The organism is Ruegeria sp. HKCCSP346 (assembly GCF_017872595.1).
GTDB lineage: Bacteria > Pseudomonadota > Alphaproteobacteria > Rhodobacterales > Rhodobacteraceae > Ruegeria.
Window position 1 is genome coordinate 401434 of record NZ_JAEDOT010000002.1, and the last position, 57671, is coordinate 459104.

Sequence of the window (57671 nt, forward strand, 5' to 3'; positions counted from 1 at the left end):
ATCCCGGCTTTGCTTGGATCATCCGGCGTTCCGGTCGTGCTCATAAAACCGGCTTCCGACTGGATCAGAAGATCGTAGGCCTTGCGGTTTTCGTCCGGCCCACCTTTGCCGTATCCAGAGATATTGCAGACGATGACACCGGGGTTGACCTTGGACAGCTCTTCATATCCAAGACCAAGCCGCGCCGCTGCACCTGGGGCGAGATTTTGAACAACAACATCCGCTTTCGCGACCAGCTTTTGCAGAATCTCGGCCCCGTCAGGGTGTTTGACATCCAGCGTCAGGCTTTCTTTGGACCGGTTTGTCCAGACGAAATGCGAAGCCATCCCGTTTACGCGCGTGTCGTAGCTGCGCGCGAAATCTCCAACGCCAGGTCGCTCAACCTTGATCACGCGCGCGCCCAAGTCGGCAAGCTGGCGTGTCGCAAAAGGTGCGGCAATCGCATGTTCAAGACTGACGACTGTAATTCCTTCAAGTGGGAGCATTAGAATGACCTCGGCAGGCCGAGGACATGCTCGGCGATGTAAGACAGAATGAGATTGGTGGAGATTGGAGCGACCTGATAAAGCCGGGTTTCGCGGAATTTTCGCTCCACGTCGTATTCGTCGGCAAAACCGAACCCGCCATGAAATTGAAGGCAAGCATTGGCCGCCTCCCAGCTGGCCTTCGCTGCCAGATATTTGGCCATGTTGGCTTCAGCCCCACAGGGCTGGCCCGTGTCAAAGAGCTGGCAGGCTTGGAACCGCATGAGGTTGGCGGCTTCTAGTTCAATTTTAGCTTCTGCAATAGGGAACTGAACGCCCTGGTTCTGACCAATCGGCCTGCCAAAGACTTCGCGCTCTTTGACATAGGCGCTCACCTTGTCGATGAACCAATGGCCATCGCCGATACACTCAGCCGCGATCAATGTGCGTTCTGCATTGAGCCCGTCCAATATGTAACGAAACCCCATGCCTTCTTCGCCTATCAGGTTCTCCGCGGGGATCTCCAGATCGTCAAAGAAAAGCTCATTGGTCTCGTGATTGACCATGTTGGGAATGGGGTTCACTTCCATGCCGTTGCCGATCGCATCTTTGAGATCGACCATGAAGATCGACATGCCGAGCGATTTCTTATTGACCTGATCTATCGGGGTGGTGCGGGCCAGCAGGATCATCAGGTCAGAGTGTTGAACACGACTGATCCAGACCTTTTGGCCGTTAACAACGTAGCGGTCCCCCTTCTTAACCGCGGTCGTCTTGATTTTGGTGGTATCAGTCCCGGTCGTAGGTTCTGTCACCCCCATGGATTGCAGTCGCAATTCACCACTGGCGATCCGGGGCAGATATCGCTGCTTTTGCGCGTCCGAGCCGTGGCGCAGCAACGTGCCCATATTGTACATCTGGCCGTGACAAGCGCCTGAATTGCCCCCAGCCCTGTTGATCTCTTCCATGATGACGCTGGCTTCGGTGAGTCCCAGGCCCGAGCCGCCATATTCTTCCGGGATCATGGCGGCAAGCCAACCAGCCTCTGTCAGGGCGTTGACAAAAGCCACTGGATAGCCGCGCTGTTCGTCGATTGTCCGGTGATACTCTGGAGGAAATGTGGCGCAAAGTGCCCGAACGGCTTCACGGATGTCTGTGTGGTCGTACTCCATGCCAAACCTCAAGCAATTGTCGCTTTGGCGTTCATGGCTAGCGCGCCATCCTGGCGACGGGCCCAGAGACGGAAGTTCGTCCCACCCTCTTCAGCCGTGCCGTGGACCGAGAAGGTTTCATTATCGATGATTGTCGAAACTGCTCGGAACTCGAAGCTCTTTACAGTCGCTTCCGGCATTTCGCGGCGTAGCAGATCAAGCAGTAGAGTTGCCAGCAGCGGTCCGTGAACGACAAGCCCAGCGTAGCCTTCTGAGTTCACACAGAATGGCTGATCGTAGTGAATCCGGTGGCCATTGAAAGTCAGCGCGGAGTAACGGAACAAGAGAACCGGATCCGGATTGATGTCGCGGGAGAAATCGGAAGCGCTCGGGGCTTGCGGCGGTGTCAGGGCCTGGGCACCCGCCTTCGGTTCCTCGCGATAGACAATGTCATGCTCTTCATCGATACCAAGCGTGCCGCCGTCAAAAACCTGGTGGCCAACAGTTACGAAGACCAATTGACCGGACCGCCCTGTTTTTGCCTTCACCGATTTGATTGTCGAAATCTTCTTTAGTTCTTGTCCAATTTGCATTGGAGCATGGAAATTTAGTCTACTGCCTGCCCACATCCGACGTGGCAAAGGCACCGGGGGAAGGAAACCACCAAGGGCAGCATGACCATCATACCCAGCATCACACAGTTTGAAGACCGGCAGGAAATGCAACCAGTGCCAAAGCGGTGGCAGTGCGGTCTCGTTGCTGTAGACCGGGTCGTCACGATCGAGTGTCGCGGCCAACGCGTTCGCCGGGAATGGCGCGATACGCTCAATCCTTTGTTCCGTTTTCCCCACCCATTCCTGGAGTTGTTCCTGTTCCATGGCACCCTCGACAGTCAGTTTCAAAGACAGGGTTACACAGTTCTTGCCTTCAGAAAATTCGCATATAAATAAGCCCGCGTTCGTGTTAGGTGAACGCCATGAACCTTGAACTCATCGATCTGAAGCTCTTTGTATGCATTGCCGAATGTGGAAATCTTACACATGGAGCCGAAAAAGCATTTCTGTCGCCACCGGCAGCCAGTGCCCGTATAAAATCGCTCGAACAGGAAACCGGGCAGCAATTGTTCTTACGAAGCAACAAAGGCGTCACGCTGACCGATGCAGGCAAGGTGTTCTTACGTCAGGCGCGTTTGGTTCTCCGTCAAGTCGACTTTCTGATCGAGGAAATGATCAACCCGGATTCCGGCCACATTCGAATCTCGGCAAACACCACTGCATTGACTGAGTTCTTGCCAGAAACGCTGGCGCATTTTTTGTCAAAATGGCCGGGAGTTACGGTAGATTTACAGGAACGTCTGACACGTGACATTGTTCGCTCAGTTGCAGATGGCACATCCGATCTCGGGATAATTTCCGGTGACCCCAAGACAGATGACCTCGACATCATTCCATTCTCAGCTGATAGATTGATGCTCGCAACGTCAGCTCATCATCCATTGACCAAATCCGACGGCGTAATGTTCAAAGATACCTTGAATTTTGAGCATATTTCGCTGCACGAGGGCAGTACACTCCTTGACTTTTTAAGGCGGCAATTTCGGCGTAGTGGATATGAAAAGCACCTTCGCTTACAAGTCCGGAGCTTTGAAGCGATGTGTCGGCTTATCGAAGCCGGAGTTGGGATAGGTATCGTTCCGGAATCCGCAGCCAATCGCCACAGAAAAACGATGAACATCGCCTTGTTGAATCTGCAAGATGACTGGTCAATCCGTACCCGATCTGTCCTCGTTAGAGATCGGACCAACTTACCGCCCGCAGCACGCGCGCTCGTTGATATGTTAGTTGAGTCGAGTCCAGGTGGTGAGAGATTGATGATGGAAAATTCTGCTTCAAGCGCGAGCCCTTAGTTTTTCTGAGGACATAGAAGAGCTAACTCTTGGTCCGGTGGATGCCCCTTATCGAGAAGATCAGGAAACTTGTGTGCCCCAAATTGGAACCTCTACATTCCAGTATGGTGGCTCGGGTCCATTATGGGGAGCATCAAGAACTGGTAGTGAATCCCCCAACAAGTTTCCGCAAACAATCCGGTCGCGGCTCTCTCCCGTAAAAGCCAGACTAGATATGTTCTTAAGCCTCTCGGCAGGCGAACTATCAAAGTGCGTTCGATCCATCGTGTGATCATCGAGTGCTGCTTCAACACTTTCTACCCAATTGTTGTCGCGTTCCCCGACAACCAGGGTAGGTGCTGCTTCGGGATCAATGTGATAAAGCTCGCTCGATACAATACAGGCTGCGTAAAGACCGCCAGCGCCGTCCAGTTCAATACCATCCACGAACGTGCCAGGCCCGAACTGGACGAAGAGTTCCGGCTCACCATGCACGCCGCGTTCATCAAGGCGCGCGCGCGTGATCTTCTGACCAAAGGTTTCCGCGATGTAGAGCCACCCGTTTTCATAGTCGGGACGCAGTTCATTGGTGTAGTGCAGCCCTTGCAAGACAATCGAAAAGGAATTGTCGGAATTGATCAGCCCGACATAGCCGTTCTTCACATTACGCCGATAGGCCCGTGAGCGCGGCCGCAGCTTCGATGAGACCGTCACCCAGGTTTTGCCAAGTTCATCGACATAGACAAAGTTCGCCGGTGGTAGCGCGTCTTCCTTGGCAGCGATGGCATGTGGTCTCATACCATCCGCATCCAGCTCCAAGATCCCCCCTGCATCAGAGATGTTGGCAATGAGGAACGAGCCGTCTTGCCGCAGCGCAATCCCGTTTGGCACGACCGGCATTCCGCCAAACTCAGTGTCGTCTTGCAACAGGAACTGGCGACCATCCGGAAGAATCCGCATGACGCCAGCGCCTTTATGCGAGCAAAAAATATCGCCAGAACGGGTCGCAAGCACACATTCCGGACGGCTTAAACCTTTTCCGATATAGGATATGCTTGGTTCGTTGGTCATGCCGCAAGGTTCTTCGAAATACTCGCTTCAACTTCACGCCGCAAACGATAGGCGTCCGTGTTCGTATCTGCTCGCACGTCACTCCATTTGACAGGCTGACCTTCAGAAACATCTCTGATCAACGTGACATTGTGGGCAAGGCCGAGTGGGACGTAGCCCTCAGCAACAGAAATCGATGCTGGGCGAAGACCACCGGCCACGGTGTATCCACCCTCGCCATCAAGGATTTCGCCCTTCTTCAGCTCTCGCTTCGAGACAGCCACAACATCGGCACGGAACTCATGCGCCGCCCCTGTAGGCTCCTTGCGAATACCCACTGATGCGACCGAGATCCCGAGCTCCAGCCCGATCAGGTGCCAGCGCTTGTAGTTGCACATGTAGCGTCCGCTGTCGTCGGTCACGACTTTGTACTCTTCAAAGCAGTTGCGCAGATACTCGGTGTCCCCTTCAAAGCAGACCCAGACGCCTTTCCGAATGTCATGCGGGATCTGCTCACCTTCCGGTGTCAGGCAAGAGATAACATCCACCATGCCCTTGTGATCCAGCACGCCGCCCTCTGAGCGCGGCCGCGCCAGATTTGGAACGTCATCGATCCCACCCGAAGGGAAGACCAGGCCGTTTTCAGGGGCATCCAACCCGCACACATTAGCGATGGCCGCACTCTCAATGGCAGGTTTCGAGCCGTCCAAAAAGGCATTGAACATTTTAGGGTTCAGCCGACCGCGTTCCGCTTGCTCCTTCGTTAGACCCCAATGCTCCCATACGGTGTCAGGCGTCGATTGCCGATAGTGCGGCATCCACTTGTGGCCGCGACCAGCCGCAACGACGCTGAAACCGCAGCCCCGTGCCCAATCGACCAGGTCACTGGCAAGCGCAGGTTGATCTCCATATGCCATGCTGTAGATCACGCCCGCTTCCCGAGCTTTGTTAGCCAGACCGGGCCCGACAAATGCGTCTGCTTCAACTGTTACATTGATGATGTGCTTGCCGTTTTCGAACGCCTTGAGGCAGTGCGTGACGGCTGCGATCGGGTTCCCTGTGCATTCGATGATGATTTCAATTTCCGGATGCGCTGTCAGCGCTTCCCAATCATCGCCGACGAAGGTTGCGCCTGATGTTGCCGCATCATCCAGGCTGGATGCTGAGTAAGCCGTAGCATCCCAGCCAACGAGCTTCATATTGGATTTGGCAGCATCAGGACGCAGATCAACGACACCAACGATATGAATCCCCTTCAATCGAAGTGCCTGCGCAAGAAACATCGTGCCAAACTTGCCTGCACCGATCATTCCAACACGAACCGGCTGACCACCCGCTGCGCGCTCCTGAAGTTTCGTAAAGAGATTCATTCGGCGTTCTCCTTGGACCAGCCTTCTTGAGTGAGGAAATCGAAATCGCAGCCTTCGTCGGCCTGCAGAACCGTCCGGCTGTAGAGCCCGCGATACCCGCGACTTTGCAGCTCCGGACGTTTGTGCTGTTCGAGACGGCGGGCGATCTCGGCGTCATCGACCAGTAGATCGATACGCTTGTCAGCGACCGAGAGACGAACACCATCTCCATTCTCGACAGCAGCCAATGGCCCTCCAACCGCGGACTCGGGTGACATATGGAGAACGATGGTTCCGAAAGCCGTGCCAGACATCCGCGCGTCTGAAATTCGCACGATATCTTTTATACCTTTCCGTGCCAGTTTCTTTGGGATCGGCAGATACCCGGCCTCTGGCATTCCCGCAGCCACTGGTCCCGCGTTCTTCAGAACCATGATGTCATCGGCCTCAATGTCGAGATCCGGGTCATCAACGCGCCTGGCGAGATCTTCGAGACTGTCGAAGACAACGGCGCGGCCTTCGACCTCAAAAAGCTCTGGTGTCGCCGCAGCGCGTTTGAAAATGGCTCCCTGCGGGGCGATGTTTCCATAAAGGCTGATCAACCCACCTTCATTTGAAACAGGATCGTCAAACGACCGGATTACCCGGCGATCAACCCAATCAGGTTCATCGTCCAGCCGATCCGCCAGGGTTTGTCCTGTCACATCCACCGTATCGAGGTGCAGGAGGTGGCGGATTTCGCGCAAGACAGCCCCGACACCGCCAGCGGCATAGAAATCTTCCATATACCCTTCGCCAACTGGCTTCAGGTCAACCAAAACCGGTGTTTCGTCCGAGATTTCATTGAGACGTTCGGGTGAAATCCGGATGCCGAGGCGACCCGCAACAGCTGTAAGGTGAACGATGGCATTGGTAGACCCGCTTACGGCCATCAGCACGCGGAAAGCGTTCTCTACCGACTTCTGGGTAATCACCTCACTTGGTTTTCGAGGGTTCTGGATCAGATCAACAGCCAGTTTGCCGCATTCCTCGGCTGCAACCAACCGGTCAGCGTGAACAGATGGTATGGCCGCTGTGCCAGGCAAAGACATCCCTAGCGTTTCGGCAATGCACGCCATGGTGCTCGCTGTTCCCATAACTGCACAGGTGCCGGCCGTTGTCGCCAATCGGCCCTCGATCTCCGCGATCTCTTCCCCTTCTACCTCACCGGCACGGAACTTGCCCCAAAAACGGCGGCAGTCGGTGCAGGCACCCAGGCGTTCACCCTTATGACGACCGGTCATCATCGGGCCGGTCACAAGTTGCACGGCCGGTATGTCGGCGGACGCCGCACCCATCAGCTGGGCTGGAACTGTCTTGTCGCAACCACCAATCAAAACCACCGCGTCCATTGGCTGCGCGCGAACCATCTCCTCAGTGTCCATGGACATGAGGTTCCGGTAGACCATGCTGGTCGGGTTCAGAAAGACCTCGCCAAGTGACACCGTTGGAAACGGTCGCGGCAAAGCTCCTGCAGCCAACACACCGCGCGAGACAGCTTCGACGAGCTCAGGCATCGCTCTGTGGCAGTTGTTGAAGCCCGAAGGGGTCATCGCGATCCCGACAATCGGTTTGTCAAGCATTTCACGTGATAGCCCCATAGAGCGGGCGAATGAACGGCGTAGATAAGATGCGAAGTCCTTATCTCCGTAATTTGTCAGCCCACCCTGAATACCTTTTCCTTCAGACATTCTGTTCCTCCTTCCGGCAATCGACACCAAGCAGTCGTTCATAGACGAGCACCATCGCGCCTTTGTCTTTGTCCCCATGGCCCTCAAGAAGTGCCTGCTGATAGGTGGTTGTCGCAGCGGCCAACACAGGTGCCGGGATCTGATAACGGGCTGAGATTTCAGCACCGCTGATCAGATCCTTGTAGGCCGCTTGTAGCGGGTAGCCGGTGTCAAACTTGCCTTCGAGGATCTGGGGAATGAAATATTCCGACGCATAGCTGCGGCCGGTCCCTGAATTCACAACCTCGGCGGTGTTTTCCGGATCAAGGCCCAGCTTCTTTGCCATCGGCAGGATTTCGGCCAGAGCCGCCATGTTGATATCGAAGAGAAGCTGATTGATCAGCTTGGTGAGCTGGCCTGAGCCAACAGCGCCAGTGTGCAGGATGCGGTTCGACATTTTTGCCAGAGCTGGCCGCAGCGCCTCGACAATCTCACCGTCTCCTCCGATCATCATCGTCAACGTGCCCTCCTGGGCTCGCTTCCACATGCCAGAGACGGGCGCATCGAGAAAACGCAACCCGAGGGCTGAAAGACGCTCGCTAATACTGAGGGTCAGTCCGTATTCTATGGTTGAGGTATCGATGACAACCGTGTCGGCTGAAAGATGCTGTGCAATCCCATGTTCAGGGTCGAACAGTGACTTTTCCACGATACCACCACTTGGCAAACAAGTGATCAGCACGTCCACTTCTGAGAAATCTGCAGCACTACCGGCCTTCTTGGCGCCGGCTTCAGCGGCGGCATTCATAGCGTCTTCGCTGAGATCAAAGACCATTACGTTGTTTGAGCTAGCAAGGTTCACCGCCATTGGCGCACCCATTTGACCCAAACCGACAAATCCAAATCGCATGTCGATCTCCTTCCCTTTGTTTTCGGAAGAAGTATCACTGCATGAGTTTCAATCTGGCATTCTCTATCGAGAACGCCCCGGTCGGCATTCGCGTGGTTGGCATAGGTTGAGGGGGCGAAGGTGCCTTCGGCCCAATGCTGTCTAGACGTAGTTGCTCCAATTGTCGTTGCTCTCGCCCACGAAACGTCCCATGAAGCTGGCAAGGCAATACATGCAGGCGAACTGACAACCAGTTTTACGGATTTCTGTTTGTCATTTGCTCAGATACTTCTCAGCGATCATACCGAACCCCAAATAGGTTGCAGGCACTTTGTCTGTGAGCCAGACACCGTTGTCGGCACGAAAGAACTCAAAACCGTCCTCAAACATGCGTTGCGCCTCGACTCGTAATACAACTGGTTTGCCGTGTCGCTGGCCGACGCGCTCGGCTGTATCAGGGTCCAATGAAAGATGAACCTGCTTGCGACGCCCAGGATTTAGCCCGTCGGCAAATATCGCATCCAAATTGGCGCTGGCGGTGCCATGGTATAGTTCATCCGGTGGGCATTGCGGTTTCAGCCCCAGATCCACATCAACTGAATGGCCCTGAGCGGCTCTGATACGCTGGCCATCATCAGACAGGGTGAAACGTTTCTTATCGTTGCTCTCGACAAGCTGAATGAGTTCGTCGCGGCTTAGCTTGCGATTGGCTTTCTTCAGCTTCCGCAGCAAATCATCAACACGAACCCACCCGTGCTTGTCCAGCTGAAGACCGATCTCTTCAGGTTTGTGCCGAAGCACCAGACTCAGGAATTTACTTTCTCTGCTCATCTCAAAACCTTCACAACTCCGGCCAGGCAATTTCATCATGCGAGAGCGGCAGGCGATTGGCCAGCTCTTCCATGCCGAAGAGCACATCACTCCGCCTGAATATGCGTCCACCACACTCTTCCGGCAATTGGATAAAAGGAACCCGCTCCTCTATGAGCTGGTCGCCGACTTTCCGGGTGCTGCCCCCCAGAAACTCAGCATAGTGCTTTGCAGGAACATAGCGCTCAACAAACTGATCGACGACGTCATAGGGCACGACCTGCACCGACTTCCGGGACACTGGATGACGCGCCCGAACCAGTTTCAAATGGCCTGTGTCCACCAGATGACGGAGGGCGGATGCGTTGACACCAAGAAAAGACGCGAGCGTGGAACGAAGATATCCATCCGGTCTGATCAGGCACAACGCCTCAGCGACTTCCGCCGGATCCAGGAGCACCGACAGATATCCATCTTGTTCGACATTCCTGACAACAGTCTTCAGCTCGCCGCTCTGGATCAGTCGCACCACATCAACCGCGCCAGCAACGGCTTTGCGACAAACGGATTGAATACCGACCAGCCCATCCGCTTTTGCAACCGTTGTGTGTGGGGCGATACTGGCGAGAAACGCATCGAGTTGCTTCTCATCATAGTAAGGTCTTCCGACAGGAGAACCCGCGATGGGGCTGATGATCCCACCCGCGACCAGAGCGCCAAACTGTGCCCTCGGCGCATTGATCTTTTTCTGAGCCGCGACCTGACAGATCGCTCCTGCAAAGCTTTTGACCAGTGGCGCCAATGCCTGTGCATCGAGCACAACACCTTTCGCAGAGTTATCTGCCTGAGGGTCCGGCCTTAGAAACCCGTTTGCACCAAGCAGTTCCACTGTCTGACGGCGGCCGAGCCCCAGTTCGCGCCGCAGGGTTTCAACGCTGTGGACACAACGGCTTGTACAGGCTTTACCAAGCACCAGCTCGCCTTCTCCAATGGGATAGGTCTCGATGAAGAATTTCCTGACGATATCCCGCAAGGGCTCGTATTGCTCTGCATGAGACTGCTCAAGCCAGTTGAACAGGCAGCCGTAGTTTCTGCGCGAAAGTGATATGGGAGAACCGGCCTCACGATGCAGTCGCCGCAGCAGATGAAACACCCCTTCTTCACCTTCGGACAGGAGTTCAAAACCCTGCGCACCTGCACGACGCTTTTCCGCGTCGGATAAATGCTTCAGCTTTGCATCGATACCAAACAGATCGACAACTCCGAAGATCTCAGCGCCAAGCGCAACTGCGCCGAACCCGATATTATCGAGCCATGTGCCCTGTTGTTCACCCGCCAACCTGCGGGTGAGATAGTCTTCCAGACCGGTTGAGACCTGCGATGCCCCCAGCTCTCTCAACTGATCGGCCCCCAGATTGAGATCGCGGATACGTCCGGCAAAATCATGAGGACCGCGGCTGTGCGAATAGCTGTCGTCGTCGTACAACATGACCTGGTGGTGAAGGCACGTCCCGATCGAGGGCACATGCCAGGCGCATCTCTGGGCCGCGCCACCGCCAGTGTCTGCGCTGATGTCATCCGCGACACACTCCGGACAGAACCGCAGACGCCTGCGCGTGATCCAGCGTTTCTCGATAAGTTGCCCGGCCAGCCGGTACTGCCCGGTCGACACTTTGCGAACAACACCACGCATCAGTTGAGCAAGTTCCACTTTGCCGAGCTGGGCGAGGATCGAAAGGGCCCGTTCATCGCCGTCAGCGATGGCCTGAAGCGTAAAGCCCTGATCGGTGCAGAACTCTGAGGCAAAGGAAAGACCATTCGCCCAAGCCAGGCGGGATGCGAAAGATGCCGGGGTCTCCCCCGGCATCAAAGGAACGAGGATCGGCAACACAGGCATTATGCAGCCCCCCTCTTGGTTGCTGGCGCTATCTCCAGCTCTGCACCGCTGAGAAGCTGACCCGTCTTAATGGAGCGAAAATTCTCAGCAATGAACGGGTTCAATGCATCAACACAGCGCTTCTGTTTCCGATAGGCACCCGCGAAGTGACTTTGTTCAAGGGTTTGGTTCCCGTCGCGCAATGCTAGTTTGATAGCCGATATGATCAGCCCAATTTTCGACCCGAACTCGTAGCGGGCCGCATGCAGCAGTCGTCGCGCGAACGCCGATGTCTCAAGCGTTTTGCCGCGCGACAGTTTTGCTGCATCGAGATAGGCACCCAGCACGCCCATCACCTCATGCCCATGGGCGGCATAGCTCATGGGCGCAAAATGCACGGGCTCAAACCGCCGACTGAGCTGTTCATCCCGGTTTATCAGCTCCAGGAGTTCACAGGTGCCACTGAGGATCAGGCTGACCGGCCATTCCGCGTACTCCAGACAGGATTTCCAGACCAGCATCACCTGATCAAACTCAGATTTCGACTTGGTCCTCAGGATATGCTGCGCTTCGTCAAAATGCAGAAAAAGCGTCTTATGGGAGCGCGCATAACGCATCACCTGCCGCCAGATCGAATGGCCTGTCCGCGATCCCTTGCTCTCATATCCATATGCCTCGATGGTATCGCGACCGACACCTTTGATCGTGGCTTCTGACGCCAAGCGAACTGTCAAAGCCTGATTAAATGGTTTCCCATAAGCCAGATGAGGATGTTTCAGCAGAAGGTGTTCGATGCCAAAACTCTTACCGGCCCCTGCATTGCCAATGACAACAATGCCGCGCTGCGCTGTTATCCTGCCAGCAGCTGTATGCGCTTCGCGTCGGTAGAGAATATCATCAACCTGATCCCGGAGTTCCAGATAAGTGTCATGGGCGATAAAGCGGTGTTCAAGGTCAGCCACGATGTGGCTGACCTCCTCACGGGACATGTGTGTCATTGCCCGTCCTCCATACGCCAGCGTGGTCGCATGATGGGCATTGTCTTCTCCGCGTCATCCTCCGCAGAAGTGATCTCCGGCAGTTGACGTGGCGCCACCTCAGCCTTAGCGATCACACCATCAAGGAGGCCTCGTTTTTTCCTGGAAACCGTGGGAGCGATGCCCGCGACGACTTCCAGTCCAAGCCAGAGATGCTCCCGATTGCGCTCAACATCGGCTTTTGTCGGGGCAAGCGCTGAGAGCCCGAGCCGTTGAGAGGCAGCGCGATCCTCCTCCGAGAAGTCTGCGAATGCCTGATCAATGATGTCCTGCGTCAGTTCTGCCTCCGCCTGAAAACGGCGGCGCAGATTGCTGCAGGCCTCGGTCCAGAGATCAAGCGACAGACCATCAAACCCTTTTGCCAGAGTGCGGGCAACAACCCAGACACCGTCGAGATTGACCTCAATCATACCGAGGTCCTGATGATCCACCCGGATCTCAACCTCGAGATCGGGATTGGCCAGGAAATGGTGCCGAACCATCTCACAGGTGTAAAAGATGCCAGCAAAGCGAACCCCACGCCCGGAAATGCTCCGGGTGTATTTCCGGCCGAAAGCCCCGAGACGCTCAATCCGGCTCGGAGGGCGGGGCTTACCAACGGTTGCGCACAATTCCCGCCAGCAATTCAGTGGTGTCTGTCCGCCGATGCCCCCATGGGGCTTGTTGTTATACACGTCGACAACGAAACGAACCAGAATACGGGTCAGCTCGTCATCGGCAAGCGCAGCATAGTCCTCAGGTATGAAGTCACCTTTTTCGACGATGTTTGAATAGGTGCGTGCGCTCAAACATTCCATCAACTCTATGCCGAAAGTCCTGAAGCAGCGCTCGATATGTCCGCGAAGCTTGGGAACACCTGCAGGCGGGAACATGACCGTTCCGCGAAGATCCGTCACAGCGCCCCGGAAATCAAAGTTCGCAAAGGCCGCCCCCTGATCCGAGGCAACAGTTTCAAAACCAGTGCCCGGCCAGTCTGGAAGCGCGCAGCCAAAAAGGCGGGCAAGGTCCGCTTTATCCCGGGTTGCCAGGTCCAGCGCTGCGATCGCATCTTCGGTGTTCGGGGTTGCGCAAACCTTCACCGAGAGGATCAGTCGCGTTCGCACATCGATCACGACATAGATCCAGCGTCGCCCTTTCGGCAGTGCTTTGATCTGCTCCTCTGTCAGATGACCGAAGACACCGGCCTCGGCAAAGAAAGTAATCAGGTCGACCTTCCATTCATCGATTTCCAAACGCTCCCCTGGCCGCAGAACATTCAGTCCTTCGCCGATGATTGCAAAATGCCGGTTGGCCGCTTCGAGGCCCTGGCGCTGGCACATCACATGGTAAGGCTCAAGACGACATATCTCTCTGTAGATTGTGCTTTCCGCGGGAACGGCCAAAGGCGGCAAGCCGCGATCGATCCGATACGCATTCGCCAGCCTGAAAGCCCGTTTTGTCTGGCGAATAACGCTCTTCTTCGACGGGCGCTTGAAGCTCGCATACCGATCCGCGCATTTGCGAAGCAGGGCGGCGCTCTCGGGACCAAATTTTACCTTCGTCCGTCCCGCAAGATAGCGTTTGTCTATGAGCGCTAGAACGCACCGACCACTAGCCTCATAAGCGCGGACCCAACGCAGCAAGGCCGAAGAGCCTGGCGGGTCAATCTCGTTGCTTGACCGCTTCTTTCCTCCATATTTGCGCTTCCCGGCATCCTTATCAGGCTGTGGAATCTGCACCGTGACTTCCTGCGCCACACTTCGGATCCAGATCTCCACATCTTTCCAGTAGCGGCCAATCTCTCCTCGTGCTTCAGCATCCAGAAAGAGATCGCACCAGGCCTGACGGAAGAAGACCGTTGAGCGCTGTTTTGCAGGCAGATGGGTGACAATCTGATCGGCAAACTGCACGCGCTGTCGGACGGCCTCTTCACTGTGATAGCCATCACGAATGGTGATGTGACCGGTCTTCAGACCTTCGTTGATCTCATCATAGGTGAGCTCGTCAAAGACAATTTCTCCTTCACTCCAGTGACTGATGATGACACCTAGCGGCCCTTGTTCCACGAGAAGACCAGGGACGTCACCTTGCTGAATCTGCGAATAGGGCTCGAGACGAATGATATCAGTCATTGCACGCCTCCCTCGACCAACAAGTCGAGATCAATAATCCCGTCCTGAATCGGGCGCAGAATACCGGCATAGATCGCTTTGAATATTTCCGGCCAGGCCCTGCCGCCAATAGCCGCTCTCGCGATCAGTTCGCGGATCGTGACCGGCAGATCGATCTCAGCCGCAAGCTCTGCGATTATTGTAGCCGCCTCCGGGTCATCCTCACGCCGGTAGGCAAGCAGCCGACGCGCATTCAAGGCCTCCCATTGGTCGTAGTTTTCCTCAGTGATCAGCACTAGATTATCCGCGAAGTCATCGGGCATCGCTGCCGCGACATAACCCAGCTGCACTTCAAGATTCTGCGCTCTAGCGCGTTCTGCCGGTTTGATCTCAGCAGCATACTTGCTCCCATCAGCGAAGGTATAAAGTTGATCCACTCTTTTGCTACGCTTACGACCATCGGCATCGATGTATTCAATGGCAGGCGGCTGCTCGACCATGTCAGCCACAGGATACAGCGCTGATGTCGTGGTGAAGGCATCAAACTCACCAAGGCTGTCGAAGACGACTTTCTGACTTTCGCCCCCGTGGGGTCGAAATGCGCCTGTCTCGACGAAAGTACGCCCTCGCGAGCGCTCAGACAGATTACACGTTGAGCGGCTGTCCAGCGGGGCTTTGAAGATTTCTTTTTCCATGTTATTTGATGGTGTACGGGATCATTCCCTGACCAATATGATCAGGGTGATCCGCACACATTCCTCTTGTCGAATGTTGGAAGGCGGCCGTGCACGACCAATCGGGTCAAAGGACCCGGCCGCCAGACTTGACTTTTGAGAGGATTCGAGAGACCTTCTGAGTGTCAGTTACCAAATGACGTGAAGGCCCCTGAGAGTCCGCTCTCGGGGCTTTTCTATTTTCTAGATCATCGGTTCATATCCCCCTTCTTTCAAGAGTCGGCCACCGACCACAGGTCTTCGACACGAAATCCTGTGCGCTCGGCTACGGCTGCTTCGATCTCCGCCGACCGCCTGCGCCCGGCAAGCACGTTCGACACCGCCGAGCGACTATACCCGATGCTCTCGGCGAGCTCGGTGATTGTGGTCTGAGCCATCCCGAGATGCAGTTTGACAATCTGCTGGCGCATTTTGTTGGCATCCATGGCTCGTGGCCTCCGTACGGGACTGGCATTTACGCTGGTGCTGAAACGAACGTTCCAATGACCCCGATTCTACGGGCATCTCCGTCGGACAATCAATAGCCAATCCGGCCCCAATTGCATCGTAACCGCCTGATTTACCGGTTAGTTTTGATTATTAACTTACGTTAGGAGCGCCCTACGTGAATGTTCATTTCTGCTATTAACTTAAGCGGTGAAACAGACGTTTCTGGGAGAGGGAAATGCCTTGCGGCGGTCACGACCTCGACGCGTTGTGAGCTCAGACAACCACAACACAGGGCTACCGCACTGCACTGTCTCTGAGACCACGAGTTGTGCCGGGAAAGAGAAGTAGTGGCAGCTGATTTACATTTGGAAGCCGGTGTAGATAGGTCGGCTCCAGGAAAGCGCGGCTTAATCTTGCAACCGGAAGAGGTCCGCGACATCAAGATTCAGAGCGTCGGCTATTTTGATGACGGTTTTGAGACCGGGATTTCTCTCCCCGCGCTCAATTCCGCCAATATATGTCCGGTCCAGATCCACTGCATGGGCAAAGCTCTCCTGCGAGTAGCCTTGCGCCTTGCGGGCTGATCTCAGGTTGTTCCCGAAATCATCTGCTGTGAACCGATTTTTCATCCCTTGAAACGGCAAGAAAGATGTTTAATCGTCTACGGACTTATCGTATCATTTTGCGAGGAAGGTTTCATTCTGAGGATGTTCACATGTTCGATGCGTACCCTGACGGTAAGATCGAAGCCAACTCAGAACAATTTGCAGAGATGCACAGGATTGCCAAATCCCGCCTAGCCGCAATCAACAGCATGCCCGGCGCTGGTCTCGGTTCAAAGTTCAGACGCCAACTCGCACTTTCCAAACTGAATGCGCAGCTTTCATTCTATGGCTGGGCGATCCGCAAAGATGGAACTCTGTTTGAGGTACCGGTACGCGGAGAGCCCGCGAAGTTACGTAAGGAAGACGGGCCAAATCTGCTCCCTGGAAGCGTCGAACATATCAACGAACAAGCCAGAATTATGTATACCGAAACCGGGAAGTTGTTCGATCCGACAACAGGCCGTCGTTTGCCAAATTCTGAGCGGCATCGCTTTGGTATCGTTTAGCGCCCTTCAACCCAGAGCAGATGAGCCGAGAAACCAAAATCATCTCGGCGAATAACTTTGACTTAACGTGCGGACACAAACGCACCGCGCTGAAAGCCGGCGTTTGCAAAGCTTTCAATGAATGTGGACCGTGAGACCACCCCGAGGCAAGGTCAGTGCATAAACGAGAACGCCAAGTCATGAACGGTCCACACCCGCCATTGACCTGAGAGGCGAGATGCTGCGGTCGTAAGCCGCAATCCCGACATTCGCTGCAATCGCGAGAGTTGAAGCAAGTCCAACGTACAGTCTGCCGAGAGGCAGTGTGCATTGGCCGATACAGTCGGCTTGACTTACGGCAGCTCGATCCGATGGGTGCGAAAAACATCAATAGGAGATTCAGTTTGATTTAGTGTTTCTCTTTCCATCCAAAAAATTGGACATCAAGTTGAGCAAAAAGCTTGCGTGAACAACTGGTTGAATGGCAGCTTGGATCAATCCGATTTTATATGGCGCTTATTATGAAGAAAATTAATGACACAATACAACTCAGCGCAACAGACCTTGTTGGTCACCTCAATTGCGGACACCTAACCGCTCTTGATGTTCAGGTCGCAACGGGAGCGTTGAAGAAGCCTGAAAACTACGACCCACTGCTCGAAATCCTACGTGAAAGAGGCCAAAGGCACGAAGACGCATATATTCAACATCTTCGGAATGCGGGGTATCAACTGACCAAAATCGAAGGCGTCGATGTCACCAAAGCTACTGTCGATGCGACCCTCGAAGCCATGCGCAACGGCTCAGAAGTCATTATTCAAGCAGCACTCCGGCATGGACGATGGAGTGGCCGAGCGGATGTTCTTCGGCGAGTGGATACGCCCAGTGATCTGGGAGATTTCTCCTATGAGATCATCGACACCAAGCTGGCCCGCGAAACAAAAGGTGGCACGGTCCTTCAGCTTTGTCTCTATGCTGATCTCCTGGCCAATGCACAGGGACGTCCACCTGAAAAGGTTTTTGTTGTCGCGCCGTGGTCTGACTATCAGCCGCAGGAGTTTCGCTTTGCGGACTATGCAGCCTATTTCAGGCGAGTGAAGGCGGCAGCAGAAAATGCTCTGGATTTGCCAGAAGACCAAGTCGAATATCCTGATCCCAAGAGTCACTGCGATGTCTGTCGATGGGAACAGCAGTGTGAGAAGAGGCGACGTGCCGATGATCATCTCTGCTTGGTGGCGGGCATTTCAAAAAATCAAATCTCCGAGCTCCAAGCCAATGGGTTTGGTACGGCAAAGACGTTGGCAGCCATGCCAAGCCCAATGCCTTTTCAACCTCAACGAGGTGCACCGGCATCGTTTGAAAGAGTGCGTGCGCAAGCTGCAATCCAAGTGTCAGCGCGAGAGACAGGTGAGCGAAAGTTTGAATTTTTGGATGTCGTTCCCGAATTCGGGTTTGCCGCACTGCCCGAACCCTCGGCTGGAGACGTCTTCTTTGACCTTGAAAGTGACCAGTTTGTCGGAGAGCAGGGCTTAGAATATCTGTTCGGCTACAGCTACATTGATGATGACGGTGCAGAGCAATACGAACAGGATTGGGCATTTGATCGCGAGAGCGAGAAAGCTTGCTTTGAGCGCTTTGTTGATTTTGTGACCGCGCGACGTGTGAAAAACCCAGACATGCACATCTATCACTTTGGCGGTTATGAAGCCGGGGCTTTGAAACGCCTGATGGGACGGTATGCAACGCGCGAAGATGAAGTGGATAATCTGCTGCGAGGCAAGGTTCTGGTCGATCTGTTGACCGTCACAAAACACGCTATTCGAGCAAGTGTTGAAAGCTATTCACTTAAGAAACTTGAGCCTTTCTGCGGATATGAGCGCAAGATTTCGTTGCGGGATGCCAACGTGGCGCTGACGAGAGTGACCGCAGGCTTAGAACTCGACGACATTCCATCCATTGATGAAGACACAAAGGCGGTTATCGCAGCTTACAATTCTGATGATTGCTTTGCGACGAAGAGCTTGCGTGATTGGCTGGAAGATTTAAGAGCTTCAAGAGTGGCAGACGGTGCTGAAATCCCGCGTCCTGAGCCCGGGCAGGATGGTCCAAGCGAGGAGCTTAGCGAACAGCAACAGCGCGTTCTGGCTCTTATTGAACAGCTTACAAATGACATCCCCATTGATCCTGAAGAGCGCTCGCCAGAACAGCAAGCGCGCTGGATATTGGCTTATATTCTTGATTGGCACCGCCGTGAAAACAAAGCTGTGTGGTGGGAAAAGTTCCGACTTCAAGCATTGAGCGGCATCGAACTTCTGGAAGAAAAGGCTGGCATTGGTCGCCTGCAATTGATCGATGTTGTTGACACATCCAAAACCGGAATCCCCACGCATCGCTATAGATTTGATGCGCAGGATACAGATATCAGAGGCGACGAAGGCCTGCATAATGTTGGCGGCGATAAAATTGGTACGGCTGTTGCGGTATCGTCAGAAAATCAAACGGTCGATATCAAGAAGTCAAAAGCGACTGCCGATGTTCATCCCGAAGCCGTTTTCGCACACAAATTCATCGATCCTAAGGAACAGGCGGCCTCGCTATTTCGCCTAGGTGAATACGTCGCTGAACACAGCATCGAAGGTGATGGCCCCTACAAAAGCGCGCGCGAATTGTTGCTTCGGGCACCGATGAAAATCGGAGACGAGCCCTTCCAAGCGGACGGCGAAGGAACACTCGATGCGGCATTGCGTGTTGCAAGGGAAATGAATGGCGGCGTGCTACCTATTCAAGGACCTCCGGGGACAGGTAAATCTTTCACTGGAGCGCGGATGATCTGCGAGCTTGTACGGCAAGGTAAGAAGGTGGGGATAACGGCAAACAGCCACAAAGTGATCCGCAACCTGATTGATAAAGTGATCGAAGCCGCGCCAAAAATGGGCGTCGATCTGACCTGTCTTCAAAAGCCGGAGCAGGGCAACAAAGAGGCCGACGGACCGAACCTCATCTTCGCGAAAAACAATGATGACGTTTTAGGTAAGCTTGCTAGAAGTGAAGCTCAGGTTGCTGGTGCGACCCACTTCTTCTGGGCAAGAGAAGACGCTTTTGAAGCCATTGATGTGCTTGTTGTTGATGAAGCCGGTCAGATGTCCCTTGCTAATGTCTTGGCCGTTTCCCAAGCAGCACAAACGGTGATCTTGCTGGGTGATCCACAACAGCTGGAACAGCCAACGCAAGGGACGCATCCAGATGGAACAGGCGTTTCAGCACTGGATCATTTGCTTGCCGGTCGACAAACTATTGAGCCGAGCCAAGGTCTTTTCCTTGGGACGACCTATCGCCTCCACCCTGATATCTGCGCGTTTAATTCCGAGCTTTTCTACGAAAGCAAACTGCATGCAGTTGAGGGATGCGAGCAGCAACTCGTTCAAACTAAGAGCATTGCTTCGGGTGCTGGATTGCGCTTCCAACCGGTAGCGCACAGCGGTAACACCAGTTCGTCCATTGAAGAGGCCGCTATAGTCAAATCCTTGGTGGAAGACATTCTGGACCAAGGCGCTGCATGGACGGATCGAGATGGAGTGACCAAGCCAATCACGCTTGAGGATATTCTGATCATTGCGCCGTACAACGCGCAAGTGATTGAAATTCAGAAGCGCCTGCCGACTGCACGGGTTGGAACCGTTGATAAATTCCAAGGTCAGGAAGCACCGATTGCGATCTATTCGATGGCAACATCAAGTCATGCGGATGCGCCTAGAGGCATGGAATTTCTCTACAGCGGGAACCGCTTCAATGTTGCGATTTCTCGGGCGCAGTGTCTGGCCATTTTGGTCGCGTCACCCCAAGTTTTCGAGGCGGATTGTCAGACACCACGTCAAATGCAGTTGATCAATGCATTCTGCCGGTATCTTGAGATAAGTCAGGAACTCGGAATTTGACGTTTTTACAAACTGCAACAACGCTTTGACCATTTTAAATTTACAGGACAAGCTTCGAGCCGAATGTATCTCTTAAGGCGCTATGCTTGAGAGCGTTACAACGGCACCCCCGAAGGAACCTATTTTTCCATCTTGCAGCTGGTAAACTGTGAGGGTCCATTATTGTTCAGTCTTTTCGACGCCGCTGTTTGACATCGTTGATTTCGTTCCTCGTCTGGATACGTCTATTGGCAACGGCCCAAACCCGCCATTTGCGACAGCTTGGTGATGCTGCGTCGCGGCCCGTCAAACCTGCCGTTCGTCGCATTCGCGAGTTGAATGTATGACGAAATCCCTTTCAAAAAGGCCAGAGCTTAGGTCTAATGACTATAGTGCTCTTTATAGTTGAATTGTACTTCCGAAAAATCTCTAAATTGTAGAGATCCAACTCAATTTTTGTGAAAGAAACTTGTGAATGCCGGTATTTGATGGATGGTGCAGTTCTGCGGACACTCCAATTGGAAACAACACGGTTAGAGTGCTGACCGGTCAGCCCGCACACCTTGGAGTGGGCATACAGACGACAGCAACGGTCGTGCCTGGACACTACGCGTCAGAGGAACATGTCGCACGGGCTTTGCGGCGACTTGGAAAACCAGCAGCGGCAGCGCTGATCGAAGAAAAACTTCCGACAACGAAAACAATCCGTTCTGGGGACCTGGGTGAGATCTACGCAACAGAATGGATCGACTCGCAGAGCGGCGGCTATCGGGCGCCAATTAAGCGCCTGCGTTGGAAGGACCATCGCAACATGGCGATGCGCGGAGAGGACGTGATTGGCATGCTGCAGGATCCGCAAAGCTTGCGCCTTCACTTCCTCAAGACGGAGGCGAAAAGTAGGGCGACTCTCACCAATCAGACCCTCACCGAGGCACGCTCAGGATTAGACAAGGATAGTGGCCTCCCATCGCCACATGCGTTGTCGTTCATTTCCGCACGCTTGATGGAACTAGACGATTTGCCGATGGCCGATGCCATCGATGATGCATTGTTAAAGCACGGTATCCCCGTGGCAAACGTCCGGCATCTACTATTTACGTTTTCCGGCAATGCACCTGATGCACTTCTTACTGCCGCTCTGCAGGCCTATCCCGGGGAGGTCAACCAGTGGGGTGTTGGCCTGCATGTTGAGGGTCACGGTGCCTTCATTGGCGCTGTCTATGATCAGGTGATTACCAATGCCAACAACGCCTGAAGAGATCATTTCTGACATTGCGCAAGCGACCGCCGCTGGCTTTCGAGGCAGCTTGATCGCCCGTGGACAGGCCCGAGCGATCATATGGCGCGATGGTGTTTTGCCACCAGACTCGCCCAACTTCGATGGCCGCCTGAGCTACGACCTGAACTCATATGGTTACGCGCTGTTGGGGCTTGGTTTGCGCCTGCGCGAACTTGACGGGGACACGACGCAGGCCCGTATCGCTTTTGAGCAAGCCGCAACTGCGCTCGAAGCAGTTATCGCCAAAGGGAATCCGACCGAAAACAATCGCAACTTTCACTTCGTGATGGCTGCGGCTAGTTACCATCTCTCGCACATGACAGCTCGGGCCTATTCGCTACTCAAGACCATTGAGAATAACGAAAACTTCTCGCCGCTCGAAAGCGCCCTCACGCTCCTCATGCGTCGGGACTTCACGGCGTTTCGGACCGTGGTGTTCGACTACCGAGCTTCGCAAGCGGGCAGCGATGCCAGTATTGCCGCATTTTTGCAGACACGACTGGACCAGAAAGAAGCACCCGTTTCCATCTTTGACGGCGGGGACGATTTTCTCTTCGAGGCCCTCGACACGGCATTGATCGACACGTTTTTTGCAGCGCTGTCGTTGTATGTTCTCGCCATCGAGCGAGGTGAAAGGGCGCTCGTGGATCAGACAATCGAACGGCTTCAAAACAGCCTGTCGATTTGCGCTGAGTTGAACCTCTTACCCCAATGGTGGTCGCATCGCATCGCCATTCACCTGCTGAACGATCTTTGGTCGAACACGTTTCATGAACGCGTGCCGCTTCAACCGATGGGCGGCGAAGCCGATGACTGGCCAGCTCTCCGCGAATTGTTCATAGCGTCACTCTACCAACGACCCAAAGCGGAGATTGATCTCTGGCCCTCTCAGATCGAAGCGGCGGCGCGCGCCGTGGATCAGTCCGACGATCTGGTGGTGTCTTTGCCGACAAGCGCCGGAAAAACCCGTATCGCAGAACTTTGCATTTTGCGGTGTCTTTCCGGTGGACAGCGGGTGGTGTTTGTCACTCCGCTTCGGGCGCTCTCGGCCCAAACCGAAACCACCCTCCAAAGAACGTTTGGCCCTCTTGGAAAGACGATCTCTGCGCTCTACGGCAGTGTTGGGGTCAGTGGGTTTGATGAAGATGCGATCCGCGAGCGCAACATTGTGGTCGCGACACCCGAGAAGCTTGATTTTGCTCTGCGCAACGACCCATCTCTTCTGGACGACGTTGGCCTCCTGATCTTCGATGAAGGACACATGATTGGCATCAATGAGCGGGAGGTCCGATATGAAGTGCAGATCCAACGCCTCCTGCGTCGACCGGACGCTGGGCAGCGGCGAATTGTCTGCCTGTCAGCCATCTTGCCAGACGGCGATCAACTTGATGATTTCTCGCAGTGGTTACGGCGTGATCAGCCAGGAGAAGTGATCAAGCATGACTGGCGTCCAACCAGGCTGAGGTTCGGAGAAGTCGTCTGGAACTCGCCAACAGCGCGCCTGAATCTCCGTGTTGGAGATGAACGTCCATGGGTTCAGCGCTTCATAGTCGGTGAAGCCCCTCCGACTTGGGTTCCTCCGAAAAGACGCCGTACAACTCTATTCCCAAAAGATCAACGTGAACTCTGTCTCGCGACAGCTTGGCGATTGGTCGATGATGGCCAGACCGTTCTGATCTTTTGCCCCATTCGGCGCAGTGTCGAACCTTTTGCCGATGTCATTGTCGACCTTTATCAACGCGGAGCATTGCGATCACTCCTGGAAGTGGAACCGGATCGATTGAGCACTGCAATTGCCTTGGGCGAGGAGTGGTTGGGAACCGAAAGTCCAATTTTAAAATGCCTACGCTTGGGGGTGGCGCTCCATCACGGCGCGCTCCCGACCGCTTACCGAAAGGAAGTTGAGCGCCTTTTGCAAAAGGGAGTTCTCAAGGTGACGATCTCTTCGCCAACGCTCGCTCAGGGTCTGAACCTCTCGGCGACAGCGGTTGTAATGCACTCGTTGCATCGCAATCGGGAACGCATCGATGTTTCTGAGTTCAAGAACGTAATTGGCCGGGCCGGGCGGGCCTATGTCGACGTGGAAGGCGTCGTCCTCTTTCCGATGTTCGATGGTATTGCCAAGAAGCGACGAGACTGGGAGGCGCTGATAAGCGATCTGGGTGCACGTAACATGGAGAGCGGACTTGCGCTGTTGGTTTGGACACTCTTGTCTCGAATGCATCAGCGCCTTGGTGGCGATCTGAATCAGCTGGTCGAATATGTCACGAACAACGCGGCCGCGTGGGCTTTCCCTGAGATTCCAAATGAAAAGGCAGAAGACCGCGAGCGAGCGCTTGCTGAGTGGGAGCGACATGTCGCAAATCTGGATACCGCGATCCTGAGCCTGATCGGGGAAGATGACGTACCAGACGCCGAGATTGAAGCTGCTCTCGACACGATACTCCAATCATCGCTTTGGCACCGCCGACTTTTGCGCTTGAACGAAGATGTGCAGCTTGTCTTGAAGGCAGGCCTGGTCTCTCGCAGCCAAGTCATCTGGAACCAATCCACTGCGCAGTCCCGCCGCGGGTATTTTCTTGCCGGTGTTGGCCTATCAACAGGGTTGGCGTTAGATGCTATCGCTGGGGACGCAAATCAGTTGCTTGTTCAAGCTAACGGGGCACTGCTCAACGGCGAGATTGAAGAAGCGATCGGTGCTATCAAAGCCCTAGCCGAAATGGTCTTTGCTATCGAACCGTTTGTGCCGGAAAAAATGCCAGACAATTGGCCTAACATTCTTCGCGCCTGGTTGGCGGGCAAGCCACTTGCTGCCACGGCTGCCGGTCAGGAATCAGATACTTTGCAATTTGTCGAGGGAGGGCTGGTTTATCGCTTGTCTTGGGCGATGGAAGCCATTCGGGTTCGCGCTTCCGCTAACGGAGATACCATCGGCGATCTCGGACTAACCCTCGATGATTTCGAGCTGGGATACGCCGTTGCCGCAGTTGAAACGGGTACGGTCAACCGATCTGCAGCTATTCTCATTCAGGCCGGTTTCAATTCACGTCTTGCCGCCATCAAGGCTGTGACGGATACAGGCACCCAATTTCAGACAGGATTTGAACTTCGCCACTGGCTAAAATCGGAATCTGTTGCTGCATGGAGCGCTCAACCTGATTGGCCCACGCCCGAAACCCGGGAAATGTGGCTCGCGTTCACCAAAAGCTTTGAACCTGCGGAAAGCTTAGTTTGGACCGATCGCCGATATTGGGCAAACGTTGATTGGTTTGATGTTCAGCCAGTGGCTGGCTCGACTGTTCAGATCCATCACAAGGATGGTCAACCATTTGTTCTTGCTCCAGATGGGGAATTGCTAGGTGTCGCGAAGGCTGCTCTCAACCCTGGGAGGGGCGGTTTGTTACGGGCTCAAGTCTCCCAAGAAGATGGACGGATCGACATCGCCTATCTCGGGCCAGCAGACCTATCCGGTGATTGACGGAAACTAACTCCTCCAGGTTCGAAGATTACAATGTCTACTTTCGCAACTTGGCAATTTGCCACCCGTATCCGCAGCGACCTTCCGCTTTCCGCCCCTTGCATCAAAGCCTGATAATGTCTTCAGCCCAGCGCCATCTCATTCGTCTGTTCTTGTCAGACTTGTGAACGGCCCCGGAAGAAATCCGAGGCCGTATTCTCATATCACCAGCCAAAATGACCTATTGAAACGTTTAGGTCATGTCACATGAAACGCCACATCAAAGCACCCACCCCCAGCGTCAACCACATTTCGAATGCCCGCAGCTGCGGCAAGTCATGCAGCCCTCAATCATCACCATGTCATACTGGCCGCAGGACGGGCAGGCCCTGCCGCGGGGGGCGTCCATGTTGACCACCTGCGCCTGCGGGTCGGATTTCAGCCCCATCCCTTCGCCTTCGAGGAACCCGATCGCGATCATGTGCTGCTCGATCACGCCGCCGATTGCCGCCAGGATCGAGGGGATGTATTTGCCCTGCACCCAAGCCCCGCCGCGCGGATCGAACACGGCCTTCAGTTCCTCGACCACGAAAGACACGTCACCACCGCGCCGGAACACGGCCGAGATCATCCTGGTCAGGGCCAGCGTCCAGGCGTAATGCTCCATGTTCTTCGAGTTGATGAAAACCTCGAACGGACGGCGGCGGCCACCGATGACGATGTCGTTGATGGTCAAATAGATCGCGTGCTCGCTGTCGGGCCATTTCAGCTTGTAGGTCGAACCCTCAAGCGATTGCGGCCGATCCAGCGGTTCGGACATGTAGATGACATCGCCGCCATCCACCTCGTGCGGGGCATCCGCGCTTTCACCCGGCACCTTGTCGTCGCTTTCCGAGACGGTCAGAACCGAGCCGGTCACGTCGTTCGGGCGATAGGTGGTGCAGCCCTTGCAGCCCTGATCCCAGGCCTGCATATACACGTCCTTGAAGGCGTCGAACGAGATGTCCTCGGGGCAGTTGATCGTCTTCGAGATCGAGCTGTCGATCCATTTCTGTGCCGCGGCCTGCATCTTGACGTGCTCGGCCGGGGTCAAGGTCTGGGCGTTCACGAAAAAGTCGGGCAGCTCGACATCGCCGAACTTGTCGCGCCACATCTGAACGGCATAGTCCACCACCTCTTCCTCGGTCCGCGAGCCATCCTTCTGCAAAACCTTGCGGGTGTAGGCATAGGCAAAAACAGGCTCGATCCCCGACGACACGTTCCCCGCGTACAGAGAGATCGTCCCAGTGGGCGCGATCGAGGTCAGCAGCGCGTTGCGGATACCGTGTGCACGGATGGCTTCGCGGACATCGTCATCCATCTGCTGCATCGTGCCGCTGGCCAGGTATTTCTCGGCATCGAACAGGGGGAACGCCCCTTTTTCCTTGGCCAAGTCGACCGACGCCAGATACGCGGCGCGGGCGATCGCGTGCAACCAGCGCTCGGTCTGACGCGCCGCCTCGTCGGACCCATAACGCAGGCCCAGCATCAACAGCGCATCCGCCAGTCCGGTCACGCCCAGCCCGATGCGGCGTTTGTCCTGCGCTTCAGCCTCTTGTTCGGCCAGTGGGAATTTTGACACATCAACGACATTGTCCATCATCCGGACAGCCGTGGCGACAAGTTCTTGCAGGGCCTTTTCATTCAAACGGGCTTTTGCCTCAAACGGTTCAACCACCAAACGCGCCAGATTGATCGAACCCAACAGGCAGGCGCCATAGGGCGGCAATGGCTGTTCGCCGCACGGGTTCGTGGCCGCGATGGTTTCAACATAGCTAAGGTTGTTGGCCTGGTTGATCCGGTCGATGAAGATCACGCCCGGTTCGGCATAGTCATAGGTGGCCTGCATGATCTTGTTCCACAGATCACGCGCCTGAACCGTGTGATAGACCTTGCCGTCAAAGATCAGATCCCATGAGGCATCGGCCTTGACCGCTTCCATGAACGGATCGGTCACCAGAACCGACATGTTGAACATGCGCAGGCGGGCCGGGTCGGATTTGGCGGTGATGAACTGTTCTATGTCCGGGTGGTCACAGCGCATGGTCGCCATCATAGCGCCCCGGCGCGAGCCCGCCGACATGATCGTGCGGCACATGGCATCCCAGACATCCATAAAGCTCAACGGCCCCGACGCATCCGCCGCGACGCCTTTCACGTCAGCACCACGCGGGCGGATGGTCGAGAAATCATAGCCGATCCCCCCGCCCTGCTGCATGGTCAGCGCGGCCTCTTTCAGCATGTCGAAAATGCCGCCCATGCTGTCGGGCACCGTACCCATGACAAAACAGTTGAACAGGGTCACCTGACGCGCGGTGCCGGCACCTGCTGTGATCCGCCCGGCAGGCAGGTATTTGAAATCTTCCAGCGCCTCATAGAATTTCTCTTCCCAGTGCCCCGGGTCGTTTTCCACCCGCGCCAGATCACGGGCGATGCGCCGCCAACTGTCTTCAACCGTCTGATCGATGGGGGTGCCATCCGCCTGTTTAAAGCGGTACTTCATATCCCAGATCTGCTCGGCGATGGGGGCGGCAAAGCGGCTCATTGGTGATTCCCTGTGCTGAAAGAGGTATCCAGACTACCTCAAATCACATGCGCACCACAACACCTTGATGACATCTGGAACCAAGCTACAATATAAAGATGATCCTAGGGACGACTCTGTGGGAAAGCTGTGGATAATTACGTAAACCTCATAAAACTGTCCGTTGGTTCGGAAAGCGTCGACACGCTGATGGCCTGGCAGGACAGCTATCGCCAGCGGTTCGCAGATGGCCTGCCACGCCACGTCACCCGCATGTGGCCCAAGCGCGAAGCCGAAATTCTGAACGGCGGATCGATCTATTGGGTCATCAAGGGCGTAATCCAGTGTCGCCAACGGATCCTGCGGCTGGATGAAGTGATCGGAGACGATGGTATCCGCCGCTGTGCCATTGTGCTGGACCCCAAGCTGCACCGCACACAGAACGCCCTGAAACGCCCGTTTCAGGGATGGCGTTATCTCAAGCCTGAAGATACCCCTGCCGATTTGCCGAAAAACCGCGAGCAGGACGATGCCCTACCCGATGATCTGAACCGCGCCCTGGCGGAAATCGGGGTTCTATAAAGGCCGGCACCAGACCATCCGCAATGTGATGCTTTGAGGATGCCAACAAAATCGCATAGAATGTTTACTTGATTTTATTAAGTTAACGAGGGCAATCTATGATGATTGGACAATTTCGAACAATCGTATTGGCGGCTGTATTTGTAGCAGGTGGAACAAGCGTTCTCGCCGCCCCAAAGGATGGAACCTATAGCCTGACCGTGCCGTCCAAAAATCCGTTCCCGGTGTCGGTTACAATTACCGGCGGCAACATTGCAGGCATCACATCCTCAACGCTGCAAAATATCAACGGCGCCGGCGTTTCGGGGAACAGCAAAAAGCAATCCATCAGTTTCAACTTCGACAGCGCGAACTGCGGAGGCGGCAACACCGGCACCATGACATTCGACCTGAGAAAGAATGTCGTGTTCAAAAAATGGAAAGGGACGTGCAGGTCAAAACGTTTTGACATCAGCAAATCTGTGACCGCTGCCCCTGATTAAGTTTTGCTCACCCGGTCCATTACTTCCGCAAGCACCCGCTTGTCATCAGGCAAATAACTGGCCACCCGACTACGCCACAGCGTGGCCTGCGATTGCAGGATCAGACCGTCCGAGAGGATCTTCAGGTGGTTCGCGCGCAGGGTCTCTCCGGTCGAGGTGATGTCGGCAATTGCTTCAGCGGTTTCATTCATCACCGTGCCTTCAGTCGCGCCCTGACTGTCGACCAGCGTGTAATCGGCCACGCCCGCTTCTGTCAGGAATTCCCGAACCAGACGGTGGTACTTGGTGGCAATCCGCAGCCGGTGGCCATGGGTTTTGCGAAACGCGGCTGCTGCCGCGTCCAGATCATCAAGCGTATCGACATCGACCCAACATGCCGGGATTGCGATGATCAGATCAGCCTTGCCGAATCCAAGCTGCGAAACCTCTTCAACCTGCTGTTCCCAGCGCGGCAGTTTCTCGTGCACCAGATCGATCCCGGTGACGCCCAGATGAATCCGCCCCGCCGCCAGTTCACGCGGGATTTCCCCCGCCGACAGCAGGATCAGAGAGACACCGTCGATCCCTTCGACCTTGCCCGCATATTCCCGGTCCGACCCGCTGCGTGACAAGGTGATGCCGCGTTTTTCGAACCACGAGAAGGTCTTTTCCATCAACCGGCCCTTCGAGGGCACACCCAGTTTCAGGCTCATACAGCACCCTCCTCGATCTCCAGCATCAGGTCGGGGCGCAACACGCCGCCGACAGCCGGGATTTCGTCTCCACGGCCCAATTGCCGTGTCAGCGCGTCATAGCGCCCGCCCGTGGCGATCGGAGGCAGATCAGGCCGACCTTCCGCGTAAAACCCAAAAACGAAACCATCGTAATATTCCATTGATGTCCGACCATAGGCGGCCTCGAAATCCAACCGCTCGACATCGACTCCACGTGCTTGCAGTGCAGCCACACGCGCCTCCAGCCGGTCCAGGGCGGGCGTGACCTGCGGCAGATCCACCGCCACGTCGCGCAGCTGTTCCAGCGCAAATGGCATGGTCTCGCGCACATTCAGCAACGTTTCCAGCCCGGCCAGCTCATTGTCGGAAATCGGCGGCGTATCACGGTCTTCGCGCAGGGCTTCAATGCGCGCTGCGATTTCGGCCTTGCGGCGCTTGCCGATCATAGGGGCATCAAAGGCCATCGGATCGGCAGCGTCCAGCAGCGCGGTTCGCCCTTCCGAGGGCGCCTTGCGACCTGCAAACCGATCCAGCAAGATACGGAATCGGCGCGGTCTCCACAGGTGCCGCATAAGAGCGGCCTTGCGGCGCTCGGTCGTACGCAGCCCTTCGACCGCGGCGGTGAGGATACCGATATCCCCGGTTGCCGCACGCAAGGGCAGCCCGCGCAGTTGCAGCGCCATCAGCGAAAACACTTCGGCATCGGCACCAGCGGGATCTTCGCGGTCAAACACCTCATACCCCACCTGAATATACTCGTTCGAGCGGTCCGGGTCGTGTTCCTGACGGCGGAACACCTCACCGGAATAGGTATAGCGTGCAGGCTCGGCCCCGTCTCGCATGTGCATCTGAACAACAGGCAGGGTGAAGTCCGGGCGCAGCATCTGCTCGCCCCGCAGCGCGTCCGAGGTGACGTAGGCACGGGCGCGGATATCCTCGCCATAAAGGTCCAGCAACATTTCAGCGGGTTGCAACAGAGGCGTATCCACCACCTGCGCGCCCGCAGCCTCGAACCGAACACGCATCATCGCGGCACGGGCCTGTATCTGGGAACGGTTGGGCATGGGTCAGTCCTGAATGTCCAGAATTTCACGCACTTTCGCGACCAGATCAGCGCGCGATACTTCGAACTGGCTGGGGCGTTCTTTCCATTCCTCCAGCGTGGCGCTTTCGGCGATTTTGGTTCCAAGGATCAGGTCCTTGATCTGCACGATGCCTTTTGCCTTTTCGTCCCCGCCTTCGATCACCGCAACCGGAGAGTTGCGCTTGTCCGCGTATTTCAACTGATTGCCGAAATTCTTGGGATTGCCCAGATAGACCTCGGCCCGGATGCCCGCGTTGCGCAGCTCGGCCACCATCGCCTGATAATCGGCCATCCTGTCGCGATCCATGACGGTGACGACCACAGGGCCTTTGGCCTGGGCGCTGATCCGACCCTTTTCGCGCAGGGCCGCCAGCAGGCGGTCAACACCGATGGAAACGCCGGTCGCGGGCACTTCCTGTCCGGTGAAACGCTTCACCAGATCGTCATAGCGCCCGCCGCCCGATACGGACCCGAACTGCCGCTTGCGGCCTTTCTCGTCAAAGATCTCAAAGGTCAGTTCGGCCTCATAGACCGGCCCGGTATAATAACCCAGACCGCGCACGACCGAGGGATCGATCTGGATGCGATCAGCGCCATAGCCGCCCGCGGCCAGCAACTCGCCGATCTGTTCCAATTCCGAAATGCCTTCGGCGCCGATTTTGCTGTCACCCACGGCCGCTCGCAGGTTGGCCAGCGTTCCAGCGGCATCATCGGCTTTGGAGGTCAGGAAGGCGATCACCGGCTCGGCCTGATCGTCGGACAGGCCCACACCGTCGATGAACGCGCCCGAGGCATCCAGCCGGCCCTTGGTCAGCAACTCGCGCACGCCCTGCCCGCCAACTTTGTCGAATTTGTCGATGGTGCGCAGAACGTCGTCGCGCGCTGCCGCGTCTTCACCCAAACCCATCGCTTCGAGCACGCCGTTCAAAACCTTGCGGTTGTTGACCCGGACCAGATAATCGCCGCGTGGAATGCCCACGGTTTCCAGCGTATCCGACAGCATGGCGCAGATTTCGGCGTCCGCAGCCATGCTGGCCGTCCCCACCGTATCCGCATCACACTGATAGAATTGGCGATACCGCCCTGGCCCCGGCTTTTCGTTGCGCCAGACCGGACCCATCGCATAGCGGCGATAGGGCGTGGGCAAATCGTTGCGGTGCTGGGCATAGACCCGGGCCAAAGGTGCTGTCAGATCATAGCGCAGCGCCATCCAATCGCCGTTGCCGCCCTCGTCAAACTCCTGCCACGCAAAGACGCCCTCGTTCGGGCGGTCCACGTCGGGCAGGAACTTGCCCAGCGCCTCGACGGTCTCGACCGCACTGCTTTCAAGTGCGTCGAACCCGTAACGATGATACACGCCCGCAATCGTCCGCAGCATCTCGGTGCGCTGCGTGACTTCCTCGCCGAAATAGTCACGGAACCCTTTCGGCGTGACGGCCTTGGGGCGGGGCTGTTTCTTGGGCTTGGCCATGTGGGGCGTCCTTGGGAGTGTCCTTGTTCCGCGCGCGGTCTATCCCATGGTCCGCATCGGGGCAAGGCGCGCTTTCTCTGGCCTTGGGCCGACTGTGTCGCTATGACCAGCGCAAGACAGGAGTTCCCCATGCAGCATCTGGAAGAAGAGATCGCCCATCTGACCCATACCGTGGACGAGCTGAACACGGTCGTCACCAGACAACAGTCGGAAATCGACCGGCTGACCCAACGGGTTGAAATGCTGTTGCAGCGCGAAGCAGAACGGGCGCAGGAAGGATCAGGCGGCGTTGTCTTTGGTGACGAACGCCCGCCGCATTATTGAGTGGCCGGGAGGCCGTTTCTTCCGTTTTGTACAGGCGCTTGGGGCGTGGTAGTCCGTTTTGTACGAAACGTCTCAGGGCCGAACCGTCACACTCGGACAGAAACCGCGTTGGGTAACGGCGCCGGGTATGGGTCAGTTGTCAGTAGTGCGGACAAACCCGCCGCCCGGCCCAATGGCGTCAATTGGCGCTTCCGGCGCTTAATTGCTATTTCCATGGACATCCATGAACGGCAGCTTTCTGCATTAAAACCTTCCGAACAGTCTGCTTGGGACAACCAAATAGACCCTGCGGTTCACGTGAAGACCGAACTTATGCTGCTCCAACCGTGCCAAAGCACAGATGCAGAAACAGCCGCGGTTATCATTGCGGGGATTCCGTCTTTCCAGGAGTCAAATATCAGGTGACAGAAGATGGCTCCGACGGATGTTGCCAAAAGTGCTGCTGCTCCGAGCGGACCCAGCCAGGACTGTTGGAACCAGATTGTGACGGCTCCGAACAATTCAATGAGACCCACCAAGAACATGGCCTGCCGATTGAGGCCATAGCTTTGGAACATTGCGAGCTGTGTTTCGAAGATCTTCCTTTGCCAACCCGCAAGTTTGATTGAGCTCGCGAGCAGGAAGAACGCTGACAGGAGCGCAATGACTATCGTTAAGGTCATTCTTCTGGTTCCGTGTAAGAGCGCTTGAAAGCCTGTGGGGACTGACCAGTCCACCTCCGGAACGCCCGTGAGAATGCAGTCGGGTCGGAAAACCCGAGTTGCTGAGCGGTGTCAGTGACCGAGCAGGATTTCACACCCAACAGTTCAATCGCTTTCTCTCGTTTCATGCGTGCAATGACCTTGGATGTTGTCTCGCCACGTTCCGACAGACGCGCATTCAGGGTATTTGGATGCAAACCGACCGTGCGCGCGGCCTCTACCGCTGTAAACGCCGGATCAGCCAGTCGAGACCGGACGATGTCTTCGAACCCGGCCAAAAAATCGAGCGGGGCCGCAAGTTCCATGACTGATGGGTGATACTCGGGGTTGTTCTCCATCATGTCCTCTGAGAGGCGATGGTTCAGCCAGATGGATGGGAAGCGTATCGAAAACCCTCGATCGTCGCAGGGAATGCCAGTGACCCCGTAAAACTGTTTGGGCAAAACGTTAGGGTTGGCCAGTTGCAGTACGATCTCACGCGGATCCCAACGGAAATCGATCACTCGGTGCAGCAAAGAAATCCAGATCCCGATCATGAAGCCATCGGCTTGGGCAGGTGACACTGACGAGCGAAAATGCCGCCGGGCCGCAAAGTAGGCATTTTCGTCTTCTACGACCAAGGACTGAGTGACTGCATTTGACTCCTTCGAAACAATCTGGGTGAAGCGTGTGAACAAACCACCCAGAGTAAAGGCTTCTGTAAGTTCCTGCCCTTTTGGTAGGAAGCGCCTGAGATCAACAGACTGGCCGACCCGAGTGCAAAAATCTGTTCCTTCAGCTTCAGATGCGGCATTGAAGGCTGCATATACAGTTTCATGTGAGAGAAATTGCTCAGGTGCGATCATCGTTGCCGCGTCAAAACTCAGATGTGCGAAGACATCATCAGCATCCTGCCCCCGCGCGCGTAACGCCGCGACGACCGGCGCCAGTACAGTTGCCCGCACCAATGGCAGATCAGAGCCTTTTGGTGTTTTGCGATTCCCGAACATATTTGCTCCCTCTACTGGGACTCGTGCCAGCGCCACGGCGTGCTTTCCAGAAAAAAGTTCAAAAACCTGACCATATTCTAAACGAAAAATTTCTAACCTTAGGATACGGTCAAGCATTTTCCAGTGAAGGTGTCATATTCATAAAATAAAATGAACTGGTCGACATCGATCACGCAATCAGGGATTTGACATGGCCAAACATTGCAAAAGAGTTTTCGCTGCCTTGACATTTGTAACGCTGACGCTGTCCACCTCGACTGCATTTGCTCAGCAGGAAGCGCCATCAGTCACCTTGTTCAAAAACGTGAAAGTTTTTGATGGGAACACCGATGGTCTTCTGGACCTGGATGTTCTTGTTGTAGGAAACAAGATCCACAAGGTCGCCGAAGACATTCCAGAGACCGGTACATGGGAAGTGCAAGCTGGTCCGAGTGGGCCATTGTATTCAGAAATTCATAGCGGCAGCAGTGGCTACACTTTCATCATCGAGGGCGAAGAAGGGACGCAGACAGTCGAACTGTCGCCCAATGTCATTGACGGCGGGGGACGCACCTTGATGCCGGGCATGATTGATAGCCATACGCATTTTAACCTTTCTATGGACGGCGGGCGTCCGGGCATGGAAATGGCCAGGTGGGACTATATGGCGGGACATGCCTCGTCTGCCGCATTGGAGTGGTTCTACGATGGCTTCACGACAGTGCGTGATATGGGGGGCATGGCCGACGGATTGCGACGTGTCATCGACAACGGCCTAATGGAAGGACCTCGCATCTACAGCGCTGCCGGGATGATCAGCCAAAGCGCTGGTCACGGTGATCTCTTGTTTGAAAGCCAGACAAGTCCCCAACAGAGTAGCACCTGGCGCAATGGCATATACCACATTGCAAACAGCCCTGATGAAGTTCGAGCAGCCGTTCGCAGGAACTTTAATGCGGGCGCCACCCATATGAAAATCATGATGGCCGGTGGTGTTGCCAGCAACAAAGGTCCCTTTGAGGCCTCTCAATACACCGACGCTGAAATTATCGCCGCAGTAGAAGAAGCTGCAACGCGTGGAACCTATGTTGCAGCGCACCTTTATCTTGATGAAGCCATTCGCCGTGCGCTCGATTTGGGTGTCATGTCGATTGAACATGGACAGTTCCTACAGGAAGACACGGCCATGTTGATGAAGGAAAAAGGTGCCTTCATTTCTCCTTACATTGCAGCCGTCATGAGCGAAGACATCCTGACCCATCCGGTCTATGGCAATCCTTCAACATTTGAGTACGCCAGAACACTTATGATGAAAGAGGGAACAAAAAACTTCGCTGAAGTCATCAAAAAGGTGAAGCCGAACATTGTGTTCTCAATCGACATCGTGAGTACCAATGGCATGGCCGCAAGACACCACCGGGACCATGAGAAATGGATATTCGCAGATACATTTGGCAACTATGAAACACTGAAAGCAATGACGTCCACTGGCGGCAAGCTTGCCGCCTTGACCGGTGGCAGTAACCCTTACCCCGCACCTCTTGGTGTCATCGAGGAAGGCGCATACGCCGACATTCTGCTTGTCGATGGAAATCCGCTTGAGGACATCACTGTTCTGGGCGGAAACCCTTCATGGTTCAACGCAGAACCGCGTCCGCGTGGCATCAAGACCATCAACCTCATCATGAAGGATGGCGTGATCTACAAGAACACTCTGCAATAATCCCTCGGGAGGCGGGGCTTCGGCCCTGCCTTCCATTGTTAAGAGAAAGAGTTGTGATGAAGATCAAAACAATGACTTCCCTGAGAGCAGTACTGGCCTTGTCGCTGACCTGCTCTGCCGCTCTTGCGCAGGACGACGCGCCGCCACGGACCCTGTTCACCAATGTTCATGTCTTTGACGGCATGAACGAGGCGCGGATCGAGAATGCCAGCGTTCTGGTCGAGGCCAACCTTATCAAGCAGGTCTCGGCAGAGACCATCGACGCGCCGGATGCTACGGTTATTGACGGTGGCGGGCGCACACTGATGCCAGGTATGTTGGATATGCACGTTCATATCTCGACCTTCGGACCCGTGCAAACGCAATCGCGCGACGGGCTGCATCCTTACGCTCATGGTGCGTTGGCCGCAGATCGTGCCGAAGGGATGCTGATGAACGGATTTACCACAGTACGGGATCTGGGTGGTCCGTCAAATTTCATGCGTCTAATCATCGACGAGGGCGTCATGGTGGGGCCTCGCATCTATCCCACGGAAAACTGGATCACCACAACATCCGGTCATGGCGATTTCCGTGAATTGAATGACTCCCACCCGAATATCGCTGGCGGACGGCAACATTTCTACGAAGATTATGTTACGATTATCGCTGACGGGCGGGCGGAAACCCTGCGCGCGGCGCGTGAAGCATTCCGTCGCGGAGCGGTACAGCTCAAACTGTTCACCGGAGGCGGTGTAACAAGTTTGTTTGATCCACTTCATTCAGGTCCTCTTGATGAAGAGGTCCAAGCAGTCGTTGAGGTGGCGGAGCGCTGGGATACCTATGTCGCGTCTCATGCACACACCGCTGCTGCGCTTCAACAGGCTATCGACAATGGCGTGATGTCGATTGAGCACGCACCCTATCTGACCGATGAGCAGGCCAAAACGATGATTGAAAATGGCATGTTTCTGTCCACTGCGTTTTCGCCTGTGTTTTCAATCTCAGTGGAAGAGGCTGAAAAGGCTTATCCACCAGAAAGCTTTGCAAAGTGGAGCGTTATTCGGGACGCATCGGCAAACTTGCTGGAAGTCATGAAAAACAACCCTGACCTGAAAGTGGTTCTTGCATCAGATCATATTCCCCAATGGAATACTGGTCGCGAATATGATGATCGCGCGCTAGATGAGTTCGAGTTTTTCTCAGAAGCTATTGGCAACTTCCGGACACTAAAGTCGTTTACCTCGACAGCCGGAGAACTGAATGCTCTGACCGGCCAGATGAATCCATACCCAGAAGGCCCGTTGGGCGTCATTCAAGAAGGCGCCTATGCAGACCTATTGCTGGTCGATGGCAATCCTCTGGAAAACATCGAGATCATGAAGGATCCGGACACAAATCTAAAAATCATCATGAAGGACGGCGTGATCTACAAGAACACGCTGAACTGAGCGATGGGCGGGATGGTTCACCTCGTCCATCCCGCCCGTTTGTAAAAACCATTAGAGGAACCAAAAAACGGACATAGGAGAAAGAGACCCGTGGCAAGAAAGCTTTTGCAAGCCACACTGATCACAACCTTGCTTTGCGCGGCCGTAGTGAACGCACAGAGCAGTGGTCCGGGGGTTTTCAGTGCGGAAGGAGAAGGAGTGGTTGTGCCAGCCAAAAGCTGGGATGTGTCGGCAGCCGCCGAAAACCAGATCGACACTGTCCACTTTATTGAAGGTCAATTCGTCAAAGAAGGTGATCTACTGGTGACTTTCGACCAGGTCTTCAAGCAATGGGATGCCAAAATCGGTGAGTTGGCTCACCAGCAGGCCGTGGCTGAACTGGAGTTGGCCCAGGCTGACCTGTCCAGAAAGAAGCGGTTGGGCACCAATTCTGTGTCTGAAGTTGAGATTGCGCAAGCTGAAGCGCGTGTCAAAATCGCCGAAGCGACCGTTGAGACAAAGAGGCTCAATGCGGAAAAGGCCAAGGCTATCTCAGATCTCCAGCTCATCCACGCACCGTTCGACGGCCAGATGAGTGCGCCGCGGTTTCGCGATAATGCAAACGTCGTCGCCGACTCGCCCGAAATCGGAACCCTGTATCAACTGGATCCGATCCACGTTCGCGTGGAGGGAACGTACGAGAAGCATCAGGAACGCATCCTCGCGGGCGAAAGCCACGACAGTGTAATGGGCAGCCTGACTCTGGTGCTGGAACTGCCGGGAGGGAGTGAATTTCCACATCACGGACGCCTTATCTCAACGCCGTTTGAATTCGATCCGGAGACAGGGATTGGCTACAGCATCGCCGAATTCCCCAATCCTGAATTCCTATTGCGCCCCGGCATGAAGGTATTGGTCACGTCTTATGAAAACTCGAAATGATCCAAAGAAAGGGATATCAAATGAAAACTTGGACATCTCCGTTTCTGGCTTCAGCTGCATTGGCGGGACTTGCTACGGTTGCCGCTTCTGAAGCAGCAGACCACGGATCGCACTGGAATTTGATGTCTGACGCTTATGCTCGCGTCGGCGAGATTCTGAAATCTGAGGAAGGCACCACTGCCGTCGAGCGCTTGAACGAAGAATTGTCCGCGCTGAAAGAGGCGTGCGATAAGTTGGAAGTGAAAAGTCAGAACGCGCCATGTCACGAAGATGTACGGCGTCTTCTTTCCATTGCGACCTTCAACGCTGACCCCAATGATCCGAATCGAAACAAGACATTTCCAACGCATATTCCCGATTTTGTTAGTCCGGAGATGCGTGAGGTGATGGTTAACTGGACGCCCAATTGGCTCACCAGCAGTTGGGAAGGCTACCCAGACCCAACGGACTACGGTGCATGGCAGTCGTTGCACGATGAATTGATCGATCCAATGGAGGCCGCCGGCAAACAACTTTTAAAGACTTACAACTTGTCGACCGAGGAACGTGAGATAGGTGGTGTTAGAACGGTTATTATCAGTCCGAGCGAAAACCGCCATCCGGGAAAAATACTCATTCATGCACATGGTGGTGCCTTTTACGGAAACACTCCGGAAACAACGTTTGACCGGACAGCACCACTTGCCAATCATATGGGCATCGACATTGCCTCCGTCGATTACAAATTGATGCCAGCCCCCGACTGGGACATTTTGGACCAGCGGGATCAGGTGATCGCCGTTTTTGATGCACTGACCGGAGAGGGCGGTGGCTATAAACCAGAGAACGTCGGAATTTACGGTTGTTCCGCGGGCGGTGGATTGGTGGCAATGGCGACAAATGCCATGTCGCATCGCGGAGGAGCGCTGCCTGGTGCGGCCGTAATGCAAAGCCCGCAGACTGATTTCTCGTTCAATAGCGATTCGACATGGACGCTGCGGTACGACGATCCACGCACTAACGTAGATCACTTGATCGACTCAGTCTGGCCGATGCTGGGAATTACTGAAGAGAAAGCACAAGATCCGCGCTACTCTACTGTGTACGACAATTTCGAGGGGCGAGATTTCCCTCCGACGATGGTACAGACTGGGTCTAAGGAAATTCAGATGAGCGACGGCATACGCATGTACGGAGTCCTGCGTAGTGCGGGCCACGAGGCAATTCTGGATGTTCACGACGCCATGCAACACTGCTTCCACGGTCATTCCGAGACACCGGAATCCGCTGAAGCTGTTCGCCGCGTCGCTGTGTTCCTAGAAGAGCATCTTGGTTCGGAATGAGAAATATGGATCGCTGAAAGGAGGGGGCGAGTGGCTTGGAGAGACGCTTTGAAGCCGCTCGCCCATATTGAAAAACGTAAGAAAATGGACGTTGTCAAGTCTCAGCGGATCGAGGCCGTTTTCCGCATTCGGGACCTATGATCCGAGCGCCGTGAACGGCCGATGTCCGCCCTTCGCGCTGATGCTGCACAAAATACGCATGCGCACAATGGGCTCATAGCTGCCATCCCGGTGATTGAAGGCAAAGCCCCCGCTTCTCGCTACGGATCCTTGACCGACTACACCCGGTCCAGCTCGATTCCCGAGTTCATTCCAACCGGAACATCAGCTGCTGAAGCCACGGCCTCTCCACACCGGTTGCCTGATACATCGCGTGAAGAAAGTTGTGCGCTGACACCGGGTCGCTCATGAAGGGCGAAGAGCGGATTTCGCCCTTCTTCACCTCGTCGCGCGCCTCGTAGATCACCGTGTCTTCCTTGATCGTCGCCATGATCCTGACGGCGTCCAGCGTCTCGGGGTCGATGGCGGTGGGATCTTCGGAGAGGAGCACGAAATCGGCAAGCTTGCCCGCCTCGATCGACCCCTTGTCGTTCTCCTCGAAATGCTGCCAGGCGGGCCAGATCGTCAGCGCCTTGAGCGCGGTCGCGACGTCGACCCGGTGACGGGGGCCAAGAATGTCACCCGATCGCGTGCGCCGGGTCACGGTGGCATCCAGTATGCGCATGCTGTCAGGCAAGGCGACCGGCGCGTCGTGATGCGAGCCGAACATCATGCCCCGCTCGAGCAGCCAACCAGTGGGAGAAATGTTCTCGGCATTGACCGGGCCCACGGTGTGGTCGCGGTGCCAGTCGCCCCAATAGAAGGTGTGCATCGGGAAAAGGGACATGAACACGCCCAGCCGCTTGTAGGCGTCGACCTGGTCCTCGCGCAGGAACTGGCCGTGTATCAGTGCGGGGCGGTTGCCCGGATCGCCATACTTGTCCTGCGCAGCCTGAAGCGCAGCAATGAGCATGTCCGACGCGCCTTCGCCATTGGAATGGGTGATGATCTGGATGCCATTCTCGTAACACCAGTTCACGGCATCCTGCACCTGCTCGATGGTCACCGCCGAGTACCCCTTGTAGCCTGCGGGATAGTCGCCAACCGGGTCATAATAGGGACGGTCGCGGAGCGCGGTAAAGCCTTGCGGCGAGCCGTCGATCGTCAACTTGCAACCGCCCACGCGAATACCGTTTTCATATTCTTTCGAAACATTGTCGCCAATATAATCCCTGGCTTCCAACACATCGGGATAGGCCACGACGTCAATCGGTATCCTGCCGTCGGCCGCCATGGCCTTCAGCGACTCGACGGCAAACCCCGAGGACCGGCCGTCCTGCCCCGTGGTGTAGCCAAAACGCGCCCAGAGTTTGGACCCGGCAACCGCGAATTCCGCGAAGGCGTCCGGACCGAGTTGCTTCAGGACGGGGACGAGCGTCCCGAAAAACGCGTATTCCTCGAGAACCCCGTTCGGCGCGCCATCGGCTTCCCGCCGAATCTTGCCACCGGCCGGGTCCTGCGTCGATGCATCGTAGCCGACAATCTCAAGCGTCTTCGAGTTCGCCACGCCGAGATGGCCGGACTGGTGGACAATCACGATGGGAAGCTCCTGAGAGATCGCGTCAAGGTCTTCGCGGGTCGGGTGGCGCTTCTCGGCTAGCTGGGCGTTGTCATAGCCGAAGCCGATGATCACTCCGGCCTTCTCGACCGCATCCCTGTTTGCATCGATCCAGTCGCGCAGCGCCTGTTGCAGGCTGGCAATGTCCGTGACCCCGCCGTCCGGCGGCGAAAGAAGGTTCGCCGACAAGGCTTGCAGGCCACCGAAAACCACGTGCCCGTGACTGTCGACAAAGCCCGGCAGCATCGCCCGGCCGTCAAGATCGAACAATTCCGTCGCGTCGCCCCGGTGCGCCATGATATCCGCAAGCGCGCCGACGGCGAGGATACGCCCGTTCTTAACCGCGACGGCCTCGGCGGTCGGCTGCGCATCGTTGATCGTGAGGATCGGTCCGCCAGTATAGATCGTGTCGGCGGCCTCCTGCGCGGTCGCGGCGCTGGTTGACATGGCAAAACCCGCCAGCCAGACAAGATTCAGCAAACGTGACATCAGGAATACCCTCTCAAATACATCGGAAGACAAACGACTGAATAATGGTCGTGTCTATCGTGGCTAAAGCGTATTGCCCGACAGACACGCATTGCAAGATTTTTCGGCCAGCCAGAGGTGTCCGCAAGCCGCCATCCCGGCGACTGAAAGCGAAGCCCCGGCTTCCTGCTACAGTTCCTCGACCGACAGCACCCCGTCCAGCGACTTGATCGCGCCCTTGATCTGCGGGTTGATCGGAAAGTCCTGGCCCAGATCCATCTCGACATCGCCCGGCAGCCCCGGCGCCATCAGGCAGAGCTGGATCGGCCCCTTCGAGGCCCCGCGCGCCGCCCCGGCGGCGTCCTCGAGCACCTTGGCGACCGTTGGTACGACCTGCGCTTCGTCAACAAAGATGCGCAACCCGGTTGCTCCGGCTTCGGCCACAAGGGAATCCGCAGGGCCAACCGAGCGGCCCAGCAGCTTGAGCTGATCGGCTTCCATCGTCGCCTCGGCGGTCAGAACCACCTGCGCGCCGGTTTCCAGAAACTCGCGGCACTTCTCCAACGTGTCCGAAAACAGCGTGACCTCATAGGCGCCGGTGGGATCAGACATTTGAACGAAAGCAAAGCGGTTGCCCTTGGCCGATTTCCGCTCCTGCCGCCCGGCGACAACCCCGGCCATCTTGGCGATGAACGGACCAGACCGAGCCTTTTCCGTCACCTCGTCCAGCGTCATCACCTGTTTGCGCTTCAGCGCGGGCATGTAATCGTCCAGCGGATGCCCCGAGAGATAGAAGCCGATGGCCTTGAATTCTTCGCTGAGGCGTTCGGCCGGCAGCCAGTCCGGCGTCGGCGACAGGCGCGGTTCGGGCAGGTCGTCGCCTGCCTCGCCGAACAGAGACACCTGATTGGAGTATTTCTGTTCATGGATCGCCGCCGAATACTGCACCAGACGGTCAAGGCTTTCGAACACGCGGCGACGGTTCTTGTCGAGCTCATCAAAAGCGCCGGCACGCGCCAGCATTTCCAGCGGACGTTTGCCGACCTTCTTCAGGTCGACCCGGCGGGCGAAGTCAAAGAGGTTGACGAACGGTTTGTCTCCCCTGCCCTGCACCACCAGATTCATCGCCTCGACGCCCACGTTTTTCAGCGCGCCGAGCGCATAGACCAGTTGGCCATCCACCACGTCGAAGGTCGCCAGCGAGCGGTTCACGCAGGGCGGCACGTAGGGCAGGCCCAGCCCCTTGCGGACCTCTTCGAAATACACCGCCAGCTTGTCGGTCAGGTGGATATCGCAGTTCATGACCCCGGCCATGAACTCGACCGGGTGGTTCGCCTTGAGCCAGCCGGTCTGATAGCTGACCACCGCATAGGCCGCCGCGTGGGACTTGTTGAAGCCGTAGTTGGCGAATTTCTCCAAGAGGTCGAACACCTCGGAAGCCTTCTTGGCGTCCACGCCGTTCTTGGCCGCGCCGGCCTCGAATTTCGGGCGTTCGGCGTCCATCGCCTCTTTGATCTTCTTGCCCATCGCGCGGCGCAGCAGGTCGGCGCCGCCAAGGCTGTATCCCGCCATGACCTGCGCGATCTGCATCACCTGCTCCTGATAGACGATGATGCCCTGCGTTTCTTCCAGGATATGATCGATCAGCGGGTGGACCGAGGTGATCTCGCGCTGGCCGTTCTTGACCTCGCAATAGGTGGGGATGTTTTCCATCGGGCCGGGGCGGTAGAGCGCCACAAGCGCCACGATATCCTCGATGCAGGTGGGCTTCATGCGCTTGAGCGCGTCCATCATGCCCGAGCTTTCCACTTGGAACACCGCCACGGTTTTGGCCGCGGAATAAAGCTTGTACGTCGCCTCATCATCCAGCGGGATGGCGTTGATCTGGTTTTCAGCCCCCTCGGCGGGCTCATAAAGTTCGGTGCCATCGGCGGCGATGTGCAATGGGCGCCCGGATTTGAAAATCAGGTCCATCGCGTTCTGGATAACGGTCAGGGTCTTCAGACCCAGAAAGTCGAACTTTACCAGCCCGGCCTGTTCCACCCATTTCATGTTGAACTGGGTCGCGGGCATGTCCGAACGCGGGTCCTGATAGATCGGCACCAGCGCATCCAGAGGACGGTCGCCGATCACCACGCCTGCCGCGTGGGTCGAAGCATTCCGCAACAGCCCCTCGACCTGCTGGCCATAGGTCAGCAGGCGGTCGACCACCTCTTCCTCGCGCGCGGCCTCGCGCAGGCGGGGTTCGTCTTTCAGCGCCTTTTCGATGGAAACAGGTTTCACCCCCTCAACCGGGATCATCTTGGACAGGCGGTCCACCTGCCCATATGGCATTTGAAGCACCCGCCCGATGTCGCGCACTGCGGCCTTGGACAAGAGCGCGCCGAAGGTGATGATCTGACCCACTTTGTCGCGGCCGTATTTCTGCTGCACGTAACGGATCACCTCTTCGCGGCGATCCATGCAGAAGTCGATGTCGAAGTCGGGCATCGAGACCCGTTCGGGGTTCAGGAAGCGTTCGAACAGCAGGCTGTAGCGCAGCGGGTCAAGGTCGGTGATCGTCAGCGCATAGGCCACCAGCGAGCCCGCGCCCGATCCCCGCCCCGGCCCGACCGGAATGTCGTGATCCTTGGCCCATTGGATGAAATCCGCGACGATCAGAAAGTAGCCGGGGAAACCCATGCTTTCGATGATGCCCAGTTCGAAATCCAGACGTTCCTGGTATTCCTCGGGCGTCACCGCATGCGGGATCACGGCCAGACGTTTCTGCAAGCCCTCATTGGCGATGCGCCGCAGCTCGGCCACCTCGTCATCCGCGAATTTCGGCAGGATCGGGTCGCGTCGATAGGCCATGAACGCGCAGCGTCTGGCGATCTCGACGGTGTTTTCGATGGCCTCGGGCAAGTCGGCGAACAGGGTCGCCATCTCTTGTTGTGACTTGAAGTAGTGCTGCGCCGTCAGACGACGGCGGCCTTCCTGCTGGTCGACATAGGCCCCTTCCGATATGCAGATCAGCGCGTCATGCGCTTCGTACATGTCCGGCGTCGGGAAATAGACGTCATTCGTGGCGACCAGCGGCAGGTTCTTGGCATAGGCCATCTCGACATGGCCGCGTTCTGTCAGGCGCTCGGCCTCGGGTTGGCCATCTTCACCCGGATGGCGCTGAAGCTCGATATAAAACCGGTTGGGGAACATTGCCGCCAGCCGATCGACCAACGCTTCGGCCGCCGGGCGCTGACCCTGTTGCAGCAGCATTCCCACCGGGCCGTCAGGTCCACCGGACAGGCAGATCAACCCTTCAGATCGGTCGGCCAGTTCTTCCAAAGTGACCTGAGGCAGTTGCCCGCCCTTGTCCACGTAGAGACACGTGCTGAGTTTCATCAGGTTTTCGTACCCGGTCTCGGACTGCGCCAGCAGCACCAGAGGCGCGGGCATCTTCGGCTTCTCGCCCGGCTGGGCCTGGACATAGGTCAGATCGACCTGGCACCCCATGATCGGCTGTACCCCGGCGCCGCTTGCGGTGACCGCGAATTCCAGCGCCGAAAACATCGAATTGGTATCCGTCACGGCGACCGCCGGCATTTCCATCTTCTCGCACAGGCCCGGCAGCTTTTTCAGCCGCACGGCGCCTTCCAGAAGGGAATATTCAGTGTGAACGCGGAGGTGGATGAATCGTGGAGAACTGCTCATGACGCCCAAGCTACCCCAGCCGGCTGCGCGGCAAAAGACTGAACCGCGTTACGTTTGCCGCAAAAAAATCGCCATTGATTATTCGGCTTTTTCAGAAGGTGCTTCGGGATTGACTGGGCGTCGCAATCAAAAACCGCTTTATTTACAAGTGGCTGCCCATTAATCAGAAAAGGCGGTCTCAGGCCGTATACGTCTAATGGTGTATAACAGAGGCGGTTTTTCTTGCCAGACAAGCCGCGCTGTTTCTAACATCTCATGGCAAGCAATTCGCCCGCCACTCTTTCTACGTCGCATCGAAGGAGGGCCACAAGGGCGCAACCGGGTAAGGCGACGGGTTTCTCGAATGAACATCACGTTTCTTCTGAACGGAGAGACAGTGGAGTTGGCTGATATCGATCCGACAGCCACCCTGCTGGATTGGCTGCGCGAAGATCGCGGCCTGACCGGCACAAAGGAAGGCTGCAACGAAGGCGATTGCGGGGCTTGCACCGTGATGGTGACGGATGACGAAGGCGCCAAGGCACTGAACTCGTGCATTCTGTTTCTGCCGCAGCTGCACGGCAAAGCGGTGCGCACGGTTGAAGGCGCCAGCGGCCCGAATGGCGAAGCGCACCCGGTTCAGCAGGCAATGGTTGATCTGCACGGTTCGCAATGCGGTTTCTGCACACCCGGTTTCGTCATGTCGATGGTGGCCGGGCACACGAACGGTGCAACGGACCATGACACTTTGCTAGCAGGCAACCTGTGCCGCTGCACCGGCTATGCGCCGATCATTCGCGCAGGGAAAGCGGCCGAGGAACAGCCCGTTCCGGTTTGGGTCAAAGATAAACCACCTGCAACGATTGCCGCTTCGCGCATGCTGCCAACCTCATCCGACGAATTGGCCGCCGTGTATGCCGAGAACCCGAATGCGACTCTGATCGCTGGTGCGACCGATGTGGGCCTTTGGGTCACCAAGCAACTGCGCGAACTGGACCCAGTGATCTTCCTTAACCGCTGTGATGATTTGAAGAAGATCACGCTCAGCGGTGAAGAAGTCCGCTTTGGCGCAATGGTCGACATGAATCGCATGGGCGCGGCGATGGCCGATCTGCATCCGTCCTATGCCGAGATGATCCGCCGCTATGCCAGCGTTCAGGTCCGCCATGCGGCCACCGTGGGCGGCAATATCGCAAACGGTTCGCCCATCGGGGACAACCCGCCCGCGCTGATCGCGCTGGGGGCGACGCTGCATCTGCGCAAGGGCGACGAGCGGCGGTCGATCCCGCTGGAAGAGTTCTTCATCGACTACGGCAAACAGGATCGGGTTCCGGGCGAGTTTGTGGAAGCCGTTAGCTTCCCGCGCCAGCCAGATCGCCTGAAGGCTTACAAGCTCAGCAAACGGTTCAATCAGGATATTTCGGCTGTCTGCGGCTGTTTCAACATAACCGTTTCGGAGGGCAGCGTCACACAGGCGCGCATCGCCTATGGTGGCATGGCTGCTATCCCGAAACGGGCAACCCATGTCGAGACCGCTTTGGTCGGCAAACCGTGGACGCGCAAGACCGTTGACGCCGCGCTGCCATCCTTTGCCGACGACTTTTCGCCACTCACGGATATGCGCGCCTCGGCCCTGTATCGACTGGAAACCGCCAAGGCGATGCTTCAACGGTATTTCCTGGAAGATCAGGGCGAGATCACCAATGTGCTGGAGGTGTCAGCATGAGTGTGACGCAAGCCCTGCCCCACGACGCCGCCCCTTTGCACGTTTCGGGCGCGGCGCGGTACGTGGATGACATACCGACACCCAAGGGCACGCTGCACCTGGCCTTTGGCCTGAGCCCGATCGCCAAGGGCAAGATCACCGCAATGGATCTGTCGGCTGTCAAAAACGCCGAGGGTGTCGTGATGGTTATGACGGCAGAGGACCTGCCTTTCGCCAACGATGTCTCGCCCTCGATCCACGATGAGCCGCTGCTGTCGGACGGCACGGTGCACTATATAGGCCAGCCCGTGTTCCTGGTTGTCGCCACCAGCCATCTGGCCGCCCGCAAAGCGGCGCGATTGGGCAAGGTCGACTATGCCGAGGAAACGCCGATCCTGACGATCGCGGACGCCTTGGCCGCCGACAGCCGGTTTGAAGACGGTCCACGCATCTATGCCAAGGGTGATGCGGATGCGGCCATTGCCAGTGCGCCGCATGTGATCGAAGGTTCGTTCGAATTGGGCGGGCAGGAGCATTTCTATCTGGAAGGTCAGGCCGCGCTGGCCGTTCCGAATGAAGGTGCGGATATGCTGGTGCACAGCTCGACCCAGCACCCGACCGAGATTCAGCACAAGGTGGCCGACGCACTGGGTGTTCCGATGCACGCCGTCCGGGTCGAGACCCGCCGCATGGGCGGAGGGTTTGGCGGCAAGGAAAGTCAGGGCAACGCTTTGGCAGTGGCCTGCGCCGTGGCCGCCCGCGCAACCGGCAAGGCCTGCAAGATGCGCTATGACCGTGACGATGACATGATCATCACCGGCAAGCGCCACGCTTTCCGCATTTCGTACAAGGCCGGGTTCGATGAGCATGGCCATATTCAGGGCGTCTCATTCCACCACTATGCGATCTGCGGCTGGGCGCAGGACCTGTCGTTGCCCGTGGCCGACCGGGCGATGCTGCACTCGGACAACGCCTACCTTTTGCCGAACGCCCGGATCGAAAGCCACCGCTTGAAGACCAACACCCAATCTGCCACCGCCTATCGCGGGTTCGGCGGCCCGCAAGGCATGGTCGGCATCGAACGGGTCATGGACCATGCCGCGCATACGCTGGGTTTGGATCCCGTCGAACTGCGCCGCCGGAATTACTATGCACCCGCGCACGCCGTGGCCGAGAGCACACCGACAGAAAAACCACTGGGGCATCCCGATCCGCACGAAGACCTGACCAGCCGCGGCGCCGTTGAAATGGGTGACGCACCGGTGCGTCCTCTGCCTGCCGGCGGCAACACCACACCCTATGGGATGGAGGTCAGCGATTTCGAACTGCACGGCATGACCGAGGCGTTGCTGAAATCCAGCGACTATGCCGCGCGCAAGGCCGCTGTCGCGAAATGGAATGCCGAGAACAGTGTAATCAAAAAGGGCATCGCCTTTTCCCCGGTCAAGTTTGGTATCTCGTTCACGCTGACCCACCTCAATCAGGCGGGTGCGCTGGTGCATGTCTATCAGGACGGATCAGTCCACCTGAATCACGGTGGCACCGAGATGGGCCAGGGCCTGTTCCAGAAGGTCGCACAGGTCGCAGCGTCGCGCTTTGGCATACCGTTGGAGATGGTGAAAATCACCGCAACCGACACGGCGAAAGTACCGAACACGTCTGCGACGGCGGCATCTTCGGGAAGTGACCTGAACGGTATGGCGGTGAAGGCCGCATGCGACACGATCCGTGATCGGATGGCCGCCTATATTGCGGAACGTCATCAGGCCGATCCATCAACGGTCACGTTCTCGGATGGGCATGTCTCGGTCTCAGAAGAGCGCTACACCTTCGCCGAAGCCGCCGCACTGGCCTATCAAGGGCGCGTCAGCCTGTCGGCGACCGGGTTCTACAAGACGCCCAAGATCGAGTGGGACCGGATCGCCGGGCGCGGTCGCCCTTTCTTCTACTTTGCCTACGGCGCTTCCGTTACCGAGGTGGCGGTGGACACTCTGACCGGTGAAAACCGAATTCTGCGAACGGATATCCTGCATGACGCGGGCGCGTCGCTGAATCCGGCTTTGGACATAGGTCAGGTTGAGGGCGGCTATGTACAGGGTGCAGGGTGGCTGACGACCGAAGAGCTGGTCTGGGATGACACGGGCAACCTGCGCACGCACGCCCCTTCGACCTACAAGATTCCGGCCTGCTCGGACCGGCCGGACATCTTCAACGTCACGCTTTGGGATGGCGAAAACCGCGAGGACACCATCTATCGTTCGAAAGCTGTGGGCGAGCCGCCTTTCATGCTGGGGATCTCGACCTGGCTGGCGCTGTCGAACGCGGTTGCCGCCTGCGGAGACAGATACCCGGCCCTGAACGCTCCGGCCACGGCCGAAGAGGTTTGGCGGGGGGTCCAGAGGATGAAGGGAGGCACCTGATGGGATTTGACCTTGAGGCTTTGAGGGAGGCGGTCAAAACCCACGGGAAAGTGGTTCGGGTGGTTATCGCCGGGATCAAAGGGTCGTCCCCGCGCGAGGTGGGTGCTGCGATGCTGGTCTGGAAGGACGGGCAAAGCGGAACCATCGGTGGTGGTACGCTGGAATACCAGGCCGCAGAGGCCGCACGATCGCAAACAGTCGCCACGCGCCTGACGCATCACACGCTGGGACCGGACATGGGCCAATGTTGCGGCGGAGCGGTCTCGTTGTTCAGCGAAGTCTATGATCTCAAGAAGGTTGAAACGCTGGATGATACGATCATTGCACGATCAGCATCCGGTGGCGCCGTGCCTCTTTCGGTCAAGCGAGTGCTGGCGGCAGCACGCAGTCAGGGTATTGCACCCGAAACACGCCTGATCGACGGCTGGATGATCGAACCGGTGCATAAACCGGCACGAAACCTGTGGATCTGGGGCGCAGGTCACGTCGGACGGGCGCTGGTGGATGTTCTGTCCCCCCTGCCCGATCTTGCGATCACTTGGGTCGATACCGGCCCCGAGCGCTTTCCGGACGTGATTCCTGCAGGCGTGACCGATCTGCCAGCGACGAAACCGGTCGAACTTGTGCGACATGCACCGCCCAATGCCGAGCACCTTGTGCTGACTTATTCACACAATCTGGATTTAGAATTGTGCAACAGGCTGCTTTTGCACGATTTCCGCTTTGCGGGACTGATCGGCTCGGCTACCAAATGGGCGCGGTTCAGATCGCGGCTGGCGGCTCTTGGGCATCCGCCCGACCGGATAAGCCGGATTACCTGCCCGATTGGTGACCCGTCGCTGGGCAAACACCCGCAGATGATCGCCGTGGGCGTCGCAGCGCAACTGCTGCGCCCGGCCCGGCAGAATGAGTTGAAGAAGGACCTGAGCGCGTGACCACTCCATTGCTGAGCCTGCAAGGGTTGACCAAAGCCTATCCCGGTGTCGTGGCCAATGACCAGGTGTCCTTTGATATCGGTGAGGGCGAAGTTCACGCCTTGTTGGGGGAAAACGGGGCCGGGAAATCCACGTTGGTCAAGATGATCTATGGGCTGGTGAAACCTGACAGTGGCACCATGCTGTTACGCGGTCAGCCCTTTGCGCCGCCTGAACCCCGCGCCGCGCGGGCTGACGGAATTGCGATGGTGTTCCAGCATTTTTCGCTGTTTGACGCGCTGAACGTGGCCGAGAACATCGCCTTGGGGATGGAAAACCCGCCGGCCATGGGTGATCTGGCCTCGCGCATCCGCGAAGTGTCCGAAACCTATGGCCTGCCGCTGGATCCGTTCCGCACTGTCGGCGATCTGTCCGCCGGGGAACGCCAGCGTGTTGAAATTATCCGTTGCCTCCTGCAAGACCCGAAACTGCTGATCATGGACGAACCGACCTCGGTGTTGACCCCGCAGGAGGTCGAGATCCTGTTCGAGACGCTGAACAAGTTGCGGTCCGAAGGCACGTCGATCCTGTATATCTCGCACAAGCTGGAAGAGATACGGACCCTGTGTGATCACGCCACGATCCTGCGTCTGGGCAAGAATGTGGGCGAGTGTGTCCCCTCTGAGACCTCGGCCCGCGACATGGCCGAGCTGATGGTGGGAACGGCCCTGCAAACCCCGGAACGTTCGGAGCGTGAATTTGGCGCAGTGACGCTGGATGTCAGCGGGCTGTCGGTGCCTTCTCCGTCAGAATTCGGCACCGCATTGCGCAACGTGCATTTGACCGTCCGCAAGGGCGAGGTTCTGGGCATTGGCGGCGTTGCGGGCAACGGGCAGGATGAATTGCTGGGCGTTCTGTCCGGTGAAATCCTGACATCTGCCGACGCGATCAAGTTCAACGGTCAGGCGATCGGCAAGCTGGGTCCGACCGCGCGACGCAAACTTGGCGTGTTGACCGCGCCCGAAGAGCGGCTGGGCCATGCCGCCGCCCCGAACATGAGCCTGACCGAAAACGCCCTGTTGACCGGGTCGGTTCGAGAGGGTCTGGAAAGCAACGGCTTTCTGAAATGGGCCGAGACCAAGAGCTTTGCGGAGAAGATCATCGAGATTTTTGACGTCCGGACACCCGGCCCGGACAACGCGGCGCGGTCCTTGTCCGGGGGGAACCTGCAGAAATTCGTGATCGGACGCGAAGTGCTGCAAAACCCGGATGTGCTGGTGGTCAACCAGCCAACCTGGGGCGTGGATGCCGCAGCGGCGGCGGCCATCCGGCAAGCCATTCTCGACCTGGCGGCAAAGGGAACGGCGGTTGTCTGCATCTCTCAGGATCTGGATGAGTTGATGGAAATCTCGGACAGCTTTGCTGCGCTGAACGAGGGCCGCCTGAGTGCACCACGTCCGACAACCGGACTGACAGTGGACGAAATCGGGCTGATGATGGGCGGTGCCCACGGAATGGAGGTGGCGCATGTGTGATCTGTTGGGCCGCCTTCGGCGAGAGTATTTGAGAAAAGATGAAGAAGTCAGGGGAACGAGCTGATGATTGTGCTGGAGAAACGTCCTCAGCCTTCCAGGGTCTGGTCTTATGCGACGCCGTTGATTGCAGTTTTGGCGACGATGTTTTTTGGCGGAGTACTGTTCGCCATACTGGGCAAGAATCCGGTTGAAGCCATCGGCACCATCTTCTGGGAACCTCTTTTTGGTGAATTCGCCTTTTATTACCGCCCGCAGCTGCTGGTGAAAGGCGCTCCGCTGGTGCTTATCGCCATCGGTCTGTCGCTGGGCTTTCGTGCAGGCATCTGGAACATCGGGGCCGAGGGACAGTATATCATGGGCGCCATCTTCGGGGCGGGTGCCGGGCTGGCCTTTTACCCTTTGGACGCCTTCTATATCTTTCCGATCATGGTGATTGCCGGCGCCTTCGGCGGCTGGTTGTGGGCGATGATCCCCGCCTTCCTGAAGGTGCGTTTCGGCACCAACGAAATTCTCGTCTCGTTGATGCTGGTCTACGTGGCCGAGCAGATGCTGGCCTCGGTTTCTCTGGGTTTGCTGAAGAACCCCGAAGGGTTCGGCTTTCCGGGGTCCCGCAATCTGCAATCCTATGACAGTGCGCACAATGCCGAGTTGATCGCAGGTTCCGGCATGCACTGGGGTGTTGTGACCGCGTTGATCGCAGTGATCTTTGCCTATGTCCTGCTGAACCGGCACATGCTGGGCTTTCACATCCGCCTGACCGGCGAAGCACCGCGCGCCGCGAAATTTGCGGGTGTGAACCCGGCCCGGTTGATCCTGTTCTGTCTGGGTTTGTCCGGCGCGCTTGCAGGGCTTGCGGGCATGTTCGAGGTTTCCGGCCCTTCAGGCGTGGTCAGCATCGATTTCAACGTGGGCTACGGTTTCACTGCCATCATCGTGGCCTTTTTGGGCCGTCTGCACCCTGTGGGCATTCTGTTGGCCGGTGGCCTGATGGCGCTGACCTATATCGGTGGTGAAATCGCGCAGTCTCAGCTGGGCCTGCCTGCCGCTGCCATTCAGGTGTTCCAGGGCATGCTGCTGTTCTTTCTGCTGGCCTTTGACCTATTGACCAACTACCGCATCCGTGCGGCCCGTAACGAGGTGGCGTGACCCATGGACCTTGGTGAAATCAATCCCGTACTTCTGGTCGCTTCACTGATGGTGGCCGCGACCCCCTTGCTGCTGGCCGCGATCGGAGAGCTGGTCGTTGAGAAAGCAGGCGTTCTGAACCTCGGCGTCGAAGGCATGATGATTGTCGGTGCGATCAGTGGCTTCGCGATTTCGGTCGAGACCGGCTCGCCCTGGCTGGGCTTTGTTGCTGCTGCGATCGGCGGCGCTGTTCTATCGCTGCTGTTCGTCTTGCTCACGCAGTTTGCGCTGGCCAATCAGGTGGCCAGTGGTCTGGCACTGACCCTGTTTGGTCTGGGGTTCAGCGCGTTGATGGGGCAAAGCTATGTGGGGATCAAACCCCCCAGTATGGGCGACATCCATATTCCGCTGATCAGCGATATTCCGGTTGTCGGTCCGATCCTGTTTCAACATGACCCGATCCTGTACGTGGGCATCGCAATCACGGCGGCCGTCTGGGCGGTGCTGAAATACACCCGTCTTGGCCTGATCCTGCGGGCAGTCGGTGAAAACCACGATGCCGCGCATGCGCTGGGCTACAAGGTGATCAAGATCCGCATTCTGGCCATCATGTTTGGCGGCGCCTGCGCTGGTCTGGGCGGGGCCTATATCAGCCTGATCCGCGTGCCGCAGTGGACCGAGGGCATGACCGCCGGTGTCGGCTGGATCGCATTGGCCCTTGTTGTCTTTGCAAGCTGGAAGCCGTGGCGTGTCCTGCTGGGTGCCTATTTGTTCGGCGGCATTACCGTGTTGCAGCTTAATTTGCAGGCGGCAGGCGTTGCCATTCCCGTCGAGTATCTGGCAATGTCGCCCTATATCATCACGATCCTTGTGCTTGTGATCCTTTCGGCCGACAAGAGCAGCGCACCTGCCTCGCTGGGCCGGACCTTCCATGCCTCACACTAGGGGCCAACAGTACCAACTTGGGGAGTAACACATGAAATTCACTGCACTTCTGACGAGCGCCGCCATGGCGCTGGGTCTGGCATCGGGGGCCATGGCCGAAGACAAGACCAAGGTCGGTTTCGTCTATGTCGGCCCGGTCGGCGATGGCGGCTGGACCTATGAACATGACAAGGGCCGGCAGGCCGTTGAAAAAGAGTTCGGCGACAAGGTTGAAACCGTATTCGTTGAATCCGTTCCCGAAGGCCCGGATGCCGAGCGTGTGATGACCCAGATGGCGCTGGAAGGCGCGGATCTGATCTTTACCACCTCGTTTGGCTACATGGACCCGACCATCAACGTGGCCAAGAAATTCCCGGACGTGAAGTTCGAGCACGCAACCGGCTATAAAACCGCCGACAACGTCTCGGTCTACTCGGCCCGTTTCTACGAAGGTCGCGCGGTTCAGGGCCACATCGCCGGTAAAATGACCAAGTCGAACATCATCGGCTATATCGGCTCCTACCCGATCCCCGAGGTGATCCGCGGCATCAACTCGGCCTATATCCACGCCAAGAAGGTGAACCCGGATGTCGAGTTCAAGATCGTCTGGGCCTACACGTGGTTCGACCCGGCGAAAGAAGCTGACGCCGCCACTGTTTTGATCGAACAGGGCGCGGACGTAATCCTGCAACACACCGATTCGACAGCGCCGCAGGCAGCAGCGCAAGAAGCCGGCAATGTGATCACCTTCGGTCAGGCGTCGGACATGAGCGAGTACGCACCGCTTCCGCGTGTGTCATCGATCATCGACAACTGGGCCCCCTATTACATCGCGCGGACAAAAGCGGTAATGGACGGGACCTGGACGTCTTCCAACACCTGGGACGGTATCGGAGCAGGAATGGTTGAAATCGGTGAGATTTCGGACGCGGTTCCCGCAGATGTCAAGGAAGAGGCGCTGGCCCTGAAGGCGGCGCTTGCAGATGGCAGCTATCACGCGTTCACCGGTCCGCTGAAGAAGCAGGACGGCAGCGACTGGCTGGCTGAAGGCGAAACCGCTGACGACGGCACGCTGGCAGGCATGAACTTCTATGTCGAAGGGCTGGAAGGCGAAATTCCGCAGTAAGCTGTATCGTTAAGGAACGGAAAGGGCCCGCAATCCGTGTGCGGGCCCTTTTTTGTGCTGTGCGCACCTGAAGTGCCGAACAACGAATGAGTTTACCTCGTCAGCGCAATCGAGCTCAGATCCATCACGCCCTGCCCTGCCTTCGCCACCCCACCACGCTGAGACAGGCAAACAAGACTGCGGCGACGCAGACAATCGATGGCCCCGCCGGAGTATCGAACACATAAGCTGCCCGTAACCCCGCAACCGAGGAAATCGCGCCTATTGCTGCCGCTATCAACGCCATTGATTCGGGCGATCGGGCCAGATTTCGTGCCGCTCCCGCGGGAATGATCAGCATCGCCGCAATCAGCAATACCCCCACGACCTTGATCGCAACAGCCACGGTTACCGCTAGAGACAGAGTCAGAATCAACTGTTCCCGCCTCGGGTCGAACCCACTGGCATAGGCCAGTTCCTCATTCAATGTGGCCGTCAAAAGCTGAGCCCATCGCCAGGCAATCAGCGCCACGACAAGCGCCGCGCCGCCCCAGATCACAAGCAGATCCGAACGGGATACCGCAAGAATATCGCCGAACAGATATGCCATCAAATCAATGCGGACGCCGGACAAAAACGAAACGGCGACCAGACCGAAAGCCAAGGCGGAATGCGCCATAACCCCCAGCAGCGTGTCCATCGCATAGCCACGACCCGCCAACAAAGTGACCGTCAGCGCCATAATCAACGCAACAGCCAGCGCACCGGTGAAGATCGACATCTGAAAGGTCAGTGACAGGGCCACGCCCAGAATCGCGGCATGTGCGGTTGCATCACCGAAATACGCCATGCGGCGCCACACTACGAAACATCCAAGAGGTGCCGCCGCAAACGCAACGCCAATACCTGCAAGCGTTGCACGCATCATGAAATCGTCAAGCATCATTCCGCCGCTTCCTGAGGATCTGCATCATGGTCGTGGTGGTGATCATGCTCGTGCCGGTACAGGGCAAGCGCACCGCCTGTTCCCGTTCCGAACAAGGCCCGGTATTCGGGTGCCGAAGCGACCACCGCCGGCGATCCTTCACAGCACACATGGCCGTTCAGACAAATCACCCGGTCCGAGGCGCTCATGACCACGTGCAATTCGTGACTGATCATCAGGATTGCACATCCGGTTTCGCGGCGCACGGCCTCAATCTGCTGATAGAAACTCGCCGATCCGCGCTGGTCCAGCCCCTGGGTTGCCTCATCCAGCAGCAGGAGGTCAGGCTGGTTGATCAACGCCCGCGCCAGCAACACACGCTGAAACTGCCCGCCGGACAGTTGCGACATCTGACGTTTCAACAGATCCGGGACGCCCGCTTTTTCCAATGCCTCGACGCACTGACGGCCGGAGACACGGTCGGTCAGTCGCATGAATCTCTCGACCGAGATTGGCAACGTGGGATCCACGTGCAGTTTCTGCGGCACGTACCCGATCTTCAATCCGGGTTTCAGCGATACATGCCCGGCACTTGGCCTGGTCGCACCGATGATGGCGCGCAACAGGCTGGTTTTGCCTGACCCGTTCGGCCCGACGATGGTGACGATCTCGCCGGGTTCGACAGCCATGTCCACATGGCTGAGAACAGTGTTTGAACCATAGCGAACACTGAGATTCTCGACTGAGACGAGCGTCATTTTCAGGCCTTTTCGGTGCAGTCGGGGCAAAGTCCCTCGGCTTCTACAACCGTTCGCTCGATCTCGAAACCCGCTGCACGCGCAGCGGCACCCAGAACACCTTTGGCCGGCGTGGACTGCGCCTCGGCAACAGCATCGCATTTTCTGCAAATCATGAATGCCGGCGAATGCGACGCGCCGGGAAGAGAGCAGGCAACAAATGCATTCAGCCGCTCGATCTTGTGAACGAACCCGTTTTGAACAAGGAAATCAAGCGCCCGATAGGCGACCGGAGGTTGAGACCCGAACCCTTCCTCTCGCAGGCGGTCAAGAATTGCATAGGCACCAAGGGCCCGATGCTCTTGCAGCAGCATTTCCAAGACCTTGCGGCGAACCGGCGTCAGGCGCAGCCCCTCGCCCTTGCAGCGCGCCTCGGCGGATACCAACGCAGTTTTGACGCAACTCTGATGGTCATGTTCCTGAAACCCGACCGGGGCCGCCTCATCGACAGAGACAGGATTCGTATCGCTTGTCATGTTATTTCATATCATGTATTGCCACTCGTAACGTTATAAAATCACACAGAGGGTCTGATGTCCAGAAAGCTTCTTCCAGTTTCGATCACGGTTGCATTGATGGGAGGAACGGCCATCGCGGACGTTCCGAACGTCGCGGTCGATATCGCACCGATCCACTCGCTCGTTTCCCGGGTTATGGACGGCGTCGGAACACCGGCCCTGATCGTCGCACCCGGTGCCTCGCCCCATGAATACAACCTGCGCCCGTCCGAGGCGGCCGCATTGCAGGATGCCGATCTGGTGTTCTGGTTAGGAGAAGACCTAACACCTTGGATGGAAAGTGCCATCGAATCCCTTGCCGACAGTGCGACGGTCACGTCCCTTCTTGACGCGGATGGTACGGTTCTTCTGGAGTTCCGCGAAAGCGCTGTTTTCGAGGCACACGATCATGGCAGCGAAGACGAACATGATC

General features: G+C 56.8%; 47 protein-coding genes (2 of these 47 only partly in view). 22 read left to right on the forward strand and 25 right to left on the reverse strand.

Annotation, left to right across the window (positions count from 1 at the left end):
• The 3 genes in view from I9185_RS10480 to I9185_RS10490 are tightly spaced (at most 8 nt apart) and all read right to left on the reverse strand, a layout consistent with a single transcriptional unit that may run on beyond the window.
• On the reverse strand, positions 1-485 hold the start of the coding sequence (locus I9185_RS10480) for a CaiB/BaiF CoA-transferase family protein (RefSeq protein ID WP_210093008.1). Its footprint begins 691 nt before the window's first position; the window shows 485 of its 1176 coding nt (coding positions 1-485); its start codon is at positions 483-485; the stop codon falls past the left edge of the window.
• Entirely contained in the window at positions 485-1636 is a 1152-nt protein-coding gene (locus I9185_RS10485; RefSeq protein ID WP_210093009.1) for an acyl-CoA dehydrogenase family protein, read from the reverse strand. Before I9185_RS10485 ends, I9185_RS10480 begins: the two co-directional genes overlap by 1 nt.
• Before the next feature lie 8 nt (positions 1637-1644).
• Entirely contained in the window at positions 1645-2493 is an 849-nt protein-coding gene (locus tag I9185_RS10490; RefSeq protein WP_210093010.1) for a MaoC family dehydratase N-terminal domain-containing protein, read from the reverse strand.
• A 98-nt stretch (positions 2494-2591) separates the two neighbouring features.
• Here I9185_RS10490 and I9185_RS10495 point away from each other — a divergent pair, with 98 nt between their 5' ends.
• Positions 2592-3521 carry a LysR substrate-binding domain-containing protein gene (locus tag I9185_RS10495; protein WP_210093011.1) on the forward strand — a complete coding sequence of 310 codons (930 nt, stop codon included), beginning with the start codon at positions 2592-2594 and terminating at the stop codon, positions 3519-3521.
• Positions 3522-3581: 60 nt separating this feature from the next.
• Here I9185_RS10495 and I9185_RS10500 read toward each other — a convergent pair whose 3' ends face one another.
• From I9185_RS10500 to I9185_RS10525, 6 genes are all read right to left on the reverse strand, one after another.
• Positions 3582-4571: an SMP-30/gluconolactonase/LRE family protein gene (locus I9185_RS10500; protein ID WP_210093012.1), complete on the reverse strand. Its 990-nt coding sequence runs from the start codon at positions 4569-4571 to the stop codon at positions 3582-3584.
• Positions 4568-5920, reverse strand: a complete 1353-nt coding sequence (locus I9185_RS10505) for a Gfo/Idh/MocA family oxidoreductase (protein WP_210093013.1) — start codon at positions 5918-5920, stop codon at positions 4568-4570. Before I9185_RS10505 ends, I9185_RS10500 begins: the two co-directional genes overlap by 4 nt.
• A complete protein-coding gene (locus I9185_RS10510; RefSeq protein WP_210093014.1) occupies positions 5917-7629 on the reverse strand; it encodes a dihydroxy-acid dehydratase in 1713 nt (570 codons plus the stop codon). The genes I9185_RS10505 and I9185_RS10510 overlap by 4 nt, the downstream gene beginning before the upstream one ends.
• Positions 7622-8518, reverse strand: coding sequence for an NAD(P)-dependent oxidoreductase (locus I9185_RS10515; protein WP_210093015.1), 897 nt, complete (start codon positions 8516-8518; stop codon positions 7622-7624). The genes I9185_RS10510 and I9185_RS10515 overlap by 8 nt, the downstream gene beginning before the upstream one ends.
• A 252-nt stretch (positions 8519-8770) precedes the next feature.
• Positions 8771-9328 (reverse strand): RNA 2'-phosphotransferase, encoded by a 558-nt coding sequence (locus tag I9185_RS10520; RefSeq protein WP_210093016.1) that lies wholly within the window; start codon positions 9326-9328, stop codon positions 8771-8773.
• 10 nt (positions 9329-9338) lie between these two features.
• Positions 9339-10796 carry a hypothetical protein gene (locus tag I9185_RS10525; RefSeq protein ID WP_245223514.1) on the reverse strand — a complete coding sequence of 486 codons (1458 nt, stop codon included), beginning with the start codon at positions 10794-10796 and terminating at the stop codon, positions 9339-9341.
• 36 nt (positions 10797-10832) lie between these two features.
• Between I9185_RS10525 and I9185_RS20435 the strand changes: the two genes are divergently transcribed.
• Positions 10833-11108 (forward strand): hypothetical protein, encoded by a 276-nt coding sequence (locus I9185_RS20435; RefSeq protein ID WP_245223515.1) that lies wholly within the window; start codon positions 10833-10835, stop codon positions 11106-11108.
• 95 nt (positions 11109-11203) lie between these two features.
• On the opposite strand, the gene I9185_RS10530 is transcribed toward I9185_RS20435, so the two are convergent.
• The 5 genes from I9185_RS10530 to I9185_RS10550 all read right to left on the reverse strand — a co-directional run bounded on the left by I9185_RS10530 (position 11204) and on the right by I9185_RS10550 (position 16102).
• On the reverse strand, positions 11204-12145 hold the full coding sequence (locus I9185_RS10530) for a TniB family NTP-binding protein (protein ID WP_210093018.1): 942 nt from the start codon (positions 12143-12145) through the stop codon (positions 11204-11206).
• Positions 12146-12177: 32 nt separating this feature from the next.
• Complete coding sequence (locus I9185_RS10535; protein ID WP_210093019.1) at positions 12178-14331, reverse strand: Mu transposase C-terminal domain-containing protein; 2154 nt, start codon at positions 14329-14331, stop codon at positions 12178-12180.
• On the reverse strand, positions 14328-15005 hold the full coding sequence (locus tag I9185_RS10540) for a hypothetical protein (RefSeq protein WP_210093020.1): 678 nt from the start codon (positions 15003-15005) through the stop codon (positions 14328-14330). The genes I9185_RS10535 and I9185_RS10540 overlap by 4 nt, the downstream gene beginning before the upstream one ends.
• 251 nt (positions 15006-15256) lie before the next feature.
• The gene (locus I9185_RS10545) at positions 15257-15469 is read right to left on the reverse strand and encodes a helix-turn-helix domain-containing protein (RefSeq protein ID WP_210093021.1); all 213 of its coding nucleotides are present in this window, start codon (positions 15467-15469) and stop codon (positions 15257-15259) included.
• Between the two features lie 411 nt (positions 15470-15880).
• Positions 15881-16102 carry a helix-turn-helix transcriptional regulator gene (locus tag I9185_RS10550; RefSeq protein ID WP_245223516.1) on the reverse strand — a complete coding sequence of 74 codons (222 nt, stop codon included), beginning with the start codon at positions 16100-16102 and terminating at the stop codon, positions 15881-15883.
• An 86-nt stretch (positions 16103-16188) separates the two neighbouring features.
• Between I9185_RS10550 and I9185_RS10555 the strand changes: the two genes are divergently transcribed.
• The 4 genes from I9185_RS10555 (at position 16189) to I9185_RS10570 (ending at position 25234) form a co-directional block, all read left to right on the forward strand.
• Positions 16189-16584: a hypothetical protein gene (locus I9185_RS10555; RefSeq protein ID WP_210093022.1), complete on the forward strand. Its 396-nt coding sequence runs from the start codon at positions 16189-16191 to the stop codon at positions 16582-16584.
• 440 nt (positions 16585-17024) lie between these two features.
• Complete coding sequence (locus tag I9185_RS10560; protein WP_245223517.1) at positions 17025-20498, forward strand: TM0106 family RecB-like putative nuclease; 3474 nt, start codon at positions 17025-17027, stop codon at positions 20496-20498.
• A gap of 454 nt (positions 20499-20952) precedes the next feature.
• Positions 20953-21732: a Hachiman antiphage defense system protein HamA gene (locus tag I9185_RS10565; protein ID WP_210093023.1), complete on the forward strand. Its 780-nt coding sequence runs from the start codon at positions 20953-20955 to the stop codon at positions 21730-21732.
• Entirely contained in the window at positions 21716-25234 is a 3519-nt protein-coding gene (locus tag I9185_RS10570; RefSeq protein ID WP_245223518.1) for a DEAD/DEAH box helicase, read from the forward strand. Before I9185_RS10565 ends, I9185_RS10570 begins: the two co-directional genes overlap by 17 nt.
• Positions 25235-25514: 280 nt before the next feature.
• On the opposite strand, the gene I9185_RS10575 is transcribed toward I9185_RS10570, so the two are convergent.
• Complete coding sequence (locus tag I9185_RS10575; RefSeq protein WP_210093024.1) at positions 25515-27797, reverse strand: adenosylcobalamin-dependent ribonucleoside-diphosphate reductase; 2283 nt, start codon at positions 27795-27797, stop codon at positions 25515-25517.
• A 129-nt stretch (positions 27798-27926) separates the two neighbouring features.
• Here I9185_RS10575 and I9185_RS10580 point away from each other — a divergent pair, with 129 nt between their 5' ends.
• Both I9185_RS10580 and I9185_RS10585 read left to right on the forward strand, forming a co-directional pair.
• Positions 27927-28358, forward strand: a complete 432-nt coding sequence (locus I9185_RS10580; RefSeq protein WP_171119093.1) for a DUF1489 domain-containing protein — start codon at positions 27927-27929, stop codon at positions 28356-28358.
• Between the two features lie 98 nt (positions 28359-28456).
• Positions 28457-28840, forward strand: coding sequence for a hypothetical protein (locus I9185_RS10585; protein ID WP_210093025.1), 384 nt, complete (start codon positions 28457-28459; stop codon positions 28838-28840).
• On the opposite strand, the gene hisG is transcribed toward I9185_RS10585, so the two are convergent.
• The 3 genes from hisG to hisS are packed head-to-tail and all read right to left on the reverse strand — an operon-like array spanning position 28837 to position 32108.
• The gene (gene hisG / locus I9185_RS10590) at positions 28837-29532 is read right to left on the reverse strand and encodes an ATP phosphoribosyltransferase (RefSeq protein WP_171172729.1); all 696 of its coding nucleotides are present in this window, start codon (positions 29530-29532) and stop codon (positions 28837-28839) included. The genes I9185_RS10585 and hisG overlap by 4 nt on opposite strands.
• Complete coding sequence (locus I9185_RS10595) at positions 29529-30617, reverse strand: ATP phosphoribosyltransferase regulatory subunit (RefSeq protein WP_210093026.1); 1089 nt, start codon at positions 30615-30617, stop codon at positions 29529-29531. The genes hisG and I9185_RS10595 overlap by 4 nt, the downstream gene beginning before the upstream one ends.
• Before the next feature lie 3 nt (positions 30618-30620).
• The gene (gene hisS, locus I9185_RS10600) at positions 30621-32108 is read right to left on the reverse strand and encodes a histidine--tRNA ligase (protein ID WP_210093027.1); all 1488 of its coding nucleotides are present in this window, start codon (positions 32106-32108) and stop codon (positions 30621-30623) included.
• 129 nt (positions 32109-32237) lie between these two features.
• On the opposite strand from hisS, the gene I9185_RS10605 reads away from it, so the two are divergent.
• The gene (locus I9185_RS10605; protein ID WP_171723865.1) at positions 32238-32432 is read left to right on the forward strand and encodes a SlyX family protein; all 195 of its coding nucleotides are present in this window, start codon (positions 32238-32240) and stop codon (positions 32430-32432) included.
• 293 nt (positions 32433-32725) lie between these two features.
• Here the strand turns inward: I9185_RS10605 and I9185_RS10610 are convergent, their stop codons facing one another.
• Both I9185_RS10610 and I9185_RS10615 read right to left on the reverse strand, forming a co-directional pair.
• A complete protein-coding gene (locus tag I9185_RS10610) occupies positions 32726-33094 on the reverse strand; it encodes a DoxX family protein (protein ID WP_210093028.1) in 369 nt (122 codons plus the stop codon).
• A complete protein-coding gene (locus I9185_RS10615; protein ID WP_210093029.1) occupies positions 33091-34239 on the reverse strand; it encodes an AraC family transcriptional regulator in 1149 nt (382 codons plus the stop codon). Before I9185_RS10615 ends, I9185_RS10610 begins: the two co-directional genes overlap by 4 nt.
• Positions 34240-34312: 73 nt before the next feature.
• Between I9185_RS10615 and I9185_RS10620 the strand changes: the two genes are divergently transcribed.
• From I9185_RS10620 to I9185_RS10635, 4 genes are all read left to right on the forward strand, one after another.
• Positions 34313-35824 carry an amidohydrolase family protein gene (locus I9185_RS10620; RefSeq protein WP_210093030.1) on the forward strand — a complete coding sequence of 504 codons (1512 nt, stop codon included), beginning with the start codon at positions 34313-34315 and terminating at the stop codon, positions 35822-35824.
• 71 nt (positions 35825-35895) lie between these two features.
• Positions 35896-37254 (forward strand): amidohydrolase family protein, encoded by a 1359-nt coding sequence (locus tag I9185_RS10625; RefSeq protein ID WP_210093031.1) that lies wholly within the window; start codon positions 35896-35898, stop codon positions 37252-37254.
• Between the two features lie 90 nt (positions 37255-37344).
• The gene (locus tag I9185_RS10630) at positions 37345-38175 is read left to right on the forward strand and encodes a hypothetical protein (RefSeq protein WP_171723869.1); all 831 of its coding nucleotides are present in this window, start codon (positions 37345-37347) and stop codon (positions 38173-38175) included.
• A 20-nt stretch (positions 38176-38195) separates the two neighbouring features.
• Entirely contained in the window at positions 38196-39497 is a 1302-nt protein-coding gene (locus I9185_RS10635; RefSeq protein ID WP_209835359.1) for an alpha/beta hydrolase, read from the forward strand.
• 307 nt (positions 39498-39804) lie between these two features.
• On the opposite strand, the gene I9185_RS10640 is transcribed toward I9185_RS10635, so the two are convergent.
• On the reverse strand, positions 39805-41643 hold the full coding sequence (locus I9185_RS10640; protein ID WP_209835360.1) for an amidohydrolase: 1839 nt from the start codon (positions 41641-41643) through the stop codon (positions 39805-39807).
• Positions 41644-41811: 168 nt separating this feature from the next.
• The gene (gene dnaE / locus I9185_RS10645; protein ID WP_210093032.1) at positions 41812-45312 is read right to left on the reverse strand and encodes a DNA polymerase III subunit alpha; all 3501 of its coding nucleotides are present in this window, start codon (positions 45310-45312) and stop codon (positions 41812-41814) included.
• On the opposite strand from dnaE, the gene I9185_RS10650 reads away from it, so the two are divergent.
• The 8 genes from I9185_RS10650 to I9185_RS10685 all read left to right on the forward strand — a co-directional run bounded on the left by I9185_RS10650 (position 45311) and on the right by I9185_RS10685 (position 55040).
• A complete protein-coding gene (locus tag I9185_RS10650) occupies positions 45311-45475 on the forward strand; it encodes a hypothetical protein (RefSeq protein WP_210093033.1) in 165 nt (54 codons plus the stop codon). The two genes, dnaE and I9185_RS10650, sit on opposite strands and share 2 nt — an antisense overlap.
• Positions 45476-45655: 180 nt before the next feature.
• Complete coding sequence (gene xdhA / locus I9185_RS10655) at positions 45656-47017, forward strand: xanthine dehydrogenase small subunit (RefSeq protein ID WP_210093034.1); 1362 nt, start codon at positions 45656-45658, stop codon at positions 47015-47017.
• Positions 47014-49416 carry a xanthine dehydrogenase molybdopterin binding subunit gene (gene xdhB / locus I9185_RS10660; RefSeq protein WP_210093035.1) on the forward strand — a complete coding sequence of 801 codons (2403 nt, stop codon included), beginning with the start codon at positions 47014-47016 and terminating at the stop codon, positions 49414-49416. Before xdhA ends, xdhB begins: the two co-directional genes overlap by 4 nt.
• Positions 49416-50351, forward strand: a complete 936-nt coding sequence (xdhC, locus tag I9185_RS10665; RefSeq protein ID WP_210093036.1) for a xanthine dehydrogenase accessory protein XdhC — start codon at positions 49416-49418, stop codon at positions 50349-50351. Before xdhB ends, xdhC begins: the two co-directional genes overlap by 1 nt.
• Complete coding sequence (locus tag I9185_RS10670) at positions 50348-51865, forward strand: ABC transporter ATP-binding protein (protein WP_171723876.1); 1518 nt, start codon at positions 50348-50350, stop codon at positions 51863-51865. Before xdhC ends, I9185_RS10670 begins: the two co-directional genes overlap by 4 nt.
• Positions 51866-51928: 63 nt before the next feature.
• Entirely contained in the window at positions 51929-53011 is a 1083-nt protein-coding gene (locus I9185_RS10675; RefSeq protein ID WP_171637078.1) for an ABC transporter permease, read from the forward strand.
• Positions 53012-53014: 3 nt separating this feature from the next.
• A complete protein-coding gene (locus I9185_RS10680) occupies positions 53015-53935 on the forward strand; it encodes an ABC transporter permease (RefSeq protein WP_171232333.1) in 921 nt (306 codons plus the stop codon).
• 31 nt (positions 53936-53966) lie between these two features.
• Positions 53967-55040, forward strand: coding sequence for a BMP family ABC transporter substrate-binding protein (locus I9185_RS10685; protein WP_171637080.1), 1074 nt, complete (start codon positions 53967-53969; stop codon positions 55038-55040).
• Between the two features lie 124 nt (positions 55041-55164).
• On the opposite strand, the gene I9185_RS10690 is transcribed toward I9185_RS10685, so the two are convergent.
• From I9185_RS10690 to I9185_RS10700, 3 genes are read right to left on the reverse strand one after another with little or no spacing between them, the layout of a single operon-like run.
• Positions 55165-55962, reverse strand: a complete 798-nt coding sequence (locus I9185_RS10690; protein ID WP_171637225.1) for a metal ABC transporter permease — start codon at positions 55960-55962, stop codon at positions 55165-55167.
• Positions 55962-56702: a metal ABC transporter ATP-binding protein gene (locus I9185_RS10695; protein WP_171723877.1), complete on the reverse strand. Its 741-nt coding sequence runs from the start codon at positions 56700-56702 to the stop codon at positions 55962-55964. The genes I9185_RS10690 and I9185_RS10695 overlap by 1 nt, the downstream gene beginning before the upstream one ends.
• A gap of 2 nt (positions 56703-56704) precedes the next feature.
• Positions 56705-57217 (reverse strand): Fur family transcriptional regulator, encoded by a 513-nt coding sequence (locus I9185_RS10700; RefSeq protein ID WP_210093037.1) that lies wholly within the window; start codon positions 57215-57217, stop codon positions 56705-56707.
• A gap of 57 nt (positions 57218-57274) precedes the next feature.
• Between I9185_RS10700 and I9185_RS10705 the strand changes: the two genes are divergently transcribed.
• Positions 57275-57671, forward strand: partial view of a zinc ABC transporter substrate-binding protein gene (locus I9185_RS10705; RefSeq protein WP_210093038.1) — the start only. Its footprint extends 656 nt past the window's final position; only the first 397 of its 1053 coding nucleotides appear in the window; its start codon is at positions 57275-57277; the stop codon falls past the right edge of the window.

What these genes read in the sequence shown, in the direction of transcription:
- I9185_RS10585 (WP_210093025.1), top strand. Translation starts at nt 28,457, where the DNA reads ATGATGATTGGACAATTTCGAACAATCGTATTGGCGGCTGTATTTGTA.
- I9185_RS10690 (WP_171637225.1), bottom strand. Translation starts at nt 55,962, where the DNA reads ATGCTTGACGATTTCATGATGCGTGCAACGCTTGCAGGTATTGGCGTT.
- I9185_RS10565 (WP_210093023.1), top strand. Translation starts at nt 20,953, where the DNA reads ATGCCGGTATTTGATGGATGGTGCAGTTCTGCGGACACTCCAATTGGA.
- I9185_RS10700 (WP_210093037.1), bottom strand. Translation starts at nt 57,217, where the DNA reads ATGACAAGCGATACGAATCCTGTCTCTGTCGATGAGGCGGCCCCGGTC.
- I9185_RS10550 (WP_245223516.1), bottom strand. Translation starts at nt 16,102, where the DNA reads ATGAAAAATCGGTTCACAGCAGATGATTTCGGGAACAACCTGAGATCA.
- xdhC (WP_210093036.1), top strand. Translation starts at nt 49,416, where the DNA reads ATGGGATTTGACCTTGAGGCTTTGAGGGAGGCGGTCAAAACCCACGGG.
- I9185_RS10595 (WP_210093026.1), bottom strand. Translation starts at nt 30,617, where the DNA reads ATGCCCAACCGTTCCCAGATACAGGCCCGTGCCGCGATGATGCGTGTT.
- I9185_RS10520 (WP_210093016.1), bottom strand. Translation starts at nt 9,328, where the DNA reads ATGAGCAGAGAAAGTAAATTCCTGAGTCTGGTGCTTCGGCACAAACCT.
- I9185_RS10640 (WP_209835360.1), bottom strand. Translation starts at nt 41,643, where the DNA reads ATGTCACGTTTGCTGAATCTTGTCTGGCTGGCGGGTTTTGCCATGTCA.
- I9185_RS10625 (WP_210093031.1), top strand. Translation starts at nt 35,896, where the DNA reads ATGACTTCCCTGAGAGCAGTACTGGCCTTGTCGCTGACCTGCTCTGCC.
- I9185_RS10610 (WP_210093028.1), bottom strand. Translation starts at nt 33,094, where the DNA reads ATGACCTTAACGATAGTCATTGCGCTCCTGTCAGCGTTCTTCCTGCTC.
- hisS (WP_210093027.1), bottom strand. Translation starts at nt 32,108, where the DNA reads ATGGCCAAGCCCAAGAAACAGCCCCGCCCCAAGGCCGTCACGCCGAAA.
- I9185_RS10495 (WP_210093011.1), top strand. Translation starts at nt 2,592, where the DNA reads ATGAACCTTGAACTCATCGATCTGAAGCTCTTTGTATGCATTGCCGAA.
- I9185_RS10605 (WP_171723865.1), top strand. Translation starts at nt 32,238, where the DNA reads ATGCAGCATCTGGAAGAAGAGATCGCCCATCTGACCCATACCGTGGAC.
- I9185_RS10540 (WP_210093020.1), bottom strand. Translation starts at nt 15,005, where the DNA reads ATGGAAAAAGAAATCTTCAAAGCCCCGCTGGACAGCCGCTCAACGTGT.
- dnaE (WP_210093032.1), bottom strand. Translation starts at nt 45,312, where the DNA reads ATGAGCAGTTCTCCACGATTCATCCACCTCCGCGTTCACACTGAATAT.
- I9185_RS10525 (WP_245223514.1), bottom strand. Translation starts at nt 10,796, where the DNA reads ATGTTGTACGACGACGACAGCTATTCGCACAGCCGCGGTCCTCATGAT.
- I9185_RS10505 (WP_210093013.1), bottom strand. Translation starts at nt 5,920, where the DNA reads ATGAATCTCTTTACGAAACTTCAGGAGCGCGCAGCGGGTGGTCAGCCG.
- xdhB (WP_210093035.1), top strand. Translation starts at nt 47,014, where the DNA reads ATGAGTGTGACGCAAGCCCTGCCCCACGACGCCGCCCCTTTGCACGTT.
- I9185_RS10515 (WP_210093015.1), bottom strand. Translation starts at nt 8,518, where the DNA reads ATGCGATTTGGATTTGTCGGTTTGGGTCAAATGGGTGCGCCAATGGCG.
- I9185_RS20435 (WP_245223515.1), top strand. Translation starts at nt 10,833, where the DNA reads ATGCCAGGCGCATCTCTGGGCCGCGCCACCGCCAGTGTCTGCGCTGAT.
- I9185_RS10490 (WP_210093010.1), bottom strand. Translation starts at nt 2,493, where the DNA reads ATGGAACAGGAACAACTCCAGGAATGGGTGGGGAAAACGGAACAAAGG.
- I9185_RS10620 (WP_210093030.1), top strand. Translation starts at nt 34,313, where the DNA reads ATGGCCAAACATTGCAAAAGAGTTTTCGCTGCCTTGACATTTGTAACG.
- I9185_RS10485 (WP_210093009.1), bottom strand. Translation starts at nt 1,636, where the DNA reads ATGGAGTACGACCACACAGACATCCGTGAAGCCGTTCGGGCACTTTGC.
- I9185_RS10695 (WP_171723877.1), bottom strand. Translation starts at nt 56,702, where the DNA reads ATGACGCTCGTCTCAGTCGAGAATCTCAGTGTTCGCTATGGTTCAAAC.
- I9185_RS10535 (WP_210093019.1), bottom strand. Translation starts at nt 14,331, where the DNA reads ATGACTGATATCATTCGTCTCGAGCCCTATTCGCAGATTCAGCAAGGT.
- I9185_RS10555 (WP_210093022.1), top strand. Translation starts at nt 16,189, where the DNA reads ATGTTCGATGCGTACCCTGACGGTAAGATCGAAGCCAACTCAGAACAA.
- I9185_RS10680 (WP_171232333.1), top strand. Translation starts at nt 53,015, where the DNA reads ATGGACCTTGGTGAAATCAATCCCGTACTTCTGGTCGCTTCACTGATG.
- I9185_RS10575 (WP_210093024.1), bottom strand. Translation starts at nt 27,797, where the DNA reads ATGAGCCGCTTTGCCGCCCCCATCGCCGAGCAGATCTGGGATATGAAG.
- I9185_RS10570 (WP_245223518.1), top strand. Translation starts at nt 21,716, where the DNA reads ATGCCAACAACGCCTGAAGAGATCATTTCTGACATTGCGCAAGCGACC.
- xdhA (WP_210093034.1), top strand. Translation starts at nt 45,656, where the DNA reads ATGAACATCACGTTTCTTCTGAACGGAGAGACAGTGGAGTTGGCTGAT.
- I9185_RS10635 (WP_209835359.1), top strand. Translation starts at nt 38,196, where the DNA reads ATGAAAACTTGGACATCTCCGTTTCTGGCTTCAGCTGCATTGGCGGGA.
- I9185_RS10500 (WP_210093012.1), bottom strand. Translation starts at nt 4,571, where the DNA reads ATGACCAACGAACCAAGCATATCCTATATCGGAAAAGGTTTAAGCCGT.
- I9185_RS10545 (WP_210093021.1), bottom strand. Translation starts at nt 15,469, where the DNA reads ATGGATGCCAACAAAATGCGCCAGCAGATTGTCAAACTGCATCTCGGG.
- I9185_RS10685 (WP_171637080.1), top strand. Translation starts at nt 53,967, where the DNA reads ATGAAATTCACTGCACTTCTGACGAGCGCCGCCATGGCGCTGGGTCTG.
- I9185_RS10650 (WP_210093033.1), top strand. Translation starts at nt 45,311, where the DNA reads ATGACGCCCAAGCTACCCCAGCCGGCTGCGCGGCAAAAGACTGAACCG.
- I9185_RS10675 (WP_171637078.1), top strand. Translation starts at nt 51,929, where the DNA reads ATGATTGTGCTGGAGAAACGTCCTCAGCCTTCCAGGGTCTGGTCTTAT.
- I9185_RS10615 (WP_210093029.1), bottom strand. Translation starts at nt 34,239, where the DNA reads ATGCTTGACCGTATCCTAAGGTTAGAAATTTTTCGTTTAGAATATGGT.
- hisG (WP_171172729.1), bottom strand. Translation starts at nt 29,532, where the DNA reads ATGAGCCTGAAACTGGGTGTGCCCTCGAAGGGCCGGTTGATGGAAAAG.
- I9185_RS10510 (WP_210093014.1), bottom strand. Translation starts at nt 7,629, where the DNA reads ATGTCTGAAGGAAAAGGTATTCAGGGTGGGCTGACAAATTACGGAGAT.